Below are 56,178 nucleotides of genomic sequence, written 5' to 3' on the forward strand. Positions count from 1 at the left end.
GGCTCCTGATATGCCATTGCCGCGCGGGCGCGTTCGCGGGCTTCTGCTTCCCGTTCTGCGGTGGTTTTTTTCGGTTCGTCCGGGAAAGATTTGTCGGTCATTTTGCCTCCAGCGTAACGGAGGGTGAAACAGTGTCACTGTTGGTCAGCGGGATACGCCCGGATCCGTCGTTTTCGACCCCCACCACCGAGGTGCCGTAACGCAGAACCAGCTGCGTCGATGCCGGAACCACCACCACGGTGTAACTGCCCCGTTTAACCGTTCCGGGCGTGACCGCCTGCTCCTGGCCGTTAACCACCCGGAAAACGGAAGGCAGGGTCTTCGTGGGGGAAAAACCGATATACGCGAAACGACCGTCATCCCAGGTAAAGTCCGGGGCGATGAAGGCTGAGCCTGCTGCCACCCGTTTTGTATAGCGCCAGTTGCGCGGCGTGGTGGCCTGCCCGAATGCCGCCGCTATCCGCTGCCGGTCCAGTGCTTCCTGCTGATGTTGCTGACGGGCGGCGCTGGCGGCGGCAGTCTTTTTTCGCAGTTCGTCGGGATAGCGGTAGCGGATAACAAAGGCCTGAGCGGGCGAGTCGCGGTCCAGCACGTTCAGCTCCAGGCTGTAATCGCGCTTCGAGGTCACCACGAACAGATTGGTTTTCCAGTCTTTTGCCGTCGGCAGAAACACCTGGTTGACGTTGTTGCCGCTGGCATCCGTGACCGGCTGGGTAATCGGGTTCGGGCTGACGCCCACCCGGTTATCGCTTTTCGTCACGGTCCAGCCTCTGGGAAAACCCGCCTGCGCATCAATAACGGTTTCATCGTCGTCAAACATCAGCATGGTGACGTAACCGGGGCGGGTACTGACGACCGTGGCGTTCTGGCTGTTGTATGTGATGTTCTGCATCCGGCTGTCATACGCGCTGCCGCGCGGTGTCGCTGCGCTCCATGCCACGCATGACGCCAGTAAGCCAGAGAGGAGCAGGGTATGTTTCAGCATCATTCCCCCCTCAGCTCTTTATCGCGCTGGTAGCTGGTGACGATAAAGCCCAGCGGGTTGACTTCGCGCTGGCTGTCGGTCAGTTGCCGGTGCGGGACGTAGCGGTAAGTGAGACGGATATTCCACACATCCGTTTTCATAGAATTATCAGCAATACGACGAATTGTGCGCTTGATACGCAGTGTTGCCAGATTATCCGGCCCGGTGGCAGGCGCATGCACATTGGAAATAATGTCGATATAAACGACATATTCCGCCTTGTTAAAAATCACGTCCGGTGCCTGGTCGCCGTTAAACCCGTCCAGATAGTCCCGGTTCATGCTGTCGCTGTTAAATAACTGCACGTCGTCATAATCACGCTGGAGGGAGAAATAATTATATCCCTCGCGGAGTCTGACATAGTGTGCTGCCAGTGAATGCGCCAGTGCCTTTTCAGACGAAATATCCCGTTCCTTCACGCGGGTCATATATTCATAGCGCCCGGTCTGTTTATCCACTGACCATAATTCAGTGTCGGTGGTTTTCAGTGGCAGCAGAATAATAATGGCCGCAATCGCCATTGCGGCCAGAATCAGTCCGGTAGCGGCCACCCGCCAGGCGGTTTTTCGGGAACGCTCTTCCTTTTCCAGCTGGATGGATTCAAAAGAGCGGGAAGCATTAAGAATGTTCTGAATATCAGGCATGGTGAGTCAGCTCCTGAATGATGGTGGGGGAATTCACCGGCTCGGGTTCGCCGGATACCGGCGGAAGGTCGCCCTGATGCCGTGCGCAGCCCGTCAGCGCGCACAGCATCAGAAGGATGATGCTGAATTTCATGGAAGCCCCTTATCGTATGGATGCAGAAATGCCGCACCGGTGGCGCTGGCCACGGCGTGACGGGGAAAAGGAAATTAACGGTCGGAAGGATTAACGGTAACGCTGCCGGTTCAGGCGTTTCATGCTTTCGATGGCGGCGGCGCGTTTCTGCCAGGCGCTCACGGTTTTACCCGCGCCTGCGCCGGCGAGCCTGCCGGCCGCCGCGGCGGCGGCCATGCCGCCTTTCGCAGCCAGGCGGGCTCCGCCCTTTACCCCCGGCCCGGCGAGGTCGGCGGATTTGTTCGCCAGTCCGCTCAGGCCACTCATGGCGGCACCCTGCAGCACTGCCTGTACGGCGGCCCCGCTGAGTGCGCTCGCGAGCTTCGCGGAGAACCAGACCACCACACCCGCTGCAATCCCGGCCAGCAGGCACTGCGCCGCCAGTGTTACCATATTGGTTTCAGCGGATGTTTTTGTTGCAGCATCCAGTATCTTATGCAGGTAATTAATGGCGATACGGATGGATAAAGCAGAAAACATGATCGTTAATATTGCCGCGAAAATTGTTCTCAGCCAGTTATCAAACATCGGCTTAAGAAAACCGTACAGCAGGCAGAAAATAAAGAGCGGCGCGGTGGTCGTCATTAACAGGATGGTGATTTCGGCGAGCAGATTGACAAAGGTGGCTGCCATCAGCAGGACAATAGAGCCGCCCCATACCAGGACTTCGGCAAGGCCACCATTCAGTTTGACGTAAGTTGAGGTGTCCATATTAAATAACTTTTGCCCCAGCGCCTGTGCCTTTTCCCAGACGGTATCGAGCAGCGCCCAGACGTTATCATCGCCGCTGATACCGTCTTTGAGTCCCTGGATAGCCGCTACCGCCATATCCAGCCAGCCATCAAGGTTTAACGCAAAGGTGGTGATCAGCAACATGCGGCCCACATCCCAGGCGACATCTTCAACCGGGGTCCGGAGTTTGCCAGCCAGCGTCTGATAACCGCGAAACAGTATAAACAGGGTAAAAGAGCTGACGATGATGACGCTGATCATCGTGCCGTAAGTGGAAGACTGACCTTCCAGTACGGCATTCAGTCCATCCATGATGTTTTTGTCCATACCAACAAAAATACCACCGGACATGGTGCCTCACCTGATATATAAAGAAAGGATATAGAAAACAGGGAGGATTCCCTGTTTTGCTGGAGGAGAAATTACTGTGTCACTGCATTTCGTTTTTCAGCTTCCTGCTGAAATATCGCCTCGAATTTCTCCTTAACCCCGGGCTGGCCTTCCTGTGCAAACATAAGTGCTGCCCGGTGGGCAAATTCGCAGTTATCGCTTGCCTCACCATCCTTCAGGCATTGCGTATAAACCACATAAGTTTCGTCAGGATGCTGCTTATACCAGGCTTCGGATTTGGTTTCCTTGCAGCCGGACAGTAATATCACGCCTGAGAGTGTGCATAAGGTGAATAAGGATCTGAGCATGGATAACCTCCTTATAAATTATTAAGGTCAGCAACAGGTGCTGTTAGTTGCTGCTGTTCAAAGGCTTTCTGTCTTTGCTGTTCCAGCAATGTCGTTCGCTGTTCAGCCTGTCTGACAGACATCTCCCACTGATTCGTCAGCGCATTTAACTGTACGCTTTTCGCCGCGATGGCGTTAGCCAGATCCTGAGACTCTTTCGAGTCCTGCGCATTTGATATACGGTCAGATAAGTCTGATATGTCGCTGAGTGTGCTGTTAATCCTGTTTTCAACGTCAGTGGTATTCTCAATCGCCATTGCCTGATTGAGGATCATCTGTTTACAACTGTCGGCCAGGGCCTGAGACTTTATTCCTTCCTGTTCCTCGCTGCATACGCTGAACGATTTGTATTTATTGTAAAGGTTTTGCAGTTCAGCAGAATATGAACTGTTCTGCGTGGTCAGCAGATCATGCAGTGAAATACCGTTCTTACGGAGATTATCAATATCGGTTTTCAGGCTTCTGGCATCACTGAGAAAACCCTGAATATCCCGCACGCCGGTTGCGGTAGCCAGTTGCTTCTTATATGCATCAAGTTCACTTTTATAATGGGTAACTGTATCCTCCCATTGCTGTAGTTTCTGCATCCACTGGTTAATGGATTCGGTATTCTGCACGGCGTCAAAAACCGGTATTCCGGCGCTGAACGCCTGTGCTGAGAAAAATAACGATAATGCCAGAAGGTGATTCCTGGAACGCATTGATATTACCTCCGGTTGGCTTTCAGATTGCCCGGTCAAGAAACGTATCTTTCCATTCATCAGGTCGCATACCGTCCTGATAAATGGCATCGAATATTTTCAGGTTGTCTTCACTGGCGCTGAGAAGTCGGGTGAGTTTACCCAGTCCGGACAGATCCATTTTCGCCATTGCCACAAACGGGCGGGTTTCTCCGGCCCGCAGCGGTGTTTTCAGGATGACCATATAATGCTCGCCCGGATCCAGGTTCCTGACCGTCTCATAAACGCTGTCCGGCACTTTCATTTTCTCCACGTAATCTGTATAGCTGGCTTTCGGATTGGCGAGGAAAATCTGGGTACCGCACTGCTCAATAATCGCCGGGGCGATGGGATGTCTGACGATTTCATCCGGTGACTGTGTTGCCGGGACGAAGATACCGTTCAGCTTACGGATAACTTTCAGCATATTGAGCGAGAAACGGGAAAATTCGACATCGGCCAGCCAGCGCCAGAACTCATCCATAAACATCACCAGGCGGCGACCGTCCAGAAGACTGGTCACACGGTACAGCAGGTAAAAGGTCACGGGACCGCGAATATCGTCATCATCCAGAAATTCGGTGCCGTCGATACCAACGTTATCGACATCGCTGATGGTGAAAGTATCAGCCTCGTTATCAAACACCCAGCCGAACTCGCCCCCCTGCGCCCACTGTTTCAGGCGAATACGCAGCCCGTTGGTGCGGGCGTCTGTGGTCGGCGGCTCCGGCAGCACTTCCAGCAGCCGGGTGATCCCGTACCGACGGTACTCCGGCGGGTAGTCCAGCATGATGGTGTCCACGGCGGCACTGATCCGCTCCTCATCGCGCGGATCGAGCGGCTTACCGTTGCGGCGGCACAGCATGCGCACCAGCCGTTTGATGAAACTGATGTTCCGGCGGGTTGGCTCCAGCGCAAACGGGTTGAAGCCGGTGGACTCGCCGGTACGGATGCGGAAATAACGCCCGCCCGCCTGGCGGATCGCCATTTCCGCCGCCCGATCCTTATCGAAATACACCGTGGTCAGCCGTTTGTTGGTGGCAGAAGGCGCAAATGTCGCCGGGTTGCGGTACTTCTGCATCAGTTGTTGCATGACAGTCATCAGCAGGGTTTTGCCTGAACCGGTTTTCCCGATAATCGCCGTATTCCCCGGCGTTTTCTCACCGGTGTCATCTCGCCTGGCCTGGCTGTCGTGCAGGTTCAGGTAATACCCGCCACCACCGGGAGATGTGAGGATGGCGATGGCTTCCCCCCATGGATTGCCGCTGCGTTTGTGGGGATGGAAGTTATGCAGGCAGGCCATATCGGCAAAATTCTGGCTGCTGACGGCCACCAGTCGGGGGCGCAGCGTATAGACACCCGGCAGTTGTGCCAGATATGCAGCGGGCAGTGACATGGAGGAAAGCGTCGTCATAATGCCGAGATCGGCGAAAGGCTGCGCCAGCATGTTGGTATCTTTCACCACCTGAGTGGCGTTGTCCGACGACACCAGCAGGGAAAAGTGGAATTTCCCGCAGGACACATGCCCGGACTGGAGCAGGTCGCGCAGTACTGTCAGCTCTTCACGTTGCGACAGCGCGTCATCGTCTGCCGAATTCAGTCGTTTTTCCGCCAGCCGGATATGATTCTGCGCCTCATCCCGTGCCATACAGGTAAAGGACTGCGTCAGAACATACTCGCTTTCGGCGTACAGCAGCGCATCCAGCATACCGGTATGGGTTTCCGGGGAATAATCCTTAATCTCCAGGCTACGGAAGAAGCGGGAGCCGCCGACCGTCCGGCATTCACCGGTGTCGGTGGTGAAAAAGACGTCTGGCGTACTGAGCGTTTCATAAAATGGTGAGCGCGTTACGGCCACCTTCTGCCACCGACCGGTAAGCAGACGATGGAAGAACGCCAGTTGTGAGGAATACACGCGACCATTTTCTTCATATATCCCCAGCGGCGTTGCCATATAGCGGGATAATGAAGATTCCAGTGCTTCACGGTATTCCTGCATGATTTTGAGCGCGTCATCCAGTGCTGGCTGGCGTTTACCGTGCGACTGCGCTTTCATGGTTTTCTTCTCAATCTGAGAGAACGGTGCGTAGCAGACGGAGAAAAACAGCCGGTGCCGCCAGAACGGTTTTTCTTTTACCGGCTGGTAATACCGACGTGTTATCTCATCGGAAAAGGGAATGCCCGAACAGGCTTCAAAAGCATCATGATATTTTTCACGGAGCCGGTGAATATATAATGTTACCGGCAGACCCTCATACGAACGAATAACGTTATTCAGATGCGTGGCCATCAGGGTCAGGTGATGTTCATCTTCACATTCAAAGACCGTGCCGCCCAGCTCCCAGGTGGCAACAAAATCACGGTGACGATTTCTGATGACGTAAGGGTGAATATGGGAGGAATACGGAATATACTTATCCAGCGTGATACGCTCGTTTAATTTCATTTTCTGAATAAACTCCGATACATCAACGTTATCGTACTGGTTTGCCAGAAGGGCATTTGCACCAAAATAGTTATTGGTGAAAAGCCGCCCACGGGTTTTAAATGCCAGCCAGAGCAGCCCAAAATAATGGATATCCTTACGGGCTTTATTTTTCATTTCCGCCCAGGCCGGGATCAGCAACAGTACCAGGTAATAGCTGACATAGACCGCCAGCAGGACGATGGCCCCGCTGACAAGAACGAACGGCACCAGAGGAATGCCCATAATGGCGGCTGGCCGCGTAAGTGCTTTATTCAGCGTAGCCATCGTTGCCTCCCTTATGATGCCCAGTAGGCACCGAAGCCGGACGCGCCAACAATCAGGATCGCGCCGATGATGACGTTACGCATGTCATGCAGGCTCTTGCCATCGAACAGCACCTTGTAGCCCACCCACATGGTTGCCAGCGTGATGGTGACGGCGGCCAGTCCCAGCAGACCGGTTGAGGTGTTGCTCAGTGTTTCATTCGCCTTGTTAAATCCGCCATCTACCGCCAGCGCCGGAGTGGACAGCAGGAGTGAAGCAGCAACTATATTGCATTGACGCATGATCATTTCTCCTCGTGAATGACAACAGGAACGGTGCCGCGAATGACGGCGTTGGGATAATGGAGGGAAGTCAGGACCGGCGCAGTGGCACCGACAGGCTCGCCGCTCAGTACAACGGCGGGATAACGGACAGAGGGCTGTACGTTCCGGTCAGGGGTACGCTGCCGGTCTTCCCGCGTGGACGGGACGACATAGCCAATGCGCTGTACGTAGCTGGTCTGGTTAAAGGCGGATTCTGGTCGCAGGCCGGTTTCAAAGTTGCCGGAGTAGTAACAACTGAGCGCCCGTTTCAGGGTGCCGCCGCGCCGGTAACAGTCATCGAGAATGCGCTCAAATACCGACAGATTGACGCAAGGGTTAAGCAGGTCGCTGGCCGTGACGCCGTAATGGCGGAAATTGGTGCTGGTGATTTGCATCAGGCCGACCGAATAGCGTCTGCCCCGTGCTGCCAGCCGTCCGGTGAGGCGGATCGCCTCCGACAGGCTCGTGGGGAAATGTGAAATCACGCCCCGGCTGTCTGGCAGAATTTCAGCAATGGCGTAAGGGTGGAAACCGGATTCGACCCGCGCCACGTCAAGCGACGTGGACGGGTGAATACTGGCGGCGCACTGCACCGCCAGTGCCAGAAAGGCAGTGGTGGAAAGCATGCTGGCCTCGTAACAGAGAGACTGGCGGCTTACAGAAAAGTACGCCGCCGGAGGAGAGGAAGAGAAAATGGATTAAGCGGCAGAGGCATCCTGCGAAATGTCGCTGTCTTCTCTGGGTTCGAGCAGCACCAGCCTGCCGGAAACAGCAATACCGGGTATCAGCACGATATTCAGGCCGGGCTTGCCGTTATGCGCGAAGGCCACGCCAACTTTTGTCCAGTACGTGTTTTTTTCACCCTGTGCATTGGGCTGGCTTTCCTGAGTGACAAAGACGTGATAAACGGGTTTCCTCATGGAATTTCCTTTAATCAAAACAACAGTGAATGAAATAAACCGATCACATCCCGATTCTGCATTCCGGTTTTAACGGGTCAGCGAGAACATTCAGCGGCACCCTGAATTGTGGTTACGTGACAGCCTGATCCCGGTTGTTAAAGAGCGATACCTGGCCCGGACGAATTAACGTCCATCAAGGCAACCATGCAGTAATGGCATTTTCAGATTCATATATTTTGCCAGGGATATAAATGATAAAGTCAAAATGAAAATAAGAGAGATATCCTGACAAGGATTATCATATGCGGAAGGAAAGCGAAATATACGTAGCAGACAATAAATAGGTATTTATATTTTCATAGAACCAGAAAGACATGCAGGGAAATAATATCCCCGCACGTCTTTATCGCTATTATCAGCGTCTGCAACGCTCAAGTTGTTCCTGACATTCGGTACAAGTTGCTATGCCAGGCAGTGTCTGCCGTCGTTTTTCAGGAATGGGTTTACCACATACACGACAGCAGAATAATGATGGCGTTGGTCCCGGTTTAAAGCGATTCTGCTCAATCATCTCCTCCAGTCGCTGTTCATTAAATTCCTGATCGCGATCGATCTCATCCGGCATATGACGTCCTCCTGTCAGCGGCAACTTCCTGTTCGCAAAGTGCAATACGCTTCCAGACCGTAGTGAGTAAAAGTCCTTCGGTCTTCGGCAGTAGGGCTTCCGTCACCTGCATCATAGCCATCAGAGCATCAGGCGATTCAAGGTTTTCCACCCGGCACTGTTGCCATTGCAGCCAGATAGCCGCATCCGTCTTTTCATCCGGTTCAGGTGTCCGGCCATACGGCACGCTGACACCCAGCAACCTACGGCGAAGGCAGACTTCATTTGATGTCAGGCCAAAATAGTGGTTGAGCAACGCGATAGAGCCACCCAGGCGGATAGCCCGGTTAATCTCCTGTTGATGCCGGTATTCTTGGCGGGCCTGCGCCAGTAAATGATGCAGAACATCATGGCGGACAATGATCGAAACAAAGGGTGCCGCCGCCCGGCTGACAGTAAACAGTTCATCAAGGGATAACTGATCAAGAGCATTTATTTCGTCGATAGTAAATCCCAGAGATTCACAGTGGCGAATATTGCCTTCTTTCAGTGCATGCAATGCATTGGCTATGATGGAGTAATTAATTGATGGGATCATCCGGTTATCGCCTCATGCTATTTCTGGAGAAGTTCAGAAAATAAAAAATAGATGGACATTTTCAACTGCCCTCGCGTCCGGATAATTTCAGGTTGATCCACTCATCAATTTCGGATTCAAGCCATGCCACACTGGATGGGCCTATCTTGATTGAACGAGGAAAGGTTCCGTTTTTCATATACAGGTAAATCTGAGAGCGTTTAAGACCGGTTTTTTCTTCAACCTGTTTCAGACGTAATAACTGATGTGCTGTCATCGTTTTCTCCTGTGGTGGAAATAAACGGGGTAAGCCCGGAGACAACAAAAAAACACGGTGAAAGGTGAAGGAAAAGCTAATGAACCCGTATTAAGCGCGGGTAACCTCTTAATACGGGTTATGTATCGAGACGGATAAATATCTGATCAGTTAGATAAGGATGTAGAAGAAGGAGAACCCCGTTCCAGCGCATTTTTCAGCGTATCGCCACTCAGATGGTCTGTAATACCATCATGAAAGGCCCACTGTTCAAAAATGGACAGAAGTTTATAGGGCTGCCGGATTAGTGGGCTGATCGTCTCATTATGTTTGCAGGCCAGCCAGAAAAGACGAGATAATGGTGTTGATATTCGTGTTGAAGATAATGGTTTCATTTTGTTCTTAATCTCTATGTTAATGAATTTATCAAGTTCAGCGTGTCGAATGACAAACCAGGCATCCCGAGGTAGAACATGAGCCGGGAAATACTCTTTTTCCAGGTAATCGTGTATCCTCTGAGAGAATATTTCTTCATGTACATCTTGTGAAATATTTTTAGGGAGTTGCATGATTTTTTGTTTTATTCTTTTTTTCCACGTTACCCTGTCGAATAGTTGATATATTTCCCCCTGTAAGCTGACTGTTATGCCATGATTAAAATCAATGGCTCCTGTTACAGGTAAGGGGATTTTAAGGGAATGGGCAAGTAATCTCTGTATTAGAACATATTCATATCCAATCAATGGAGTATCAATAACTCTCTGTGTGGGCATGATATATTTGCCAGCAGTGCTAATAATAAAGTTATGCCCGTTAAGAAAGGTTTTTTTGTCAAGAAGGCATAAACGATTTATTAATGACATTTCAGATGTTCTAAGCCTTACTTTGTAGCCTGACCTTTGAATTTTCCGTAATGTAAATGGCGACTGAAAGTAAATGGAGAGACGAATGCTACCATGTAGTGCATGCCTGTAAATGTCACTTTTTTTTTAATTTCCAACCTTTTTTATTTATTATCTCGACTGCTTCACTTATAGTCAGCCAGTCAGGCGAACTATGTTTTGTATTTGATAATGGTTGTTTTTTTGACATGATAATTCTCCTCTGTTTTTATTGGTTTTTTCAAAAAAAATTCATAAAATTTCTCAGTGGAATTTATTTCAGGGTGCGGTATCTATTATGTTGTGAGGTCTGGATTATTTTGAAACGGAGGCTGCTTAGCGCTTCAGGCCCCCGTGTTCGGCCCAATGTTTAGCAGTAGACAAAAAGAAGAACGAATACCAGATTAAGAGCCTATCTCAATAGGATCTTATTCCAGACAATAAGACCACAGGCAAAATGCAGCATGGCCTTGTAACTTTCGGTCTCCTTTTCCCATCGGGTCAGGGCCCGGCGAAAGTGATTCATCCAGCTATGAGTCCCCTCAACGACCCAACAATGGGCCTTGCAGTCATATTTTTACTGGCATCAGACTCCTCTTTACGGGACTGGATATGCGGCTCGTAACGACCGCTCAGCAGATACGTTTTTCAATCACTCCGCTTCGTAACCATCGCTCCTGTCCTGCTAAAATGCGTCGTGGATGCTGCAGAAATAAAATTTAATGATGCGCTTAATCATCCGGCCCCGTAGTCACGGGGGCCACGCTTTTTACGGCGTACAGGGTTCAATAAAGTATCCGGCCCGCTGCCGAACTTTACGCGGAATCGGGCCAGATTCTGTACTTAATTATCGGCATCGATCCCGATATTAACCATCTCGCGCGTCTCCATTACTCTTTGCTTATTGGCAGCATGCAGAATACGGCTAAGCAGCAGCCCAATCGCCAGCAGGGAAATCACGGAGAGCGCCAGCCCGTTCCATCCCGCTTTGGCAAAAACGAAACCGTTGAGGTAGCCCAGCACCGCCCCGCCCGCGTAATAGCAGAAGAGATAAAATGCCGTTGCCTGTCCTTTAGCATGAGAGGCGTGCCTGCTCACCCAGGAGAGAATGGTTGAGTGTGAGGTAAAGAAGGCCACCGAGAGGACAACCACCCCGAAAATAAATACCGCCGCGGTGGTGGCAAAAATGCTGATGGCGGCGCCGACAATCATCACCATCAGCAGCATGCTAAGCATATTCATGGCGCCAAACCGCACGGCCAGCCTGGCGGTCGTCGGCGCGGAGAAGAAGGTTAGCGCAAAGCTCACGGGGATCAGCCCGATATGGGTAAATGAGAGATTGAACGGTTCGCGGTGAAGATAGAAGGCGACGAAGTTAAAAATAGAGGTAAAGGAGCCGAAGAGAATAAAGCCGATAACGTAGGCCAGAGAGATATTTCTGTTTTTAAAATGTTCAATACCGCCTTTTAACATCTGCGTCAGGTTTAGCGCGGTGCTCGGGGTAAAGTTTTTCGACGCCGGAAGGAAATAGAGAACGTAAAACGCCATAAAGATCAGCAGACCGCCAAACAGCATGAAAATAACGTTCAGCGAAACGTGTTCCATCATCAGCGTGGCGAAAACCCTGCCCGACATGCTACCCAGCGAGTTACCAAAAATAAAATAGCCGGTGACTACGCCCGCCAGAACGGGAGATACCTCTTCGCAGATATAAACGGTGACCGCCGCCGTGATGCCGCTGACGGCAAGGCCAAGCAGAGCGCGATAAAGCACCAGCTCCGGCCAGGCGCTGACGGTCGTGCACATCAGCGTCAAAATGCCGCCTAGCAGCAGTGAAACGACGATAGTTTGCTTGCGTCCAAAGCGGTCGGAAAGGCTGCCGGTAAACAGCATGGCCAGGGCCAAACAGCCGACTTCGGCAGACAGGATCAGGCCAACCTGATTAAGCGGAATATGGTAAACCTCCGCCAGCTTTGGCAGCAGCGCCTGAATAGAGTATAGAGAGGCAAGCTCCGCCAGTCCGGCCAGCGGCAGCGTGAGCAGTATGGGTAAATAATTCCTGAGTCCGATGTTATTCGCTGCTGGCTTCATTTTTATTCCTCACAATTTCTTTAGATAATTTTGGTGGTACGCGCGATATGCCCAAAAAGCGTTAGCGCATCATCAGGTTGTCTGTTCAAATAACCATAGGATTTATACATTAATTATTGCCACGCGATACTCACCAGGCGTAATAGATTGAATTATGAATCGTGCATCTTATTTATTTCCAATGATCTTACGCTCAGCCAGCGTGCAGCGAGCTGAGAATTAACTCTTGCATTATTATTTTTTTCACTTTTCAAGCTATTGCGATCACACTTTTATTAGTAGATCGCCAGATCATCGCTCATGGATAAAAAAATTAATAATATCATTGTGTTACATAAAACACGATCCGTGTTCTTTGGCCTCATGGCTGTATGTCATGCTTTTACTTAAGCTTTTTCGCTGCGGTTGCTAATATTCTGGTGACGTGAGCAATGCCTTTTGTTATTGCAGTATATAAGCAAGGTGATCCAACCATGAAACCTAAAACGTTGTACGATAAAATAATCGATGCACATATTATTCGACAATTAGACCAACAGGGTAATGTGCTGCTGTATATCGATCGCTCTATTTTGAATGAGTATACCAGCCCGCAGGCGTTCAGCGGATTACGCGAAGCGAAACGTCAGGTCTGGCAGCCAAAAAGTATTTTACTCAACGTCGATCACGTTAACCCAACGCGCCCCGAGCGCACTAAAGAGATGACCGATCCGGGCGGTGAACTCCAGGTTCGCTATTTTGAATCGAACAGCCGGGATTTTGGCCTCGAGCTTTTTGGCGTGATGGATGAGCGTCAGGGTATCGAACACGTTGTCGCCCACGAACAGGGGATGGTGCTGCCGGGCATGGTGATTGCTGCCGGTGACAGCCACACCACCACCTACGGCGCTTTTGGCGCATTCGGCTTCGGCATTGGCACCTCTGAAATTGAGCATATGCTGGCGACGCAGACGCTGGCCTATAAAAAACTGAAAACGCTGCGCGTCCGGGTGGATGGCGAGCTGCCGTTTGCCGCGACGGCAAAAGATATTGTCATGCTGCTTATCGCCCAAATCGGCGCGGATGGCGCGACGGGCTACGCAATTGAGTTTTGCGGCGAAGCGATCGCTGCGCTGAGCGTCGAAGGGCGCATGACCGTCTGCAATATGGCGGTTGAAGCAGGGGCGCGCGGCGCGTTCATGGCGCCCGACGACAAGGTATTTGCCTATATCAAATCCGCGCCGCGCGTCCCTAAGGGCGGAATGTGGCAGCAGGCTCTCGCCCACTGGCGCACTCTGCACAGCGATGAGGGCGCGGTCTTTGATAAAGAAGTGGTGCTTGACTGCGCAAACCTGACGCCGCGCGTCACCTGGGGAACCAGCCCCGATCAAGGCGGCAGCATCACCGATATCGTTCCCAACCCTGCCGATGAGCAGGACCCATCCAGGCGGCGCGACATGCAACACGCGCTGGCCTACATGGGGCTTGAACCCGGCATGCCGCTCAGCGGCATCCCTATCTCCCACGCCTTTATCGGCTCCTGCACCAACGGGCGTATTGAAGATCTACGCGCCGTCGCACAGGTGCTGCGCGATAGAAAAATCGCGCCGGGGGTCAGGGGAATCATCGTACCAGGCTCAACCCAGGTACGCGCCCGCGCCGAACGAGAAGGGCTGGCGAAAATCTTTATTGCCGCGGGATTTGAATGGCGCCAGTCCGGATGCTCGATGTGCCTTGCGATGAACGAGGACGTACTGATGCCGGGCGATCGCTGTGCGTCGAGCACCAACCGCAACTTTGCCGGTCGCCAGGGCGCGGGAGCAAGAACCCATCTGATGAGCCCGGCAATGGTGGCCGCCGCCGCGGTAGCCGGTCACCTGGTCGATGTACGCCAGTTTTTGCAGCAGGAACAATAGACAAAATGGAACCTTTCAACAGCGTTACCGGCATTGCCGCACCGATGATGGCGGCCAACATTGATACCGACGTCATCATGCCCAAACAGTTCCTTAAGGGCATCGATCGCAGCGGACTGGATAAGGGTGCTTTTTACGACCAGCGTTGGTTAGCCAGCGGCGAGCCCAACCCCGATTTTATTCTCAACCGCCCCGAGTGGCGCGGCGCGACGTTTCTGATCGTTGGCCCTAACTTTGGCTGCGGCTCCAGCCGCGAACACGCGGTTTGGGGGCTACGCCAGCTCGGTATTCGGGCGCTTATCGGCACCAGCTTCGCCGGTATTTTTAACGACAACTGCCAGCGCAACGGCGTGCTAACCCTGACGCTTTCAGCAGTGGATATCGACCTGCTGTCCCAGGTGGCAGGTAATCCGACGAGTAATCACATCACCGTTGATTTACAGCAACAACGCATTCAGGCAGGGGAAACAGCCTTCTCCTTTGCCGTGGATGAACTGAAAAAGCAGATGCTGCTGCAAGGGCACGATGCGATTAGCTACACATTGCAATATCAGCAGGAAATACGTGATTTTGAGGAGCGCCACTTTACCACGCACCCGTGGCTTGTGGCGTAGAACGTAAGAACGACTCTGAGGAGTGAGCAGAACATTATGAAACTGGTCAGTTTTATGCATCAGGGCGGCAAAAATAGCCGCGATAAAAGTTACGGCATATGGACCGAAAACGGCGTTATCGATCTGGGGACGCGGATAGGCGCACGTTATCCGACTATCAAATCACTGCTGGCTGGTGACGCTTTGGTCGAAGCTGCCGCTTACGGACAGCAGCAGCCGGACTACGCACTGGAGGATATTAGCTATCTTCCGGTTATCGAAGATCCGAACAAAATCATCTGCGTGGGCATGAACTACGCCGACAAGCGCCTTGAGTTTGACGAAAAGAATAACGAACCCACGCTGTTTATTCGCTTTGCCGATTCGCAGACCGGTCACAACGGCACACTGCTCAAACCGGAAGCCAGCGCTGAATTTGATTATGAGGGCGAGCTTGCCGTCATTATTGGTAAAAGCTGCTTTCACGCTAGCGCCGAACGGGCCCTGGAGTACGTGGGAGGCTACAGCTGCTACATGGATGGCTCCGTGCGCGACTGGCAGCATACCTGGTATACCGCCGGTAAAAACTGGCCGCAGACCGGCTCGTTTGGACCCTACTTAACCACTCAGGATGAGATTGTCGATCCACAGGCGCTGGCTATCCACACCTGGCTGAACGGGCGGATGGTACAGGACGATAACACCAGCAATATGGTACATAAGATCGCCGAGCTTATTAGCTATATCAGCACTTTTACTCGCCTGATGCCTGGAGATGTGATCATTACCGGATCGCCGGGTGGTGTGGGTAAAAAGCGCGTTCCCCCGTTATTCTTACGCCAGGGTGACCGCATTGAGGTGGAGATTGAGGGGCTTGGCCGCCTGAGCAACACGGTCAGCGAGGCGCGTCAGGTGGTTGAGATACCAGCCTGAGCGGAGAAAACATAAGGAGTTTGATGATGATAGTTACCACTGAAGGCATTAAAGATAAAGGTGAGTCTGCCTTTATTCCTGGCTTCCGGCTACTGGACGTTGAACTGGGCAATGGCATCCGCCTGCGCGCTGCGGTTGGCGGTCAGGGTGAGCCGCTGCTGATGCTGCACGGGCACCCGCAAAACCATGTAACCTGGCGCAAGATTGCCCCCACGCTTGCTCAACGCTTTACCGTCATCATGCCCGATATTCGGGGATACGGTGACAGCAGCAAGCCGCCGAGCGACCCCGAGCACCGCACCTATTCCAAGCGCGAGATGGCAAAGGATATCGTTTTGCTGATGGCGCGGTTGGGCTTTAACGACGGGTTTGCCTTTATCGGGCACGACCGCGGCGCTCGCGTCGGGCATCGCCTGGCGCTGGACTATCCGCAGCAGGTTAAGCGCAGCGTCTTTATTGATATCGCGCCAACGGCCACGATGTATGAACGTACGGATAAGGCTTTTGCCACGCGCTATTTTTGGTGGTTCTTCCTGATTCAGCCCGCGCCGCTACCGGAGAAGCTGATAGCCTCCGACCCGACCTTCTTCCTGCAAAAGCACATTAGCGGACAGTTGAAAACGCCAGGAGCGACGGAGCCGGAGGTATTTGCCGAATATCTGCGCTGCTATCAGAACCCGGAAACGCTGCACGCGGTTTGCGAAGATTACCGGGCGGCGGCCACGATAGACTTGGCTGACGATGAAGCCGATAAGCATCTGCGTATCGGAAGCCCGCTTTTGGCCCTGTGGGGTGCAAAAGGCACCGTAGGCCAACTTTATGATGTAATATCAACGTGGCAGGAAAAGGCGTTGAACGTGAGCGGCGTGCCAATGCCTTGCGGACACAGCCCTCAGGAGGAGTGCCCGGAGGAGATGCTCAGGGTCATCATGCCCTTCCTTTCCTGAAGGTTCTGCGCCGCCAACGAGGCTCGAGAACGGGCCTCATTTTTTATTCTCCGGATGGCATGCACATGAGCACTCATGACAAGCAGCGGGCGCAGTGGCCGCTTATCGAAGATCTGAACGTTTTTCTGACCGTGGTGCGCAAGGAGAGCTTTGCCAACGCGGCGGCTGAGCTTGGGCTATCGCCCTCCTATGTTAGCAAGCGTATCGGCCTGCTTGAAAAAAGTCTTGGCATGCGCCTGTTTTATCGCAGCGCCCGCACTATCCGGCTCACCGCCGACGGGCATAAGGCGCTGAGCGGAGCGATCTCCGTCCTGGACAGCATGGACGAGTTCGTGTCGGGGCTTGCCGCCTGGCGCGACGCCATCGAGGGAAATATCCACATTAGCTGCTCGTTTGGGTTCGGTTCAACGTACATGGCAAACGCGCTCTCCGCGCTGGCGGAACGCTACCCGGCGCTAAACGTTAAGCTCACCCTGACCGACCAGGTGGTTGACCTTATCGAAGAGGGCGTGGATCTCGAGATCCACGTCGGCGACGATATTAAAGATCTCTACATTACCCGCAGGCTCTCGCTCAATCGACGGGTGCTGTGCGCCGCGCCGCAGTATCTTGCCAGGCACGGCACACCAGCTCAGATAAGCGATCTCAAGCAGCACAAGTGTCTGGTCATCCAGGAGCGTAGCGCGCAGTTCGGTGTCTGGCCGCTCACCAACGGGCTCGACAGCACGCAACTGCATATCGGCAGCCAGCTTTCCTCCAACAGTGGCAGAGTGGTGCTGAACTGGGCGCTTAACGGCCACGGGATTATTCTTCGCTCCCTGTGGGAGGTTCAGCGCTATCTGACGAGCGGTGAACTGGTGCAAATTCTTCCGTCGTGGCATCAGAGCGCCAACATCTGGGCTGTTTACTCCAACCGCACTTCAGGTTCGGCAAAGCTGAAGGTATGCATCGATTTCCTGATGGACTATTTTCAGCAAACTCCTCCCGTCAGCGACGCGCTGTGGGGAAAAATAACGTCTGAGGATGGGAAGAGCCAGCTTTGTTAACGAAGGGCCTGCTGGCGCGCTATCGGGACTGGTAAGCGGTCCTTACCACGCCGGGTTGCAGCCTGGAGCCGTTAGCTCCGTCGGCAAGTCTCCCACATCCTCCCAAGTTACTCCATCGTGGTATTTGTATCTTTCCTCATACAGTAGGGGCTGAACGATAGACCCATAAAATAAAGCCGTACCAGCATGGGCTGATACGGCTTTATTTTAGCTAAAATGTCTCGTGGGTATTTTTTCGTACTCGAATAAAAGGTGGTACATATGCTTCCTGGCATGTATCCAGATAATCCGACCACCACTGCATCATGGCCTTGCGGGCTTCAAGATGCTCTGCTTTGTGTATATAAGCCAGGCGAACGGTGTTTCGTTCCTGGTGACTCATCTGGCGTTCAACGGCGTCCTGAAGCCAAAGTCCGGATTCCATCAGAGCGCTACATGCCATTGCCCGGAATCCATGTCCGCAGACATCTACTTTCGTATCATAGCCCATCAGTTGTAGTGCCTTGTTGACCGTATTTTCACACATTGGCTTGTAAGGGCTATGGTCACCGGGGAATACTATTTCCAGATGACCTGAGATTTCCTTTATTTGTTTCAGTATACAGATGGCCTGTCGGGACAACGGCACGATATGCGGTGTGCGCATTTTGGCACCACGTCCGGAATAACGCACTCCTGTAATGGTCTCGCGTGTGGCGGGTATGGTCCAGATCCGGTTTCTGAAATCAATCTCGTTCCAGCGTGCAAAACGCAGTTCACTGGAGCGAATGAACAGATGCAGCGTCAGCATGACCGCCAGTCTGGTCAACTCACGGCCCTGATGATATCCCTCAATGCGTTCAATCAGCTCAGGCAGCCGTTCAAGCGGCAGGGCGGGATAATGCCGTCTGACGGGCGGAGCCGTTACACCATCAAGATTTGCCGCCGGGTTGGTGTCGATCAACCCCTGATGGACCGCATGGCGCATGATGCTGCAAAGGTGTTGCCGCGTGCGGGACGCGACTTCCAACAAGCCTTTTTCTTCAATGCCTTTCAGCAGGTCAATGAAATTCCGGGGTTTAAGTTCTGACACTGACAGATGTCCGATAATCGGAAAGATATGATTGTTCATGCTGGCAAGCAGACGGTCAGCAGTGTTCTGTGACCATTTCCTGTTACTTTTATGCCATGACAACGCCACGGTTTTAAACACTTTTTCCGGTGTGCCTGCAATGCGTTCAGCGGCCCGCTGCTTTGCCGGGTTGATGTTCAGCGCCAGCATCTTACGGATACCTTCACGTTGTTGTCGTGCATCAGAGAGGGAAACAGCAGGATAAGCACCCAACGCAATACGGGATTCCTTACCACTGATACGATACTTGAGATACCAGTGACGTGAGCCGCCGGGTTTGATAAGAAGATACAGACCGTGAGAATCGGAAACTTTGAAGGGTTTTGCGGATGGTTTTAAGTTGCGGATTTTTGAGTCGTTAAGAGACATTTGGGGGTCACTCCGTCATCGAACCAACTTGACCCCAAATCTGACCACCAAATTCTCCCGATGCGGAGGGTAAACTGAAAATACATCGGGAAGACTTTTCACGCTAACTTATTGAATCTGAATCACACAGGGATTTGCAAAGCGGCATGAAAACAAGAATCTGGCTCCTCTGACTGGACTCGAACCAGTGACATACGGATTAACAGTCCGCCGTTCTACCGACTGAACTACAGAGGAATCGTGTGAACGGGGCGCATGTTAGCGAGTGTGTTACGGGATGTCAAAGGAGAATACGTCTTTTGCGATCGTTCGCTGGTAAATTCAGCAGTAGCGGTGATTTTATTACTTTTTAAACGAAAATTTGAGCGAATTCAGAGGGATGAAAAGCTAAAGTTGTGGAAATAAAAAAGCCTGCTCGTAAGCAGGCTTTTTTGAATCTGGCTCCTCTGACTGGACTCGAACCAGTGACATACGGATTAACAGTCCGCCGTTCTACCGACTGAACTACAGAGGAATCGTGTGGAGTGGTATCTTAGCGGCGAAAAAATTTTTGTCAAACATCAATTCAACTGCAGCGTCACGCCTGCCGCATCTATCAACAATTTGTCGTATTTGCCGACAATTTACCAGGAAAAATACTTTGCAGGATTAGCATTTCTCAATCATCATTTGAAATGTTGTTTCAACTCTTCTCACTAAGGTCTCCCTTGAACGTCACTTCAGCAGTACGCCAGGCCGTAGCGCGCACGTCCTGGTTTAAAAAGCGCAAGAGCTATCGTGTGCTCTACTGGCGTGAAATCAGTCCCCTTGCCGTACCGATCCTGCTGGAAAACGCCTGCGTATTATTGATGGGCGTGCTGAGTACTTTCCTTGTAAGCTGGCTCGGCAAAGAAGCGATGGCCGGGGTGGGCCTGGCCGATAGCTTTAATATGGTCATCATGTCGTTCTTTGCCGCGATTGATCTTGGCACCACCGTGGTAGTGGCCTTCAGCCTCGGCAAGCGCGACAGAAAACGGGCGAGGGCGGCTGCGCGGCAATCGCTGGCGATCATGACCTTGTTCTCGATCGTGCTGGCGGCGGTTATTCACGCCTTTGGCCAGCAGATTATCGATATCGTTGCCGGCGACGCCACGGTTCAGGTTAAAGCGCTGGCCCTAACCTATCTCGAACTGACCGTGCTGAGCTATCCGGCGGCGGCCATTGCCTTAATTGGTAGCGGCGCGCTTCGCGGCGCGGGGACCACCAAAATACCGCTGTTAATTAACGGCGGGATGAATATTCTCAATATTATTATCAGCAGTATCCTGATTTACGGCATCTTCTCCTGGCCGGGGCTCGGTTTTGTCGGCGCCGGGTTGGGGCTGACTATTGCCCGCTATATTGGCGCGTTGGCAACCATTTGGGTATTGATGACAGGTTTTAACCCGGCGCTGCGTATTTCGCTGAAGAGTTACTTTAAGCCGTTTAACTTTGCCATTATCTGGGAGGTGATGGGTATTGGTATCCCGGCGAGCATCGAATCGGTACTGTTTAACGGCGGCAAGCTGCTGACGCAGATGTTTGTTGCCGGTATGGGGACCAACGTCATCGCCGGGAACTTTATTGCCTTCTCGGTGGCTTCGTTAATTAACCTGCCGGGTAACGCGCTGGGATCGGCTTCTACCATTATTACCGGTAAACGGCTGGGGAAAGGGCAGGTTGGTCAGGCGGAACGTCAGGCCTGGTTCGTGTTCTGGCTGTCGACTATTATTCTGACGCTTATTGCCTGGGGCACCGCACCGTTCGCTGGCCTGATCGCTTCGTTCTACACCAGCGAAGAAGACGTAAAAGTGGTGGTTAAAGAGTTATTGTGGCTCAATGCCCTGTTTATGCCAATTTGGTCGCTCTCCTGGACCTTGCCCTGCGCCTTTAAAGGCGCGCGCGACGTGCGTTACACCATGTGGGTGTCGATGCTGGGTATGTGGGGCTGCCGGGTGGTAGCTGGCTATACGCTGGGGATCATGCTGGGCATGGGCGTCATCGGCGTCTGGCTGGGTATGGTGCTCGACTGGGCGGTGCGTGGCCTGTTGTTCTATCGCCGGATGATCACCGGGCGTTGGTTGTGGAAGTACCCGCGATTAAAGGCTCGGCTGGAAGAAAAGTCATGAATATACTGGATAAGTGTTACTTTTTAGACGAAGTGAAGAATAAATCGGCAAACGATCGCCATTATAAAAAACATCTTTGACATGGCTGAGCGTGGTCGTTAATATTCGCCCCGTTCACACGATTCCTCTGTAGTTCAGTCGGTAGAACGGCGGACTGTTAATCCGTATGTCACTGGTTCGAGTCCAGTCAGAGGAGCCAAATTCAGTACTTCATGAAGTCACGCTTCGTGAAGTTATCAAAAAGCCTGATGATGCTAATGTATCATCAGGCTTTTTTGTTTTACTGGTCAGATGGGGTCAGTCTAAGGTATTGAGACAAACCACATAGTCAGGTTTGTCTCAGCAAGGGATTAGGGTTTTAGTAACCGGGTAACCAGCGCGGCAACTTTATCATTGTGGCTATGGGCGATATTAAAGCGCATATAGCGTAGCCCTTCTGCTTTTTGACAAAACAGCGTACCTGGCGCCAGAGCCAGACCCTGCGCTAATGCTCTTTCAGCCAGCGTTTCACTATCGATATGTTCAGGCAATTCAGCCCATAAAAACAACCCGTAAGAATGGACGACCGGGAAACGACAACCTGCTTCCTGAAGCCAGCTTTTTACCCGCGAGGAGACGTCACTCAAATTACCAATAAGCCGGCGCTGATGGCGATTATAGCTACCGTCACGGAAGAATTGATGTAATGTCTGCTCGGTAAATTCACAGGTGACGCCGCCAGTCTGCTGTTTTAGCTGTACTAATTTTTCAGCCAGCAATGGGTTCGTTGCAATATAGGCAACCCGCATATTGGCGCTCAGCAATTTTGAGAAGCCGGATATATAACTGGCATTAGTGAGCCCGGCAAGCGCCGACATTGGCTTGGTTGCCGGTTCCATCAGGTCATGATACAGGTCATCTTCAATGAGATGACAATCGTAGCGGTTTAATACGGTGATTAAAGCAAACATCTCTTCCAGACTATAACTTTGCCCGGTGGGGTTATGCATTAGTCCGGAGGTGAGATAAGCCCTGGGCCTGGACTCTTTTAATAAGGTTTCAAGCTCATCAATATCAACCCCTGTATGACCGCGAGGGATAAAAACAACATTGGCCTGATGCTGACTCAGGCTGGCGCGAAAATTGAAATAGCAAGGGTCGTCAATCAGCACGGTATCGCCAGGTTTGATCAGAATACGGAACAGCATGTCGATGGCATTCATGGTGCTATTCGCCATAATAATCTGCTCAACCGGTACGCTAATTCCCGCCTCATTCATTTTCATCTGCAGTGTTTTTCTCAATGGCAGGTATCCTCGTGGATTACCGTACTCAGAGAATTTTAGCTGCGGTTTGCGAATAATTTGGCGTAGCGCTTTACGGAAAAACTCAGTATCCAACCACTCTTCAGGCAAAAAACCGCATCCAGGACGAAGAATATCGCTACTTTTTGCAAAAGCGTGTTTCAGTCTTGAATGCAGATCGGGGCTGACTAACGAAAGAGGCTTGTCGGCGTCAATCTCAGTCGTTTGCCGTGCGTGGCTGACAAAATATCCTCTTCCCTGAATAGAGGTGATCAGTCCTCTGGCACGCAAACGTTCCAGTGCTTCCACAACGGTAAATTTACTGGTTTCAACCTGGTCGCAGAATTCCCTCAGGGAAGGTAAACGACTGCCCGGTAATAATTGGCCGCCGATGATTGCCGCGCTGATAAAATCAACAATCTGGGTGACTTTGGCAGTGCCATTCACCAGTTGTAGTTGGGATAAGCTAAAAATGGGGCTACCTCTGATACTTGCCTTGACTCTTCGAACTGTACCGGAGATTTTACCTGTAAGGAAAGCGAATATTTCGCTAAACATTCTATGAACAGTACTACTCTAACGCGATATATCTTTAGCCCATCAATTGTGGTTCTGAAGATGAGTGTATGACAGCGGCAAAAAATAACTTTTATTTATTATTTATCAAAAGGTTGGGAACGTCTTCCGCCCAGCTATTGTTACTACGGATGGTCTCTGCAATTGCCCTGTTTTCCCTGCTCGGGCAGGCCAATGTTTGGTTAGACACGACCAGTAATGCCTTACTGGCTTTTGGTTATCGGTTTCTGTTGATATTGACCCCATTGACGCTAGGTCTGTTTGGTCAACGTGCATTAATAGTTACTCTGTCGGTGTCGCTGCTGGGAATAGTATTATTAGCACTAAATGTTGCAACGGGCGTCAATTGGCTGGCGGTGGTCCTCTTTAGCTATGGTGTCGCCGTGCTGGGTTATATCGTGAAGAATGATGCGGCCAGAACCCCGGCAGGAGCGGCTAATAATAAAATTATGCTTAATCTCGGCAGTCTGTGTGCCGGGTTATTATTACTCTATCCGCACTGGAGTCCATTATTATTTTATATTGTAATTGCTGCTTTATTGCTCGTTTGTTTACCAACCGCACGCCATTTTAGTTTATCAAGTGACCTGACGGCGCAGACGCTACTGACGAAGAACTTTGCCAAATCTGGAAAGTTGAAATGGGTATTAGCAGGGATTGTTACTGGGGTTAAATTATTTGCGGTATTCTCTATCCTGCCGCAGGAAATTCTGGTTCATCGACAGACTCTACCAGCCTGGTATGGCATGATGATCATCTTTAACAGCGCAATTGTTGCATTAATACAGATACCATTAATGGCGCTTATTAATCGCAGTGGCGATAAAGCAATGCTGATGTCGATAGTGATTATACTTCTTGGTTTGATCGTTTTGGCAGTACCTGGCATTTTCCATGTTTATACTTTTTGGGGAGCAGCGGTATGGCTAACAATACTATCAATTGCTGAATGTGCATTGAGTTATATTGACTATTGTGCAGCGCAAGAAAATTCTCTGTTAATAAAAGAGTTGTCCGTCAGTCTTGGCGCAGGATTAACGGTTCTGGTTATGCGTTATTTTCCGGTGGCGATTAACACAGAAGTGCTTTCTTTAATTTCTATTGTCGCGTTATTACTTTGGCTGTGGAAATATAAGTACTCATCAAATAAATTCTATAAGGAAAATATAGATGCCGTCAGTGATGTTTGTGAAAAGTGAAACTGAATTCACTTTCAGGGATGTGGTGAGCCTTTTAGAATGCAGGGAGAACATGAGGTTTGGTTGTAAAACTGGAAACTGTGGGTTGTGTCGAGTCAAGGTATTATCAGGGATGGAGAATATCACGGGCAAGACTTTAAAAGAGAAACGTTTATTCAAATTGCTTGGTATAGAAGATCAAACGGTGCGGCTGGCGTGCCAGTGCAAAATTAGCGGTGATGTCACTTTAATTGAAAACTATCTGGAGTAATGTATGAAAAATCGTATTAAAGACACGTCTATTGTACGTAATGAACCTTTTCTGAATGCAGAAAAAAGCGCGCAGGTAAAACGTGAAATCGACGACTTTCTTGATACCAAGATCATCGAGTGGGAAAATACGGTTCCTTCGGCAAAACATCTTGAAGGCAAAGAAATTAACAAAGCGTACTATCAGCAGACGTTGATTGAACATGCATGGCGTATTCGCCTGATGCGTAGCGCCCAGGCTAATGCGTTACATAAAATCACCCAGTTTAATGCTGAAGCCGCACAGCTCTACGCCGCTTATCAGGATGAAGAGATGCTTCATGACACCTTGTTCATTCAGGATGCTGAGAGCCAGGGTATTAGTAAAGAGACTATCTATAGCACTGAACCTAGCTTCTATACACGTCTTCTCAGTGGATTCCTGTACTTTGTCGCCGAGCACGAAAAACCACTGGGCGTGGTTTGCTATAGCTACCTTGTCGAATACACTACTCAAAAACTGACGCCCAAACAGATTAAGGCACTCGGTGAATCTCTGGGTAAAGATAAGATTATCGGCCAGGCCGCACATTTGAATACTGACCTTGTTGAGGATCATACCCAGGATATGTGGAATATTTTGAGTCTGCTGGTGGAGTCTGATGACGATATTCAGGATCTTAAACGCTATTTCTCTGAAATTCAGGAGTTGTTGAAGTTATTCTTTGTTGAATTACATAATAAAACAATCAACGCATAAAAACTAATAAAAATAGTCACAATGCAATTAAGGTTGCAGGGATTACTGCAACCTGATTATTAAACGACAGAGTTGGTGGGGCAGTGATGAACAAAGCAATTCTTATTTTATCACATCAATTATTATCGATGGTGGCGCCTATAAAAAAGATAGTTGAGGATAATGGCTATGCTTGCTACGTCCTCTCATCTACTTCAAGTAAGGCGACAGCACCGCAGTGGGAAATTGATGAAAAACAATTTAGCATTACTTCTTCATTATATTTAGAAAAAGCAGATATCGATCTTTTTTTGCAAACGACGGGTAAGAATGTCGATTTTGCCGGATGTCTTAGCGTATGGGATGGTTATCGCCACTTGATGTCTTATGCCAACCACATTTTTGGTGCCAGGGATATTAGCGAAGAGGTGGTAGCCAGGCTGCGCGATAAGCTAGTTATGCGCCAGGTATTACAGGCCGCAGGGCTAACGGCCGTCACAAGCCAGGTTTTAAATGAAGCATTATTTGAATCCATAAGTCACCCTGAACAGTATTTTATTAAACCACGTATTGGTTTAGCGTCAATGGGAACGTTTCCTGCAAAATCATTGACGGAGTATGCTCAACTCGAACACCTGTGGATGCGTGCAGCGGAAGACAAAAATTATGAAGGCATTTTTTCTCGCGATAATGGCTTTATTCTTGAAGGCTTTATTTCCGGCGTAGAGTGCAGCTTTGAGATCGCTATTGATAACGGCGTAATGGATGTTCTGGCTGTTCATGAGAAACTTGACGTGACCCAGGAAACCTATTCTGTACTGGAGGGAGCCTGTATCTGCCCGCCGCGATCGTTAACGACGGCGCAGGTGGAAGCGGGAAAAGTACGTCTGGATGAAATAATGAAAGCGCTCGGTGCCGATACCGGCGTTTATCATGTCGAGATGAAATTCGATCCACAACTGCAATGGGAAGTCGTAGAGATTAATCCCCGGATTGGTGGGGCCTATATTGTTGATAGCACTAAAATTCATTCCGGAGCGTGCTTACTGGAAACCTGGCTGATGTTAATCCTGGGGAGGAGCCCTGTGCGTAGTGCTGCGCCGGCTCGAACGACATTTTTCCGCGTGTTCTTCGGCCAGTCAGGGAAAACGCTGCTGCGTATTCAACGCAGTACTCTCGAATTACCCGCAGTGCAAGAAAAAGTGCTTTATAAAGCCCTGGATAAATTACCTTCGGTGGAACGCGAAATATTTTTAGGTATGGCGTTGTGGGATATTACCGATATGGCGATATCTGAACACCCTATATTTTTTAAGCAAACCAACGATTATCTGATTACGGAGTATCAGTAATGAAAATAGTCATCCTGCATCGTATTCCATTTGACAAGATCCGCTACGATCAGATTATCGACCACCAACTGCATGAGGTTTATTATATTTGCCTGCAGGGGAACTCTGATGATTTCCCCTCCGAGGCGAAGGTGATCATGCTGGAGAGTCAGCATTTCGAGCCAGCTGAGTTAATTAATTTTTATGCGCCGGTGTTTGAGTATGCCGATCGTATTATTTCTCGCTCCGAATACGATCTGCTTGCCGCGGCGACCCTGCGGGAGCATTTTTCGATTAGCGGCGATAAACTGGCTGAGATTCTTCCTTTGCGCAATAAATGGATTATGCGCAGTCGCTGTAAACAGCAGGGGATTCCTCAGCCTGAGTTCTGGCATCCGCTGGAATTTATTCAACTAGCGCCTCGTGCGGGTAAATTCGTGCTTAAACCACGAACTGAGGCTTCCAGCAATGGGATTGTGGTGGGGGATTTCGCGACTATCAAACAGGCATCGTTAGCTCTTAAGGATGATGAAACGATGCTGGTTGAAGAATTTATTGATGGCGTTATTTACCATTTTGATGGTTGGATGCATAAAGGAATACCGCTGGCTTTCGTGAGTAGTCACTATATTCGAGACTGTTTGAGCTTTGCCGATGGCGTGCCGCTGGGATCGGTACAAACCGCTACTGAAGCCGCGCATATCGATTTAGTCGTTAACGCCCTAAGTGTATTAGGACACCAGAACGGCAGTTTCCATTTTGAGGCTATTCGAGATGCGGAAGGTAATTTCTGGTTTCTGGAAGTTGCCGCACGGGTTGGCGGGGCCGCAGTGGCTGAAACATTCCAGTTACGTACAGGCCTTAATCTTTATCACGCTGATTTACGTTACCAGTCGTTTGGTAATCCGCCAGTGTGTATCGATCTTATTAATGCTGTCTACTATGGCTGGTTCGTCTATCCAGCTCACCAGCTTAACTCTGCTTATACGCTCAACTTTTCGGCTGAGGAGTGGCAGGAAAATCTACTGCATTATCAATCCAATCAGGATGTCTCCTCGCGCGGCACAATTTCTTACTCACCGACAACCTCACCATTGAGTGGTGTGGTCTTTGGCGAGCAAACGAAAATCGCAAGAGTCATTGAGTCAATTTTTAATACCTGCACAGTGGAAGCCTTATCATGAATACGCCATGCTTTATTGTCGTTGGATATAATAACGTCAGAATTTATGATGTTGCTAAAATTCGCGTTGAGGCACAAAAATATTTTGACGCCAAAGTTGTATTAATTACTGAGAAAAAAACAGCAAGCGATGAGCAATTTGCTGATCTGGTGATTGAAACAACGCTTGAAGTTACACAACTCCCGGCCTCAGCGGATGTCGTTCATCAATATCTGGCAACCGAATCACTCTCTCCCATCGGTATTTTACCATTTTCCGATCGAGGTGTTCCTTTGGGGGCGCTGCTGGCGCAAAAAAACGCACTACCCGGCGCGCTGCCAGAACAAGCAAAAGCAGGGCTGGATAAGCAAATATTCCGTCAACTGGATGCCAGGGCTTCATTCCATCCCGCCGGTTATCGGACGGTAACCAGCCAGCCGGTAACATCATTGAATGAACTTAAAGATCTGGTCGATTCGTTAGGCGGTAAGGCGTTTATCAAGCCAGCGAAGGAGGGCAATAGCCGCGGGTGCCAGGTGATTGAGTGTATTGAGCAATGCGAGTCTATCTGGGCTTCACTGGCGCCTTATCGCGAAGCAGGGATCCTGGTGGAATCTCTTATCGAAAATGCGAAAGAATTTAGTTGGGATAGTGTGGCGGGTAAGCAGTGGATCACGGAAAAGCATACTACTGAAGGCCACTACCGTGCGGAGTATCAACAGGTGGTGCCTGCCTGTTTGACCCCGGCGGATGAAATACTGCTGCGTTCTGCAGGCGAACATATGCGTGAACTGGTGTCGCCGTCGAATGGCGCCTGGCATAACGAAATATTTTTACTTCCCGGCGCGACGGCCGCTGTTGAAACCAATATGCGCCCTGCCGGTATGCATATTTGGGATCTGGCGATGTTGAGCTTTGAAAATTTCAATCCATGGCTGCTGTGGCTACGTTGGGCTGCGGAGGGTAAATATACGGCTGAGCCGCTCAAACAGAACTATTACTCTGGTATCCGCATGCTTCGGGCCCGCGTATCAGGAACCTTGCAGGCATTACCAGATGTTGAGCAATTGGCATTGCAGGCGGGTATTACGCTTCATGAAGCCAGCTTTTCAGCCAAAATCGGCGACATCCTTAATGGCGAAATTAAGACGAATGCCGATTTTATTGGCCATATCATTTTGCGCGACAGTAGCCATGAGCAGTTACTCAATTCATTAGAGACGCTGGCGGCGGCTATTGAGTCTGCCACTGAAATTAGCTAAGCGCGTGGAGTACAAATGAAATCCTCTTTTATCTGGCACGATAAACGTAGTCTGAACTATTTGCTGTCGTTGTTCATATTCAGCCTCGGCAGTTTTATTATCAATCCCTACTATGCCATTTATGTGTCAGATAATTTAGGTTATGGCGTGGCATTTGCCGGTGTTTTGGTCTCAATTAAAGTCATTTCACAGCGCGTTTTCGCTTTATTTGGCGGCGGCATGGCTGATATTTTTCCTGCCGTTTATGCCGCCCTGGCCGGGGTGGGGGTGCGCGCGCTGTCGTTTGCGCTTCTGGCTCTGAATGCGAATCATGAGATCCTGCTCGTTTCTGCGGTGATGAATGGTATTGGCGGGGCATTGTTTAACCCCGCCATTCGTAAGTTATTGTTTACACGCTATAAAGAAGATGATGTAAAGTTAAAACAGGTTATCGCCTGGCGTAATGCTGCATTTAATCTGGGGGCGGCGATAGGGCCACTTATTGGCGTATACTTGATTAATCTGGATTTTAAAGGCGCTTGCGTTGCGATTACGCTGATTCATATCGTCGTAGGGCTGATGCTGTCTGGCGCAAAGCAGGCGTGTCAATTACGGCCGACTGAGGCGGGGCGCCGGTCGCTGATAGTCGAGCTCTCGGCTAGCCTGTTTAATCCAGCGTTATTCCCCGTTTTTGCCCTGCAATTTTTCTTTATGTATTTTTACTCTCATATTGAGTACCTGTTGCCAATATTTATCACCCACCAGTATAGCGAGTATTTTGTTAGCGTGGTTTTCTTCGTTAATACCTTGTTCGTTATTTTCGCACAGACGATATTTAGCCGTATTTTTAATGAATTACGTGCCGGTATTGCATGGGGCGCGATGGTGCTATTTTTTATCTCGCTGGCGATACTGTCAATTTTCCCAGGCGCTAATCCGATGATCTATGGGTTATTGATAGTGCTGGGCGTTATCGCCTTTTCAACCGGGGAGGTGATTCTGTCTATACAGGTGGATTATATTGCCACTCATGTTGGCGGACACCTTAACTCCGGAACGATTTTTGGCGCTATTTCACTGGTGGCGGCTGGCGGGTTATTTGCGGCCAACGCCATCAACAGCGTCATACTCGAGTACTTTGACTTTGCAGTTGTCTGGCTGGTGAATTCGTTAATTGCCGCAGGCCTGGGAGGCTTTTCATTGTATCGATATTATTTATCCCGAACGCTGGCTTATTCTCGTTAGATTTGCGGTATACCCGCTTTGCATGATGCCATACAAAGCGGGTGGATGAATTAACGGAACGGCGGTTCGTTGAAGGTACGCAGCTTGCGGGAATGCATGTGGTCGCCCTCGGCGCGCAGCAGATCGATGGCGCGGATCCCTATCTGCAGATGCTCGGAAATCGCCCCTTCGTAGAAGCGGTTCGCTTGTCCCGGCAGTTTGATTTCACCGTGTAGTGGTTTATCGGAGACACACAACAGCGTGCCGTAAGGCACGCGGAAACGGTAGCCCTGTGCGGCAATAGTGGCGCTTTCCATATCGATGGCTACCGCCCGGCTGAGGTTAAATCGCAGCGCCGAGGCGGAATAACGCAATTCCCAGTTGCGGTCATCGGTCGTCACCACTGTACCGGTACGCAGACGCTGTTTGACCTCTTCGCCCGGCATGCCGCTAACCTGTTTAGTAGCGTCATACAGCGCGCGCTGTACTTCGGCGATACTCGGGATGGGAATATCCGGCGGTAGCACCGCATCCAGTACGTGGTCGTCACGTAAATAGGCATGCGCCAGTACATAGTCGCCTATCGACTGGCTCTCACGCAGACCGCCACAGTGACCAATCATCAGCCAGACATCAGGGCGCAGCACCGCGAGGTGATCGCAAATATTTTTGGCATTTGCCGGGCCGACGCCGATGTTGATCAATGTAATGCCCTGACCGTCGTTAGTGATTAGGTGCCAGGCCGGCATCTGGTGTTTTTTCCATGCCAGATCGGAAATCGCCTCTTCCGGCGCCTCCGTGTCGGCGGTGATCCAAATTCCGCCCGCACAGGAGAGGGCAATGTACGGGCTATCCGGATCGAGGATCTGGCTACAGCCCCAACTGACGAATTCATCGACGTAACGCGTGTAGTTGGTAAACAAGACATACGGCTGGAAGTGCTCAACCGGCGTGCCGGTGTAGTGCTTCAGGCGTGCCAGTGAAAAATCGACGCGGCGGGCGTCAAAATGCGACAGCGGATAATACTCGGTGGCGTGGAACAGACCATCGGCGGTTTCATCGCCAATTTGCGACAGTTCGGTGGTCGGAAAATAACGCGTTAATCCGGCGCTCATCGAGCGATCCAGCGTCAGCGCAGAGCCATCAATCACGTAAGGGAAGGGAATTTCGTGCTGCGAATTGCCGACGCTAATATGCGCGCCGTAATCCTGATACAGAAGAGTTAATTGTTCCAGCAGATAAGCGCGAAAGAGTTTTGGATTAGTAATGGTGGTGGTGTAGCAGCCTGAATGGGTGAATCGCCCCCAGGCTCGGGTTTTTAAGGCTTTGTGCTCGGCGCCATCCCACGAGACAGACAATTGAGGATAGACGAATAAGCCTTCAGCACGGGCTATTTCATCAGGAAGAATATTGTGGTGAATGTACTCGCCAATGGCCTTACGCAACGCGTTAACCGCTCTTTCATACTGCGCTTCCAACTGGGAAAGCGCCTGCTCCGGGGTCAGACTGACGGCCTTCTGGTTCATCATTCGCTCCTTGTTTCAGGTCTGCTGATACTGACGATAGTATGCTACAGCGTGAAAATGACGAAGGAAAATTACTGTCCCGGATAAATATTCAAACTCGTTGATAATAAAAGCTTAGCCACCCAGGATCAGGCTGTCTGTGCCCAACGTTCGGCGCTAAAATTACTTGCGCTTATCACTCTTAATGTCGCCGCGCCGTTATTGTTGATGTAATAAAGCGCATTAGGGCCAGGCGTTAACTTATCGCCTTCCTGTAGTCTGCATCGGCTTTCGATTTCAGCGATCACCACGATCTTACCGCTTTGTAGAACCACGCAAGTCGTTGCTGTAGAGGAATTTTTCCGTACTTTCTTTACCCACCACTCCATGTTTTCACCCAGGCTTGTTACACTCAGAATGATAATTGCCGTGTTATCGTTTTAAAGACAACTGAAACTACCCAATGGTTTAATTTACGTTTAGCTGACGTTGTTAAATCTTAACTCGGCGATGCAGCGGGACAGGCAAATAACACCTATGGCTTTGATGCGATTTAACAAGCTTCTGAATCAATCTGGATTAAGGATAGTCTCGCTGGCGAAAAAAGCGCTGGTCGCCGCCGCTATTGTTGTGGTGGTGTTTTTCATCGGACGAATCTATGAATCGGAGCGCGGCCCCGCGTTGCAGCGCTGGCATACCTGGTCTGGCGATGAGATGACCGCTGATGAAATCGACCGCGCCAGTTTTGCCAGCTATCTCAAACGGGAAGATGAGATATTTGCCGATTTGCGGCGTGAGGTGAGCGATCGCCTGTCAGCCGCTGACAAAACGCCGATAAACCGCTTTTATCGCGACAGCCTGGTCTATCCACAACGCTTTACGCCAGACTGGAATCGCTCCTTTATCCTACTGCCATCCGGCAAACCGCGTGGGGCGGTGGTGTTGCTGCATGGATTAACCGACTCTCCCTACAGCGTGCGCTATCTGGCGGAAGAGTATCAACGGCAAGGTTTTGTCGCGGTGGCGCCGCGCTTACCCGGCCACGGTACCGCGCCTGGCGCATTAACCCACGTTGATTGGCAACAGTGGCTGGCGACAACTCGCCTGGCGGTACGAGAAGCGACGCGACTTGCCGGTGGGGATGTGCCGCTGCATCTGGTGGGATATTCTAACGGCGGCGCGCTGGCGTTGAAGTATGCGCTTGATGAACTGACCGATAAATCGCTGGTCAGGCCGCAGCAGATTATTCTACTTTCGCCGATGATTGGCGTCACCGCTTTCGCCCGTTTCGCCGGGCTGGCTGGCCTGCCTTCGGTGTTTCCCGCCTTTGCGCGCGCGGCGTGGCTAAACGTCATTCCGGAGTTTAACCCTTATAAGTACAATTCATTTCCGGTAAAGGCAGCGCGCCAGTCGTGGCTGCTGACCCAGGCCTTACAAAAACAGATTATCCAGGCGGCGCAGAGCCAGCGGCTAACTTCTATTGCGCCGGTGTTAACCTTTCAGTCGGTGATTGATTCTACGGTCAGTACTCGGGCAGTGGTTGATTCGTTATACCGCTATTTGCCGGACAACGGCAGCGAACTGGTGATTTTCGATATTAATCAGGCGGCGAACCTGCGGGCGCTGTTTCGTCCGGCGACTTATTCGGCGGTGAATACCTTGTTACCTCCGGCGCCGCGTCCGTACTCCACGACGATCGTGACGAATGCGACTCAGCACACCCTCGATACCGTCGCGCGCCTGACGCTGGCGGGGCAAACCGCCGAGAGAACCCAGGCGCTGCATTTGTCCTGGCCGCAGGATATGTACTCGCTTTCGCATATCGCGGTGCCGTTCCCCATCACCGATTCGCTGTATGGCCGCGAGCCGACGGAGAAAAACCTTAGCGGTATTAGTCTTGGCACCATTTCGCTACGCGGCGAGACCGCGACGCTGAGCGTCGGTCTTGATACGTTAATGCGCGCCACCTCTAACCCGTTTTTCCCCTACCTGCTGCAGCGGATTAATCAGCGTCTACCGTTGGGCTCAGAACACCAGGATGTGCAATACCGTCCGCAGCGCAATACCGATGAGGGCGGCAGGGGCGACGAAGCGGAAAAGACGCACAAATCTTGAGCTGACGCCAAGGAAAATGCCGATGCCGGGTAGGTCGAAGGTCTGGATGAGCAGCCCCGCGGAGGCGTTAATCTGGCTGAGCGTCACTTTTCCCTGCTGCGCCAGCTCGGAGATAACCCCAAAATAGGCGGTACCGCCCGCCACACATTTCACCAGCGCGGGCAGAACGAAGTTTTCCGGGATATGTAGCCATTGCAGCAGCGGCATCAGCACGCGCTGCAGCATTTCGATGACGCCAGCCGCCTGCATCAGGCCGACGATGGTCAAAGATAAAATCAGCATCGGCACGGCGCCAAGCGCCAGGCGGATAGCGTCGGCGCCGGCGCTATTGATCACCGCAATCAGCCCGTGATTATTTTGTTCGCTTTCCGGGAGTACTTCTGCCCGGCTGCTCTCGACAATGGATAACTTACGCCCGGTGGCGTACCAGCAGACCGCTGCGGCGCAGAGTCCACCGACAATAGAAATGGTGATTGCGGCCAGCCAGTGCAGGCCGAACGGCGTTAAGGGGTAGAAAACGTTGCCCTGGCCCATGGCGAACACCATCGCCAGGGTGGCGGCCATTTGTCGGTCGGAAACACCACGTTTATCCATAATCGCCAGCGTGGCGAGCGGGGCGGCAAAACTCACAAAATTTATCTGAATCAGCGCGAAGGCGCTCATGCCGGTCAACCCAAAGGGTTTTAGCAGCGGCGCCAGCCAGCGCACGATGATGTCGAGAATTCCGCGGACTTCGAGATATTTCATTATGATCAGCATGACGACCATAATGGGTAATAAGGTATAAAGCGCTACGTCGACGGAGGATTTCCCCGCTGACATAATGATGCCGATGACATCCATTTATCTATCACTGTATGCAGGTCAAATAGTTAGCGCCATCATAATCCCGAAGGGGCGAAATGAACAGCTAGCACAGGCAGGTAAGAACGGTGCCTTCACTGAAGTGATATTCGCCGCTGAACGGGCTACCTGCGGGAAAGGCGTCGCTGAGCGTTTTATTGAGGCGTAACGTGAAACGCTGTTTTGCCGGGTCGACTGCGACTATGGCGGCGGCATCAAAATCAAACATCTGCTGTACACGCGGATATAGCGCTTTGAACAGGCTCTCTTTGGCTGAGAAAGCCAGCAGCAGTGCCCACTCCATATCCAGCCCACAACAGGAAAGCAGCGTCTGTTCCGTTCTCGAGACAAACATATCGGCGCTTTCCAGCATGACCCCCGGTTGCAGATGCTCGATATCGACCCCGGGATACCGGCCGTCGGCCTCTGCGGCAACCACCGCGATGGCGATATCTTCGCTATGCGAGACGCTTCCTCGCCAGCCTGCCGGCCAAACTGGCGCGCGATCGGCGGCGCTTAACACCGGCTCTAAGCAGCCGGCTTGTCGCAGTAAATAGTGCGCACAGTAGCGCCCGGCCAGATATTCGGCTTTACGTTTTACGACGGCGCCCGCAAGAGCAGAAGGGAACGGGACGGCGTATTGGTTGAAAAGTGCGTCCTGTAATTGTGTCCTGGCGAAACGTACCCGACAAAATTTTAACGCCGGGTCAGCGCGAAGATAGCCGCACTCGGCATACTGAATAAAAGGTAAATCGCGGAAGGTGTCGGTAACGATAAACATGCAGGATCATCTGGTGAAACGAACGATGACGCTACCTTAACGCAAGTGATAATCAAAGCAGAAGGTGTATAAAGCAAATAAAAGCAAAAAGCCTGCTCGAAAGCAGGCTTTTCTAAATTTGGCTCCTCTGACTGGACTCGAACCAGTGACATACGGATTAACAGTCCGCCGTTCTACCGACTGAACTACAGAGGAATCGTGTGAACGGGGCGCATATTATCGATGACTTAGGGTGTTGTCAAAGGCTGAATCGCCATAAAGCGTTCGACTGCTGACAATTTCAACAATCAAAAGCCTTTTAGGGTAAACCCCGGCGGGAATGCACCGATATGGTGCATTTATACCCCTAATGGGGCATATCATGCGCTCATGGAAGCCAGCAGTATTATCACTAACCCTTATTTTACCGCGCCAGCAGGGCGGTGAGCGGCTACGTAAAACCTGGCAAGCATCTTGCAAAATCCTTGTAACTTAATGGCCAGTAGTGGCATTCCCTTACAGGAGGCAAAATGAACTTAAGACGACTGAAGTATTTTGTGAAAATCGTCGATATCGGCAGTCTGACCCAGGCCGCTGAAGTCTTGCATATCGCACAACCGGCGCTGAGTCAGCAGGTAGCGACCCTGGAAGGTGAACTGGAGCAGAAACTGCTGATCCGCACCAAACGAGGCGTTACGCCAACCGAAGCGGGGAAAATTCTCTATACCCACGCGCGAACCATTTTGCGTCAGTGTGAACAGGCGCATCTGGCGGTACATAATGTGGGCCAGACGCTGAGCGGGCAGGTGGCGATTGGCCTTGCGCCGGGAACGGCGGCTTCGGCGATCACCATGCCGTTGCTGCAAACCGTGCGTAATGAACTTCCCGAGGTCAACGTCTATCTGCAGGAATGTAGCGGTAGCGTTTTAAATGACAAGCTGCTTGGCGGCCAACTGGATATGGCGGTGTTATACGAACGTTCGCCGGTAGCGGGAGTGGTCAGCCAGCCGTTGCTGAAAGAGGATCTGTATCTGGTCGGCACGCAAAACTGTCCGGGACAAAGCGTTGATCTCTCGGCGGTGGCGGAGATGAGCCTGTTTTTACCACGCGACTATAGCGCTGTCTGCGCCAGGGTGACGGAAGCCTTTACCTTACGCCGCCTGTCGGCAAAAGTGATCGGCGAGATCGAATCCATCACTACATTAACTGCCGCTATCGCCAGTGGAATGGGCGTTACCGTACTGCCGGAATCGGCGGCGCGCTCGCTGTGTGCTACGGCAAATGGCTGGATGGCCCGCATCAGCACGCCGTCGATGAGCCTGTCGCTCTCACTGAATACCTCGGCGCGCGGCGGCTTATCTCCTCAGGCCCAGGCGGTCAAAGATATCCTGCTGTCGCTGGTCAGCCGTCCTTCGTTGGAGAATCGTGAATTACAGCTGGTCAGTTAGGTTATATTCTTTTAAGGAATAAGTTGCTGGTTTTTATTATTTGTTTGCCGGGTAAACAGACTTTAACAATAGACATCATGTTATGTCTGAAGACCTGGGGGAAAGGGTGAATTTCCAGCAACTAAAAATTATTCGCGAGGCGGCCCGTCGGGATTACAACCTGACGGAAGTCGCTAATATGCTGTACACCTCGCAATCTGGCGTCAGCCGCCATATACGTGAGCTGGAAGAAGAGCTGGGGATAGAAATCTTTATCCGCCGCGGTAAGCGTCTTCTGGGGATGACCGAACCCGGTAAAGCGCTGCTTTCCATTGCCGAAAGGATCCTCAACGAGGCCAGCAATGTTCGCCGGCTGGCCGATCTTTTTACCAATGACGCTTCAGGCGTATTAACTATTGCCACCACGCATACTCAGGCGCGTTATAGCCTACCGCCGGTAATTAAAGCTTTTCGCGAACTTTTCCCCGAGGTACGGTTGGAACTGGTGCAAGGGACGCCGCAGGAAATCGAGGCGTTGTTGCACAACGGCGGGGCGGATATTGGTATCGCCAGCGAGCGCTTAAGTAACGACCCGACGCTGGTGGCATTCCCCTGGTTTCGCTGGCACCACAGTCTGTTAGTGCCAAAAGATCATCCACTGATTGAGGTTACGCCGCTCACGCTCGAGGCTATTGCGCGCTGGCCGTTAATTACCTACCGTCAGGGGATCACCGGGCGCTCGCGTATTGATGAAGCTTTCACCCGTAAAGGGCTGATGCCGGATATCGTCCTCAGCGCCCAGGATTCGGATGTGATCAAAACTTACGTGGAGCTGGGCTTGGGCGTGGGGCTGGTGGCGGAGCAATCCGGCGATGCTCGCGAAGCGGATACCTTTACCCGGCTGGAAACACGCCATCTCTTTGATGCCAATACCGTTTGGTTGGGGCTCAAACGCGGTCAGTTACAACGTAACTACGTCTGGCGTTTCATTGAACTGTGCAATGCTGGACTATCGCTGGATGAGATTAAGCGCCAGGCGATGGAGCCGGAGGAAGTGGCGATCGATTATCAAATCTGAGTACGGCCAGCGGGCAAGCGGGAGGCGACAAAGCAGCTATAATTCATTCACGTGAGTCGCGACTGAGGAAGGGAAAATGATGGTGCGGCGTATGAAGTTGCTTTGCTCTCTGGTGATGATGTTGGCCAGCCACAGCGCATTGGCGGTAAGTTATCCGTTGCCGCCGGAAGGGAGTCGTCTGGTTGGCAGCCCGATGAAAATTAACGTGCCCGAGCGTAATACCCAGCCGCTGGAAACCTTTGCCGCGCAGTACGGGCAGGGGCTGAGCAATATGCTGGAGGCTAACCCCGGCGTCGATGTCTATCTGCCCAAATCGGGAAGCTCGTTGATTATCCCACAGCAATTGATCCTGCCTGCTACTGTACGTAGCGGTATCGTGATAAACGTCGCCGAGATGCGGCTTTATTATTATCCGCCTGAGGGCACTACCGTCGAGGTGTTACCGATCGGTATCGGTCAGGCGGGGCGCGAGACGCCGCGTAATTGGGTGACGGCGGTGGAACGTAAGCAAGAAGGGCCTACCTGGGTGCCGACGGCGAATACCCGTCGCGAGTATGCCAAAGAAGGTAAAACCCTGCCGGCGATGGTGCCCGCCGGGCCAGATAATCCGATGGGGCTGTATGCTATCTATATTGGCAGGTTGTATGCCATTCATGGAACGAATGCCAATTTTGGCATTGGCCTGCGGGTGAGCCAGGGCTGTATTCGCCTGCGCAACGATGACATCAAATACCTGTTCGATAATGTGCCCGTTGGTACGCGAGTACAGATTATCGATCAGCCGGTAAAATACACGACTGAACCGGACGGTAGCCGCTGGCTGGAAGTGCATGAACCGTTATCGCGTAATCGCGCTGAATTTCAGTCAGACCGTAAAGTACCGCTGCCATATACCCCGGCAATCCGTGAGTTTGTTCAGGGCGCGGGCGTGAATGTCGGGCGCGCGGATTCAGCGTTACAGAGGCGCTCCGGAATGCCGGTGAATATTAGTCGTTCAGCGGTGGAAAGCAGTTTTTAACTGGCGTGGATGTTAAAAAGCAAAAAGCCTGCTCGAAAGCAGGCTTTTAAAATTTGGCTCCTCTGACTGGACTCGAACCAGTGACATACGGATTAACAGTCCGCCGTTCTACCGACTGAACTACAGAGGAATCGTGTGAACGAGGCGCATAGTAATGGCCTCGCATTTTAGTGTCAACACTAAATTTAACCAGCTGATTCAATTGGCGATATTTAGTTCAAAGCGGGCTTTTAATGAACAACGCGCGCGTCGTCTTCATCCAGTAGATCGTTTTCCCGTAAACGCTGTAGCGGATCCTGACGATAGAACTGGCAGAATCGCTGCCATAGCGCCGGGAAGCGAGGAGCGAATAGCTCCGGTGCGCTAAAGAAATATTCTGAGAGCACCGCAAAGCACTCAGCCGGATCGGTTGCCGCATAGGCATCAATGCTGGCGGCGCTTTCGCCGACCAGATCGATTTCATCCTGAATGTTGTTCATCGCTGCATGCAGGTCGTGTTCCCAACCAGCGACTTCACGCAAGGGAATAAAAGGGACGCCGCTGGCGCGATCGCCGTTACGTGAATCCAGTTTGTGCGCGACCTCGTGCACCACCAGGTTAAAACCTGAAGCATCGAAAGAGTCCTGAATATCTAACCAGTTAAGGATAATGGGACCCTGCTGCCAGCTTTGCCCGGATTGCACAACGCGTTGATTATGCACCAGGCCGATGTCATCTTCCCATTCGTCATCGACGACGAAGGGCGCTGGGTAGATCAGGACTTCATGGAAGCCATCTAACCACTCAAGGCCAAGCTCCAGCACCGGCAGACAAAAGAGTAGGGCGATACGCGCGCTATGTAATGGGGTTAACTCAAATCCCTGTAACGGCACCAGACGTTTTTGCTGTAAAAAACGTGCTGCCATTTGACACAGCTGTTGCTGTTCCTGATGAGTGAGGTTTGCTAAAACCGGAATGGCAACCGCTTGTTCCCACGAGATTTCGCCATTGCCTGTCTGTTCTTCTGCTTTCCACGGCCATTTAAACATCATATCGCTCGCAAAGTCGTCACTTGAACTCAATTTAAGGGACTGGAGCTATTAAAATGCCAAAGAACCTGGCATTATAGCAACCTCAACAGCGGAGAGATGCCGGAGCGGCTGAACGGACCGGTCTCGAAAACCGGAGTAGGGGCAACTCTACCGGGGGTTCAAATCCCCCTCTCTCCGCCACTATTCAATCACTTACGCCAATTCCCTTCAACGACATCCATCACACTTGGTATAGTGTTGGTATATTCCGTTGGTATATTTTTATCAATCATCATCTTCCGAATCCTCGATAATCGGTAGATCCAGTGTAGGCGAAACGGTCAATTTTCGATCGTAAACCAGCACCTGACTCTCTGTCTTATGACCGGAGAAAAGTTGCTTATCTCTGCTCGAACCTTCGTAGTCTGAAATGCCTTTTGCCTTCAAATCGTGAAAGGTTACTTTGAGTTTACCCCCTAACTGGGGCTTTGCAGGAGTTCATCACATGTATATTTGCGTTGTAAATATCACATAGTCTGGATGCCAAAGTATCGCTTCAGGATCCTGAAAGATAAGTTGGGTAAGGAGCTTTACAGGACAATCTACATTCTCTGCGGAATAAAAAATTGTGAGGTTTTGGAGCTAAATATACAGCCAGACAATGTACATCTTGTTGTAATTGTCCCACCTAAAATCTCGATATCAACTCTGATGGGGCATCTGAAAGGCCGCAGTGCTATCAGGCTCTACAATCGTTTTCCACATATCCGAAAGAAGCTATGGGGCAACCACTTTTGGTCACGTGGCTACTTTGTCGATACGGTAGGGGAAATGAAGAAATTATCAGACGATATGTGAGGCATCAGGAGAAAACGGAACAAACGCATGAACAGCAGATGGAATTGTTAGAGTAGAAAGTGGAAAGTGACAATCGCCCCCTTACTGCGGGCATTCTCAAAAGCCACCTTCTAAGAAGGTGGTCTTTTACTATCAGATTTAAAAGGGAGTGAACCCCTTTAAATCTGGGACATATATAACCAGATTAATAATGTAATATATTGCTTTTCAGCAGAGTATATATCATTGTCTTTGCGTATATATCTTATAATCTTTTTTGTCAATGGTTAGCACCCATTCTGAGTGATTATAAGGGAATTTATCCCAAATGCCGTCTCCAGGCAAAACGACTAACTTAGTGCATTTCAGCTTTTTCATCTTTGTTAGATCTTCATTCGAGGCATGGCCGGCATAAAATTCTTTTAATGCATTCCAGTAATAACCAATGGACTCACCCCACTGGTTAGAAAAAGCATATGCATAAGACAGATTCGTAAAGCAACTATTCCTATCTATTATTATGGATGGAAGAACGTTCCCATCAAAAACCTCACGTCCTTCAAATTTTCTAGGGTTTATCAGTATTCGATCAGTAGGCTCTGTATTATTAGTTATATCCAATAAGCTTGAAATAATCTCAACATTGTCATTGCGGAAATCACCTTGCAATAAATTTTTAGAAAAATCTATTGCGGATGGTAAACTAATGGCTACAACAATGAGGCTTATGCATGTGATAGCTTCCCTTTTCAATTTTTCAATTGATATTGCTATTAGTGAAGACGAAACAAGAACAGCGGGAAGAATTGCTCTCCATCCCAAGTCGTTATTAGCAATCTGACTTTTCAATAACATAGATGTAAGGATTGAGCATATAGCAATGATAAATAATATAAATATTTGACTACCATTGGATGACTTCTTTGGGATACATGTAAGAATGAGGCCGAGCGCAACCATTGGTAAATAAAGAGGTATAAATAGGGTCAGGAATGTCAAAATGTTTGAGAGCAAATTTCCAGATGGCGACGCATTATAAGAATGGAGACCAATGGGGAATACACCAGTTGGTTTTGCTGCGGAAATCTGATTTATAAGCAAGGGCAAGGATATGATTATAGCCATGCTTGCGATAAAGGCCCATTTTGATAAAGTAAACTTCCATTCTGATTTGTTTGTAATTAAATTGAATATGAATAAAAAAAAGGAAATAACTGCAAAAGTAACACCGCCAACCCAAGTTGATGAACCAACGCCAGTAGAAATTAGAATTGATATAACAAGTGAACTAATCCATCTACTATTTTTGTTAATCGAAAAAATGAAATAACAACTCGTAATTACTACAGAAGCTGCCATCAAATGTTGTGGAACCCAACTAGCTTGAATTAACCACGACTCAACAGAGTGTTCGCGTGAAATATATTCAAAAATTTGGCCTTGTGTAATCCTGTCTACATATGTGACAATTTGAGAACCAAAAAGTGAAAAGATGCCAATGAGATAAGTGCTTAATTTCCCTGAGCTATTTTCTTTGATAAGACCACATACTACGAATAAGGAAGTTAAAGCAGTTATAAAAGTCAAAACAATATCAGCTGCCCAGCCAGAAATGTTTGTGAGTAGAGATATGTTCGCAGCAGAAAGGAACCAAAGATAATAGTAATGAATTTCTTCGTTGTTCGGAGAGGTTAACATGAATGGGTTTTTGATTGGCAATCCATCCCTTTTTATTGAATTTATTATAGCAATCTTCATATGGTCAAAAATAGGTGCTGAATATAAAAAGTCATTGCCATTCATTTTCAGATAGACCGTAGAAGAAACTACAAATGAAAGTATTATGCATAAAGTTAATATAACTATTTTCCTAAAGTTTATTCTGATAAGAGCAAACTCAAACTTTCTTACACCGAATAGGAACGAAATAATAGGGCATGTGACTGCGATCGCGATGGATTGTGTTACACCCACATTAAAAATCAAGCTAAACAATATACCTACGCAGGAAAAAAGAGCGAATCCTACTGGCAGAGCGAAGAAATGATTTGAGCGCTTACTTAACAATGAGGATAGCGGGAGGCCTATAATCCAAAAAAATATACTCAGTAATATGGATAGTGCTGTAAAAGCACCTACGGATGGAAAATACATGAAATCAATTCCTTAGTCCCTGAATGCACGGTCGCTGGTACCATAAGCATTATTTGAATAGGATTATAAAGTTTAATCCTGCCGAGATTGTTGCTTGTAAATGATATGGACAATACGTAATAAATTATTCGTTATGTTTTTTTTGTGAATGAGGATATTGCTTTAAAATATATCTTGGTCTTTTTTTGGCTTCAATGTATATTCTTCCAATATACTCGCCAAGAATACCTATTCCAATTAACTGAACCCCACCTAAAAATAAAATTGATACTAAAATAGATGGGTATCCATGAACTTCATTTCCGAAAATTAATGTGTTTAATATCATATAAACGCCGTAGATGAATGCCATTCCGGCAACAAATGCTCCGATATAAGTCCACATACGCAACGGAAACGTTGAAAAAGAAGTTATTCCCTCAAGAGCAAGGTTCCATAATTTCCAACCATTGAATTTTGTTTGGCCGATAACACGTTCGGCGCGCACATATTCAACGATTTCTGTTTTTCCTCCTACCCATGAAAGGACCCCCTTCATAAATAGATTTTTTTCGGGAAGTTTTTTGATATTTTCAACTATTTCCCGAGACATTAATCTAAAGTCTCCGACATTTTCTTCTATTTTAGGTGAGCTAATAATATTATGTAGTTTATAAAACCATTCGGCTGTTTTACGTTTCAATCTCCCGTCGGAGGATCTATCTATGCGTTTGGCTAGGACGACATCGGCGCCATTGAGCCATTTTTCAATCATTTCCGGTATGATGTTGATGGGATCCTGTAAATCTACATCTATCGGAATAATGGCATCTCCAGAAGCAAATTCTAGTCCGGCAAATAATGCAGATTCCTTACCAAAATTTCTAATAAAGCATATGTTTTTAACATTGCTATCCTTAGCCTCAAGATCTTTAAGTAAAAATTCTGTATTATCAGTGCTTCCATCATTTATGAAAACTATTTCTACTTCATGCTGCTTGAATTGAGCGAATTCTCTTACAGAAGAATAAAAAATAGGTATTGCTTCTTCTTCATTGAAAACTGGAACAATAAGAGAGATTTTCATTACCATTTCCTAAATATAAAAAACTTAGAATAAATAAAGCCTATAACAAGACTTAAAAATGAGAATGAGATTATTGTGACTATTGGAGGGGATTTTAATTTGTCAGCAATCATACCTGAAATTATCGCGACTGCTCCTAAAAAAGAAACATAGAGTATATACTTTATTCCGGTAGCATTACTTTTGAATGTCCATTTGGCATTGGCTACAAATGAAAATGATACTGCAACTAAAAAAGCGACTAAATTGGATATTGCTTGAGAAATTCCTTGTGATATGAGAATGGCAAAGATCGTCCAGTGGATTAATGTGTTAACGATACCTATCGAAACGTATTTTGAGAATATTTTTAACATTCATTTTCTCAGCTTATATTAATATAGAAACAATACATATTAAATTATAATTTAGCCACGCTACCGCCCTTGGCTATCGCAACCAAATGGCGAAGTTGAACAAATTTTAACTCCCATACAGTAATGAGGGGATTGATTTTGCCGTTTTTGCGTGTGTATTGCAACTTAAAGGAAGCTATAGATGGCTCATGAATATGAAGTCCACTAACTGATGAAATGTGGCCGTGTCTTTGATTAGTTTGAAATCACTACTTATCCATTCCAGTCATATTGTAGGGCAACTCTTCTCGAAATATGACTATCGGTCATTTCTATGTACTGGCCGTTACCATGACTCATAACATATGATCATGTAACTATCCTAAGGATGATGTAAGGACGTTTATAGCTGATATGGGGGAACTCACCCGGTAACTGTATGCAAAAGTTACCGGGTGAACAAATTTTTTAAGTGGTAAGGTAACGTACAGGAAAGATGTATTGGTATATTAAATGGAAGGATGTTCGTAACTACATGAAATTGCTGGATGTGAAATTAATGTTATATACCAACATCGAAATCTAAATGATTGATTTTTATATTGTTAGAATCGGTCTCGAAAACCGGAGTAGGGGCAACTCTACCGGGGGTTCAAATCCCCCTCACTCCGCCACTATTCAATGACTTACGCTTATCCTTTTTAGTGATGCATATCCCGCTGAGACAATCCCTTTACAAAAAAGCATAGCGCTGAAGCAGACAAGGGCGCCAAAGAATCTTCTCATTTTCTGACTCAGACCAGGACTAAATTTCAGCGTTTCCGCTTTCGTGCGCTAGCAAGTATCCCTTCCGCTGCTGAAGTGCTATTGAGCCACTTCCCTGGCGAAATTTAAATGAATTCAGTGAATTGATGCCGACGTCGCGCGAGGCAGTATTGGCTGACCGTTAAAATAAAAAAAGCCTGCGCGTGGCAGGCTTTGGTCATGAGGGGATCTTAGAACTGGTAGACCAGACCCAGCGCGACAACGTCATCGGTGGCGATGCCGTTTGCGCGGTAGAAGTAGTCATCTTCGTCCAGCAGGTTGATTTTGTAATCAACATAGGTAGACATGTTTTTGTTGAAGTAGTAAGTCATACCCACATCAACGTATTTAACCAGGTCTTTGTCGCCGCTGTTGTACAGGTCTTTACCTTTAGACTGCAGATATGCAACGGATGGGCGCAGCGGTAAACCGTAATCATCGAACTGATACTGGGCAACGACTTCGAAGTTCTGCGTCTTGTTGGCAATACCGCCGCCGAGATAGCTGGTGGATTTACCGAAGGAGGTCATGTTGCGGGTTTCCGCGTACATCGCTGCCAGGTAGATGTTGTTAGCATCGTATTTCGCGCCCACGGTCCAGGCATCGGCTTTATCGCCGCCGGCGTATGCGCTGTCTGCGGATGCGGCCACCTGATTATTGGTACGATCGGAAGAAGCATATGCTGCGCCGAAGCTGATGCCCATGCCAAAATCGTAGGAAGTAGAGATACCGAAACCGTCGCCATTTTCACGCGCCAGTTCACGATCGCCACCGTTATTGGTGCCTTCGCCAGAACCCGCGTTTTCGTTATTACCCTGATACTGCAGGGCAAAGTTCAGACCATCTACTAGGCCGAAGAAATCGCTGTTGCGGTAGGTCGCCACGCCGTTGGTACGGCCGAGCATGAAGACGTCAGTTTGGGTGTAGGTATCGCCGCCGAATTCCGGCAGCACATCGGTCCAGGCTTCAACATCATAAATAACGCCGTAGTTGCGGCCGTAGTCCAGTGAACCGTAATCAGCAAATTTCAGACCCGCGAAACCCAGACGGGTCCAGGAGTTAGCGCCTTCACCTTCAGTGGTGTTAGCCTGAATATTGTATTCCCACTGGCCGTAGCCGGTCAGCTGATCGTTGATCTGTGTTTCGCCTTTCAGGCCGAAACGCACGTAGGTTTGGTCGCCATCTTCAGAAGCATCGTCAGTGAAATAGTGCAGGCCGTCAACTTTTCCGTAGAGGTCCAGTTTATTGCCGTTTTTATTATAAATTTCCGCAGAGTGCGCCGCGCCTGCTGCTAATAACGCTGGCAGCATAATAGCCAATACTTTTCTTTTCATTATGTATTCCCTTTAATCATAATTAATATGAATTGTCTAATTCCCTGTGGAATGACAAATTGATACTAGCCGCTTAAGTTCATTTTTAATTAAATAAAAAATGTAATAAAAGTATATTAAAATATTTCAAAATATTTATTTTATATTCAATATATGTATTTTCTATTCTTAGGGTAATGAATATTTCTGGGGGTTATTGGTGTTTTATTTTTCCTGTTGATATTAAAGTGTTTTTAATTTTTGATAATAATGATATGTGTATTGTAAATAACATAACAACATCATTGCTTATAAAGTAATAAGTCATCTTTTGAAATAATTTTGTTTGATAACGAACATCGCTGAATTTCAGCAAATCGTCTTATTTAAAAGCATGAACACAGCCGTAATATATAGGGGAGTACCGCTCCTGCGTTCACGGATGACCAAAAGCGCTCAGTACTACACTCATGCTTCCAGATAAGCATGATAATTGTATAATGTGATTTGCGTCACAAATGTGTGGTTGACGATGATGCGTTGTGGTTGATGTATGGAGAAGGATTTAATGGACACGAAAGCGAAACGAGGGCCCGTTGGAAAGCTGGCGTTATGGGCTTTTTACGCTTTTTGCGCTTACTTTGTGTGGGCGATGGTACGGTACTGGTGGATAGTGGGGCGGATTCAAAGCGTTCCCGGCGCCAGCATTGATGGTGAATGGGGATCAACGGCGGGCAAATGGATTGGCGCGCTGCTGGGTTTTTTGGTGCTGGGGGCAGTGGGGTTAATCCTTGGGGCGATAGCCTGGTACACGCGTCCCCCTATTCAGGTACATGAACAACGCGATTAAAGTTGCTATGCTCGTGGCTAGTCCCAGGCATCAGGAAACGCTCATGTTATTAGCTGAATGGCAACAACGATTTGAAAACTGGTTAAATACGCATCATGCACAAGAAGATGCGGCTCATGACATTTCGCACTTTCGCCGCGTCTGGAGTACCGCGCAGCAACTGGTCGGCGAGAGCGGCGCTGACGAGTTGGTTATCCTGACGGCCTGCTACTTTCACGATATTGTCAGCCTGGCTAAAAACCATCCTCAACGTCATCACTCTTCACGGATGGCGGCGCAGAAAACGCGGTCTATCCTGCAAAGCGCTTTCCCCGACTTTCCAGTCGACCGTTATCCTGCTGTTATGCATGCCATTGAAGCGCATAGCTTTAGTGCGGCTATACTGCCGCAAAGCGTAGAGGCAAAAATTGTCCAGGATGCAGATCGTCTGGAAGCTTTAGGCGCAATTGGCCTGGCGCGTGTCTTTGCTGTTTCCGGCGCGCTAAACACGATTTTGTTTGATGCTAACGACCCCTTTGCTGACCAGCGCGATCTTGATGACAAGAAATATGCTCTCGACCATTTCCAGAGCAAATTGCTCCGTCTGCCTGAGACCATGCAAACGGAGCAGGGAAGAGCTTTGGCGTCGCATAACGCTCAATTTCTGGTGCAATTTATGGCGAAGCTGAGCGCCGAACTGCGTGGCGACCCGTTGTCGTTGGATGAAGCGGTTTTGCGCCGCTTTGCGCCTGCGGTTTAAATCCGTTGCGACTATTTGTGGTACTCTCTGCAAAAATTGTCCGTGCTGGTTGAGGTTATGCCGCAAAATTTATCCCAAGAAAACCTCCTGTCTTTACCGTCAGGGGAACACGCGCAGGCGTTATTGCGCCAGCTGATGACGATATATGATGTCAAAACCCTGGTCGCACAGCTGGTCGCGGTTGGCGACCAGCACTGGAGCCCGGCGATACTCAAACGGGTGGCGACGGTGAGCCGTGCGGCAAGTAGATTGACTAACGCGGAGTGCGCTCATCTGGCGAGCCTGTTACCGGCTCCGCCGCGCCATCATCCAGACTATGCCTTTCGTTTTATCGATCTCTTCGCCGGCATCGGCGGCATTCGTCACGGCTTTGAAGCTATTGGTGGGCAGTGCGTATTTACCAGCGAGTGGAATAAACACGCCGTACGTACCTATAAAGCTAACTGGTATTGCGATCCGCAAGAGCACAGCTTTAACGCCGATATCCGCGAAATCACTCTCAGCCAGCGCGCCGATATCAGTGATGAAGAGGCGGCAAAGTCTATCCGTGAGGCGATCCCGCAACATGATGTACTGCTCGCGGGCTTCCCCTGCCAGCCTTTTTCCCTCGCCGGAGTATCCAAGAAAAATGCCATGGGGCGCGCTCATGGTTTTGCCTGTGAAACTCAGGGAACGCTGTTTTTTGATGTCGTCAGAATTATTGCCGCCCGCCGTCCGCCGATCTTTGTGCTGGAAAACGTCAAGAATCTGAAGAGCCACGATCAAGGAAGAACCTTCCGTATTATCATGCAGACGCTGGATGAGCTAGGCTATGAGGTGGCGGATGCCGATCATGCGGGCGTCGATGATCCAAAAGTTATCGATGGGCGTCATTTCTTACCCCAACACCGTGAGCGTATCGTGCTGGTGGGTTTCCGTCGCGATTTACAATTGCATGAAGGATTTACGCTGCGCGATATCGCCAGCCTGTACCCGCCGCAGCGGCCGACCTTTGGCGAGTTATTGGATCCCACCGTCGATGCTAAATTCATCCTGACGCCGGTTTTATGGAAGTACCTCTACCGTTACGCGCGTAAACACCAGGCGCGTGGCAACGGTTTTGGCTACGGTCTGGTCGACCCGACCAATCCAGGCAGCGTTGCGCGAACGCTTTCGGCGCGCTACTACAAAGATGGCGCTGAGATCCTGGTCGATCGAGGTTGGGATAAGCCATTGGGCGAAAAGCACTTTGACGATCCACAAAATCAACAGCGCCGCCCGCGGCGTTTAACGCCGCGTGAATGCGCACGGTTGATGGGGTTCGAAGCCCCGGGAGAATACCGTTTTCGTATTCCGGTTTCCGATACCCAGGCCTATCGCCAGTTCGGCAACTCGGTGATTGTTCCGGTGTTTGCCGCGGTAGCGAAGCTGCTGGCACCGCGAATTTCCGAGGCAGTAAAGCGGCGCGTTGCAGGAGATAGCGATGGCGGAAGTTCATGATAAGGCCACACGTAGTAAAAATATGCGCGCTATCGCGACCCGCGATACGGCAATTGAGAAGCGGCTGGCGGCGCTGCTAACGCAGGCCGGATTCACTTTTCGCGTTCAGGAGGCATCGCTACCGGGGCGGCCTGATTTTCTGCTGTCTGACTACCGCTGCGTTATTTTCACCCATGGCTGCTTTTGGCATCATCATCACTGTTATCTGTTTAAAGTACCGGCGACCCGTACCGATTTCTGGCTGAAAAAGATTGGCGCTAACGTGCAGCGCGATCGCCGCGACCTGGCGATGTTGTTAGCACAAGGTTGGCGGGTGCTTATTGTCTGGGAGTGCGCGCTCCGCGGGCGGCAGAAATTAAGCGATGATGCTTTATGCGATCGTCTGGAGGAGTGGATCTGCGGCGGTGGAAATTGCGCGCAGATCGACACTCAGGGCATTGGTTTTATCGATCCGATTGACAAGGCGTAACGGTGGAGCGGGCAGGGAAGAGATATTTACCCAGCGTCACCAACACGACCGCGAAAATAATCACCGCCAGTGCCAGCCATTCGATAAATGAGAGACTTTCGCCGCCAAATCCGGTCCCCAGCAGCACGGCGACAACCGGATTGACATAGGCATAGCTGGTAGCAACCGCCGGCGTTACGTTACGTATCAGATACATATAGGCATTGATGGCGATAAGCGAGCCAAAAATAGCCAGATACGCAACGGCAAATATTCCAGACCAGGAGGGCATTTGGGTGAGTTTTTCGCCTGAGAACCAGGATGCCGCGGAAAGCACTATCCCTGCCGCCAGCATTTCAATCGCGCCCGCCATCATCCCGGTTGGTAATTCAATACGGGAACCGTAAACCGAGCCAAACGCCCAGCTCAGGGAACCAATCAGAATCAGCAATGCGCCCCAGGGATTGCCGCTGAGGTTGCCGCCGCTATTGAGCATCACTATTCCCGCCAGACCGATCGCAATACCGAACCATTCCAGCTTGCGCGTAGCAATGCCAAAAAAACGGCTGAAGCAGAGCGTAAACAGCGGTACGGTGGCGACCATCACCGCTGCGATGCCTGATGGTACATGCTGATGTTCTGCAAGAGTGACGAAGCCATTACCGACGGCAAGCAACAGAATGCCTATCAGTGCCGCATTAAGTAGCGGCCGGCGGGCCGGGAGTTTATGGCCGGTGGCCAGCAAATAGATGAGCAACACGCCGCCGGCAGAGAGAAAGCGGATCCCGGCCATCATCAACGGCGGCCAGCTGGCAACGCCAATAGCGATAGCAAAATAGGTTGAACCCCAAATGATATACAGCGCAAACAGCGCGCCGATAAGGGGTAACAGCTGACGGGTAGACATACTTCCTCGCGACGAAAAGAGATAGAAAGGGAACATATAGTTAACGTGAAAACTAACGTGCTGGCGAGCGCTTTCAATGTGCTTTTTTTGTTATATTTTTGTTGACTAATGACATCTCTGGGCGAGAGGGCACTTTTGCCTCATACTCTATGTTTCATAAACAGAAATTGAAGGAAGCACATTTTGGCGGGAAGTAGTCTTTTAACCTTATTGGACGATATTGCCACGCTGCTGGACGATATCTCCGTCATGGGAAAACTGGCGGCCAAGAAAACGGCTGGCGTACTGGGCGATGATCTTTCTCTCAATGCGCAGCAGGTCACAGGCGTAAGAGCCAACCGCGAGCTCCCGGTAGTATGGGGAGTGGCAAAAGGCTCGTTCCTGAATAAAGTGATTCTGGTGCCGCTGGCGTTACTCATCAGCGCCTTTATTCCCTGGGCCATTACACCGCTATTGATGCTGGGCGGCGCATTTCTCTGCTTTGAAGGCTTTGAAAAAGTGCTGCATAACCTGCATGCGCGCAAGAATAAGGAAGATCCGAAATTGCGCCAGCAGCGGCTGGAAACGCTTGCAGCTCAGGATCCGCAGGCCTTTGAACGCGATAAAGTAAAAGGGGCGATCCGTACCGACTTTATCTTATCAGCCGAAATCGTCGCGATTACCCTGGGTATTGTAGCTGATGCGCCATTGCTTAATCAGATCCTGATTTTATCCGGCATCGCCATTCTCGTGACCGTTGGGGTTTACGGCCTGGTGGGCGTCATTGTGAAGCTCGATGACATGGGATATTGGCTGGCGGAGAAGAAAAGCGCACTGGCGCAGTGGGTTGGAAAAGCGCTCCTGGCCATCGCGCCGCGATTGATGAAAATTCTGACTTTCGTCGGTACCCTGGCGATGTTTCTGGTTGGCGGCGGTATCGTGGTTCACGGCGTAGCGCCGCTGCATCATTTCATCGAGAATTTTGCCCATGGGCTAAGCGGAATGCTGGCATCCACATTGCCTGTGGCCGCTAATCTGGTGCTAGGATTTATCATTGGCGCTATCGTCTTTGGCGTCGTTAAAGCTATCACCGCGTTACGCGGTAAAGCGAAATAAATCCCTGCGCCGGCTACGCAAAATGGGCCGGGGTCGTCTAAGGTGAAACAGTTTCTTCCTGATACCGGAGGCAAAAATGGTCTTGTTGGTCAGTGATGAAGTCAGACGAAAAAACGGCGGGCCGCGGATGGTCGTCACCGGCATTGCCGACGATATGGTCGAGTGCCGGTGGTATGACGGACAGGTCGTACAGCGTGAAGCCTTCCGTGAAGATGAGTTGGTCCGCGGCGAAGGGCAACATTCGCAGCATAATTAGATGTGCAGCGCCCGCTGGTGCGGGCGCTTTTAATATTGATTACGTTCGGACAAGGAGCGTTGATGTTGTTGGTTTCTTTGACCGTACTGCGAGTAAATAATGGATAAGCCGCTCTGGCCAAAAAAGTTTCATCGCCTCTTCAATCCGGGGCGAGTGGTCAATATCTGTTTCATCGTGGTGCTGTTCTTTTCAACGTTGCTCATCTGGCGAGAAATCCGCGTACTGGAAGAAGCCTATGTCGCCAACCAACGTAATAATCTTGAGAACGTGGCCCATGAAATGGATGGGCTGTTGCAATTTAATCTCAATCGGCTGCTCTTTTTCCGCAACAGCATGCAATCAGCACTGGAGAATCCGCTGGATTTCGCGATTCTGCGCCGGGCCGAACAGGAGTACATCAGTAAACGTCATGATCCCATCTGGTCAGTCGAGCTAAACAACCGGCGTACTCTGACGGTATACGGGGTTTCAGATTCTTTTGTCGACGCTGATGATCTGTTATCGCGTAATAATCCTCAGGCCAGCAATGAACTGATGGCTACCCTTGAGCTGGGCTATCTTCTGCGTTTGACCAATAACAACAGAATTTTCAGCGAGCGCATGTCCTACGTTTCTCGCAGCGGGTTTTATACCACAACCGATGCCCCGCGCAGTTCCAGCCAGGTGCTGGCGCAGTTCTCGCGAGATACGGGGTCAGCATGGTTTATGCGGCAAACCCAGCGTGATAATCCAGGGCGAGGGATCCTCTGGCAAACGACTCAACAAGAAGACGGGTATACGCAACCGCAGGTGGTTACGGCCTCGATTCCTCTTGATTATGAGCACTACTGGCTGGGGGTGCTGGCGATGGATTTTTCCATCCGCGACCTGCAGAATTTTCTGGTCAGTGCGGTAAAAGGAGGGCAAATGGGCGAGTATCAACTGTATGACAAGCAGCTCAATTTGCTCGCCTCTTCGGCGCCGGATGATGTCCTGACGCCGCTCTCGCCAAAGGAACAAGAACAACTTCGTTATGCGTTGACCAATGATAACCATGGCGGCATACGTCAGTTAACTCGCTATATCAGTTGGGAAAAGATCCGCAACTTTGACGGCGTACTGTTGCATATTCATACTTTGAAGGAAGGAGTGCGTGGTGATTTCGGGACGATTTCCATCGCACTGACCCTGATGTGGTTAATGTTTACCCTCATGTTGATTGTGTCGTGGGGGGTTATTCGCCGTATGGTCATCAACATGAGCGTGTTGCAGGCGTCCCTTGAGTGGTAGGCCTGGCATGACGCATTAACGCGGCTGCTAAATCGCGGCGCTCTGTTTGAACGGGCGATCGCGGCGGCCCGAAGCTGCCGGCGGAATAATCAACCGATATCCGTCATACAGCTGGATCTGGATTATTTTAAAGGCATCAATGATAAACATGGTCACCAGGCAGGGGACCGTGTTTTGACGTTGGTTGGCAGTACTATTATGGGACAGATTCGCGAGCAGGATATTGCCGGACGCGTTGGTGGTGAAGAGTTCTGTATCGTTCTACCCAATACCCAACTGCCGCAAGCGCGTGCGATTGCTGAGCGTATTCGTCTGCGTATCCATAGCCGGGAGATATTGTTGCACAATAGCGTTAGTTTGCGGATCAGCGCCTCACTGGGGATAAGTAGTAGCGAGACATCAGATGAGTTTAACTTTGAGGAGCTGCAGTCGATTGCCGATCATCGCCTGTATCTGGCAAAGCAGAATGGACGTAATCGGGTTTGTTCGGCTGGGTAGGGCCTGGTAATGTGAGGATGCTCACCTTTATTGCCGCGTTGTTGCTCTTCGGTATGGGAAAATTCTTAAAAAATGCATGGCGCAAGCATACCGTTCGTAAAAGAACGATAACAGGCAAGCCTTGTCGCGCCTGGGTTATTAAATAAGTTGTACATATAAGCCGCATTTCTCAATAATTCTCATCATGAATACTTCTTGTCATGCAAAATAATTGAGGATAATGTCTTCCATGCATCGGATTTCCCGGTGTAACGAATTTTCAAGTGCTTCTTGCATTAGCAAGTTTGATCCCGACTCCTGCGAGCCGGGATTTTTTTCACCTGAGCTTAGCGATTGACTTCAGTAACGCTAAAGTCATGAATATCAAGCTCAAAGGCTTCGGCCAGCTCGCGCCATGTGTGTTCATCACGGCCATCGATACTGACATGATGCGGATCATCTTCACTACGATGTACTTCGCTTTCGCTAATCTCATTGATCGCCGCCAGCAGGGCATCGACATTAACGTCAATCCCGTCGGTATTCATCACACCGTGGTCTTTAGCGGATTTCATCATCACTACCTCGCTCGGCTCTGAAAGGGCCTCTTTAAGTATAGACGGTCTATAAAAACGCCAATTGCGCTGGCTGAACGCTGCGTGAAGTCAGCTTTTGTTCTACACTGGCTCAAAACGAGAGGAGGCGAGTTATGCAGGTAAACGATCGTGTCACGGTAAAGACCGACGGTGGCCCACGTCGATCGGGGGTAGTACTGGCAATTGAGTCGTTTAGTGAAGGAACCATGTATCTTGTGGCGCTGGAAGATTACCCGCTGGGGATCTGGTTTTTCAATGAAGTGGGGCACCCGGACGGCATCTTTGTTGAGAAAGCAGAGTAGGGCCCCATTCAGAAACTGGCGGTAATCGCCGCCAGTTTGCCATCAGCGCATATTGACGTAAATCCCGGAAGTGATGTTTTCAGCCAACCGAACAATATGGTAAATCACCTGTTTATTGTGTGTCTGGATTTTTTTCTTAATATTACCTTTATGTGACGAAACGGTTTTTGCTTTGATATTCATCTGCCTGGAAATATGTGAAGTAGCGTGGCCGGCCATCCACATTTGCAGCATATTCGATTCGGCCTGACTGAGCGATAGAGTGGGAATGCGGATGCGTAATTGGTTTAGATTATTGGCGCTATCGGTCTGTAGATAATTACCCAGTATGTTATCAAGGTCTTTCGGCGTAAGGGATTTTGAGCTGATAAGTAAATTCTTGCGTACAAGTAAATAGTGATCAAAATGGATGTTGGCCAGCGACATAAAAATAACAAATAGAGTATCGGGGTAGGTGGTAATGATGTCGCGGATAAGTTGATTGCTCTCTTCGTGATGTATAAAACAGTCTTCGTTGAGAAACACAACCGCCGGACGCAGCGATTCGCAGCGCTCTTTCAAACTCTGTGCGCTACGCACCTCAATGATATCGCGCTTCTTTATTCCCCGGCTTGCCAGATATCCGGTTAAACCTAGCCGGGTATAGCTGCACAAATCCATGATAATCGTTGACATGACCCATCCTCAATCAACACGTAACGATAATTCATCTGGCCCAGGCCGTGTGATGAAGTCCATTTTTGTAACACCTGACTTTATGCGGAAAGCATTAGCCAAGCTAAACTATTCGCTAATAATACTCATAATTTGCCAGGAATATTCTCAAAGTAAAGCCATAGAAAAAGAATAAGCAGACCCTGACAGTAATAATGCCCGGTGTCGCGGCATATCGTCGCCAGAATTGTAATTTATTTTCGGATTATCCTTATGGAGGGGCAGCCTATTAAATTGGCGCTGGCTATATTCTATTCAAAAAATGCATTTGTCATTCAGGTTTCATACAACTAATAATAATCGGTAAGAATAAACGCTGAGATTGAAGGCGAGGCTAAGCAACGGGAGCATCGCGCAGGGGTG

The 56,178-nt window shown here is 49.8% G+C and carries 54 protein-coding genes, 6 tRNA genes and 4 pseudogenes (1 of these 64 cut by a window edge); 28 read left to right on the forward strand and 36 right to left on the reverse strand.

Annotated features, from left to right (window positions below):
- From virB10 to ABLU86_RS03160, 17 genes and pseudogenes are all read right to left on the reverse strand, one after another.
- Positions 1–101, reverse strand: partial view of a VirB10/TraB/TrbI family type IV secretion system protein gene (gene virB10 / locus ABLU86_RS03080; protein WP_032454848.1) — the beginning only. 1,207 nt of this gene lie to the left of the window's left edge; the window shows 101 of its 1,308 coding nt (coding positions 1–101); its start codon is at positions 99–101; the stop codon falls past the left edge of the window.
- A complete protein-coding gene (gene virB9, locus ABLU86_RS03085; RefSeq protein WP_170993359.1) occupies positions 98–988 on the reverse strand; it encodes a P-type conjugative transfer protein VirB9 in 891 nt (296 codons plus the stop codon). Before virB9 ends, virB10 begins: the two co-directional genes overlap by 4 nt.
- Positions 985–1,668 (reverse strand): type IV secretion system protein, encoded by a 684-nt coding sequence (locus ABLU86_RS03090; RefSeq protein WP_032454850.1) that lies wholly within the window; start codon positions 1,666–1,668, stop codon positions 985–987. The genes virB9 and ABLU86_RS03090 overlap by 4 nt, the downstream gene beginning before the upstream one ends.
- Positions 1,661–1,801, reverse strand: a complete 141-nt coding sequence (locus ABLU86_RS03095) for a hypothetical protein (RefSeq protein WP_032454851.1) — start codon at positions 1,799–1,801, stop codon at positions 1,661–1,663. The genes ABLU86_RS03090 and ABLU86_RS03095 overlap by 8 nt, the downstream gene beginning before the upstream one ends.
- Positions 1,802–1,891: 90 nt before the next feature.
- Entirely contained in the window at positions 1,892–2,923 is a 1,032-nt protein-coding gene (locus ABLU86_RS03100) for a type IV secretion system protein (RefSeq protein WP_061069979.1), read from the reverse strand.
- Positions 2,924–2,994: 71 nt separating this feature from the next.
- Entirely contained in the window at positions 2,995–3,270 is a 276-nt protein-coding gene (locus tag ABLU86_RS03105; RefSeq protein WP_032454819.1) for an EexN family lipoprotein, read from the reverse strand.
- Between the two features lie 11 nt (positions 3,271–3,281).
- Positions 3,282–4,010: a type IV secretion system protein gene (locus ABLU86_RS03110; RefSeq protein WP_032454820.1), complete on the reverse strand. Its 729-nt coding sequence runs from the start codon at positions 4,008–4,010 to the stop codon at positions 3,282–3,284.
- Positions 4,011–4,032: 22 nt separating this feature from the next.
- Positions 4,033–6,780 carry a VirB3 family type IV secretion system protein gene (locus tag ABLU86_RS03115; protein WP_032454821.1) on the reverse strand — a complete coding sequence of 916 codons (2,748 nt, stop codon included), beginning with the start codon at positions 6,778–6,780 and terminating at the stop codon, positions 4,033–4,035.
- 11 nt (positions 6,781–6,791) lie between these two features.
- Entirely contained in the window at positions 6,792–7,067 is a 276-nt protein-coding gene (locus ABLU86_RS03120) for a TrbC/VirB2 family protein (protein WP_032454822.1), read from the reverse strand.
- The gene (locus ABLU86_RS03125) at positions 7,064–7,708 is read right to left on the reverse strand and encodes a lytic transglycosylase domain-containing protein (RefSeq protein ID WP_032454823.1); all 645 of its coding nucleotides are present in this window, start codon (positions 7,706–7,708) and stop codon (positions 7,064–7,066) included. Before ABLU86_RS03125 ends, ABLU86_RS03120 begins: the two co-directional genes overlap by 4 nt.
- Before the next feature lie 72 nt (positions 7,709–7,780).
- Positions 7,781–8,002 carry a hypothetical protein gene (locus ABLU86_RS03130; RefSeq protein WP_032454824.1) on the reverse strand — a complete coding sequence of 74 codons (222 nt, stop codon included), beginning with the start codon at positions 8,000–8,002 and terminating at the stop codon, positions 7,781–7,783.
- 397 nt (positions 8,003–8,399) lie between these two features.
- Positions 8,400–8,609, reverse strand: a complete 210-nt coding sequence (locus ABLU86_RS03135; RefSeq protein WP_032454825.1) for a TraR/DksA family transcriptional regulator — start codon at positions 8,607–8,609, stop codon at positions 8,400–8,402.
- Positions 8,599–9,186 carry a DUF2857 domain-containing protein gene (locus ABLU86_RS03140; protein WP_032454826.1) on the reverse strand — a complete coding sequence of 196 codons (588 nt, stop codon included), beginning with the start codon at positions 9,184–9,186 and terminating at the stop codon, positions 8,599–8,601. Before ABLU86_RS03140 ends, ABLU86_RS03135 begins: the two co-directional genes overlap by 11 nt.
- Before the next feature lie 61 nt (positions 9,187–9,247).
- Entirely contained in the window at positions 9,248–9,442 is a 195-nt protein-coding gene (locus ABLU86_RS03145) for an AlpA family transcriptional regulator (RefSeq protein WP_032454827.1), read from the reverse strand.
- A 146-nt stretch (positions 9,443–9,588) separates the two neighbouring features.
- Complete coding sequence (locus tag ABLU86_RS03150) at positions 9,589–10,194, reverse strand: hypothetical protein (RefSeq protein ID WP_224244100.1); 606 nt, start codon at positions 10,192–10,194, stop codon at positions 9,589–9,591.
- A 520-nt stretch (positions 10,195–10,714) separates the two neighbouring features.
- Positions 10,715–10,972: pseudogene (locus ABLU86_RS03155) on the reverse strand (IS5/IS1182 family transposase); the annotation flags it as partial.
- A gap of 173 nt (positions 10,973–11,145) precedes the next feature.
- The gene (locus ABLU86_RS03160; RefSeq protein ID WP_032454829.1) at positions 11,146–12,393 is read right to left on the reverse strand and encodes an MFS transporter; all 1,248 of its coding nucleotides are present in this window, start codon (positions 12,391–12,393) and stop codon (positions 11,146–11,148) included.
- A gap of 473 nt (positions 12,394–12,866) precedes the next feature.
- Here ABLU86_RS03160 and leuC point away from each other — a divergent pair, with 473 nt between their 5' ends.
- The 5 genes from leuC (at position 12,867) to ABLU86_RS03185 (ending at position 17,807) form a co-directional block, all read left to right on the forward strand.
- Entirely contained in the window at positions 12,867–14,288 is a 1,422-nt protein-coding gene (leuC, locus tag ABLU86_RS03165; protein ID WP_032454830.1) for a 3-isopropylmalate dehydratase large subunit, read from the forward strand.
- 5 nt (positions 14,289–14,293) lie between these two features.
- On the forward strand, positions 14,294–14,902 hold the full coding sequence (gene leuD / locus ABLU86_RS03170; protein WP_032454831.1) for a 3-isopropylmalate dehydratase small subunit: 609 nt from the start codon (positions 14,294–14,296) through the stop codon (positions 14,900–14,902).
- A 36-nt stretch (positions 14,903–14,938) separates the two neighbouring features.
- Positions 14,939–15,814: a fumarylacetoacetate hydrolase family protein gene (locus ABLU86_RS03175; protein ID WP_032454832.1), complete on the forward strand. Its 876-nt coding sequence runs from the start codon at positions 14,939–14,941 to the stop codon at positions 15,812–15,814.
- A 23-nt stretch (positions 15,815–15,837) separates the two neighbouring features.
- A complete protein-coding gene (locus ABLU86_RS03180) occupies positions 15,838–16,761 on the forward strand; it encodes an alpha/beta hydrolase (RefSeq protein ID WP_032454833.1) in 924 nt (307 codons plus the stop codon).
- 65 nt (positions 16,762–16,826) lie between these two features.
- Positions 16,827–17,807, forward strand: coding sequence for a LysR substrate-binding domain-containing protein (locus ABLU86_RS03185; RefSeq protein WP_050442677.1), 981 nt, complete (start codon positions 16,827–16,829; stop codon positions 17,805–17,807).
- A gap of 211 nt (positions 17,808–18,018) precedes the next feature.
- Here the strand turns inward: ABLU86_RS03185 and ABLU86_RS03190 are convergent, their stop codons facing one another.
- From ABLU86_RS03190 to ABLU86_RS03200, 3 genes are all read right to left on the reverse strand, one after another.
- Positions 18,019–19,287, reverse strand: a complete 1,269-nt coding sequence (locus ABLU86_RS03190; RefSeq protein ID WP_032454834.1) for an integrase arm-type DNA-binding domain-containing protein — start codon at positions 19,285–19,287, stop codon at positions 18,019–18,021.
- Between the two features lie 161 nt (positions 19,288–19,448).
- Positions 19,449–19,524: transfer RNA gene (locus tag ABLU86_RS03195), tRNA-Asn, on the reverse strand.
- A 201-nt stretch (positions 19,525–19,725) separates the two neighbouring features.
- A tRNA-Asn gene (locus tag ABLU86_RS03200) sits at positions 19,726–19,801 on the reverse strand.
- A gap of 193 nt (positions 19,802–19,994) precedes the next feature.
- Here ABLU86_RS03200 and ABLU86_RS03205 point away from each other — a divergent pair.
- Entirely contained in the window at positions 19,995–21,434 is a 1,440-nt protein-coding gene (locus ABLU86_RS03205; RefSeq protein WP_015365870.1) for an EmmdR/YeeO family multidrug/toxin efflux MATE transporter, read from the forward strand.
- Between the two features lie 123 nt (positions 21,435–21,557).
- Positions 21,558–21,633: transfer RNA gene (locus ABLU86_RS03210), tRNA-Asn, on the forward strand.
- Positions 21,634–21,784: 151 nt separating this feature from the next.
- Here the strand turns inward: ABLU86_RS03210 and ABLU86_RS03215 are convergent.
- Positions 21,785–23,275, reverse strand: a complete 1,491-nt coding sequence (locus ABLU86_RS03215; protein WP_223575817.1) for a PLP-dependent aminotransferase family protein — start codon at positions 23,273–23,275, stop codon at positions 21,785–21,787.
- A gap of 68 nt (positions 23,276–23,343) precedes the next feature.
- Here ABLU86_RS03215 and ABLU86_RS03220 point away from each other — a divergent pair, with 68 nt between their 5' ends.
- The 7 genes from ABLU86_RS03220 (at position 23,344) to ABLU86_RS03250 (ending at position 30,439) form a co-directional block, all read left to right on the forward strand.
- Entirely contained in the window at positions 23,344–24,492 is a 1,149-nt protein-coding gene (locus tag ABLU86_RS03220) for a hypothetical protein (protein WP_032708691.1), read from the forward strand.
- The gene (locus tag ABLU86_RS03225; RefSeq protein WP_026612260.1) at positions 24,464–24,742 is read left to right on the forward strand and encodes a 2Fe-2S iron-sulfur cluster-binding protein; all 279 of its coding nucleotides are present in this window, start codon (positions 24,464–24,466) and stop codon (positions 24,740–24,742) included. The genes ABLU86_RS03220 and ABLU86_RS03225 overlap by 29 nt, the downstream gene beginning before the upstream one ends.
- 3 nt (positions 24,743–24,745) lie before the next feature.
- Complete coding sequence (locus ABLU86_RS03230; RefSeq protein WP_020078383.1) at positions 24,746–25,480, forward strand: iron-containing redox enzyme family protein; 735 nt, start codon at positions 24,746–24,748, stop codon at positions 25,478–25,480.
- An 86-nt stretch (positions 25,481–25,566) separates the two neighbouring features.
- Positions 25,567–26,811 carry an ATP-grasp domain-containing protein gene (locus tag ABLU86_RS03235; protein ID WP_042896345.1) on the forward strand — a complete coding sequence of 415 codons (1,245 nt, stop codon included), beginning with the start codon at positions 25,567–25,569 and terminating at the stop codon, positions 26,809–26,811.
- Positions 26,811–27,974, forward strand: a complete 1,164-nt coding sequence (locus tag ABLU86_RS03240) for an ATP-grasp domain-containing protein (protein ID WP_348795920.1) — start codon at positions 26,811–26,813, stop codon at positions 27,972–27,974. The genes ABLU86_RS03235 and ABLU86_RS03240 overlap by 1 nt, the downstream gene beginning before the upstream one ends.
- Complete coding sequence (locus ABLU86_RS03245) at positions 27,971–29,215, forward strand: biotin carboxylase (protein WP_042896349.1); 1,245 nt, start codon at positions 27,971–27,973, stop codon at positions 29,213–29,215. The genes ABLU86_RS03240 and ABLU86_RS03245 overlap by 4 nt, the downstream gene beginning before the upstream one ends.
- Positions 29,216–29,230: 15 nt before the next feature.
- Complete coding sequence (locus ABLU86_RS03250) at positions 29,231–30,439, forward strand: MFS transporter (protein WP_042896351.1); 1,209 nt, start codon at positions 29,231–29,233, stop codon at positions 30,437–30,439.
- A gap of 50 nt (positions 30,440–30,489) precedes the next feature.
- Here the strand turns inward: ABLU86_RS03250 and ABLU86_RS03255 are convergent, their stop codons facing one another.
- Together ABLU86_RS03255 and ABLU86_RS03260 are read right to left on the reverse strand one after the other, a co-directional pair.
- Positions 30,490–31,944: an AMP nucleosidase gene (locus tag ABLU86_RS03255; protein ID WP_020078388.1), complete on the reverse strand. Its 1,455-nt coding sequence runs from the start codon at positions 31,942–31,944 to the stop codon at positions 30,490–30,492.
- Between the two features lie 128 nt (positions 31,945–32,072).
- Positions 32,073–32,312, reverse strand: coding sequence for a histidine kinase (locus tag ABLU86_RS03260; RefSeq protein ID WP_072032858.1), 240 nt, complete (start codon positions 32,310–32,312; stop codon positions 32,073–32,075).
- 157 nt (positions 32,313–32,469) lie between these two features.
- Between ABLU86_RS03260 and ABLU86_RS03265 the strand changes: the two genes are divergently transcribed.
- Positions 32,470–34,038: an alpha/beta hydrolase gene (locus ABLU86_RS03265; protein WP_348796025.1), complete on the forward strand. Its 1,569-nt coding sequence runs from the start codon at positions 32,470–32,472 to the stop codon at positions 34,036–34,038.
- On the opposite strand, the gene ABLU86_RS03270 is transcribed toward ABLU86_RS03265, so the two are convergent.
- The 3 genes from ABLU86_RS03270 to ABLU86_RS03280 form a co-directional block, all read right to left on the reverse strand.
- On the reverse strand, positions 33,949–34,881 hold the full coding sequence (locus ABLU86_RS03270) for a nucleoside recognition domain-containing protein (RefSeq protein ID WP_020078391.1): 933 nt from the start codon (positions 34,879–34,881) through the stop codon (positions 33,949–33,951). The two genes, ABLU86_RS03265 and ABLU86_RS03270, sit on opposite strands and share 90 nt — an antisense overlap.
- 67 nt (positions 34,882–34,948) lie before the next feature.
- Positions 34,949–35,662: a 4'-phosphopantetheinyl transferase superfamily protein gene (locus ABLU86_RS03275; protein WP_045360533.1), complete on the reverse strand. Its 714-nt coding sequence runs from the start codon at positions 35,660–35,662 to the stop codon at positions 34,949–34,951.
- A 119-nt stretch (positions 35,663–35,781) separates the two neighbouring features.
- Positions 35,782–35,857 (reverse strand) — tRNA-Asn (locus ABLU86_RS03280).
- Positions 35,858–36,171: 314 nt separating this feature from the next.
- On the opposite strand from ABLU86_RS03280, the gene nac reads away from it, so the two are divergent.
- The 3 genes from nac to ldtA all read left to right on the forward strand — a co-directional run bounded on the left by nac (position 36,172) and on the right by ldtA (position 39,164).
- Positions 36,172–37,089, forward strand: a complete 918-nt coding sequence (nac, locus tag ABLU86_RS03285) for a nitrogen assimilation transcriptional regulator NAC (RefSeq protein WP_015365883.1) — start codon at positions 36,172–36,174, stop codon at positions 37,087–37,089.
- Between the two features lie 106 nt (positions 37,090–37,195).
- Positions 37,196–38,146: an HTH-type transcriptional regulator Cbl gene (gene cbl / locus ABLU86_RS03290; protein ID WP_015705998.1), complete on the forward strand. Its 951-nt coding sequence runs from the start codon at positions 37,196–37,198 to the stop codon at positions 38,144–38,146.
- Positions 38,147–38,222: 76 nt separating this feature from the next.
- On the forward strand, positions 38,223–39,164 hold the full coding sequence (gene ldtA, locus ABLU86_RS03295; protein ID WP_015365885.1) for a L,D-transpeptidase: 942 nt from the start codon (positions 38,223–38,225) through the stop codon (positions 39,162–39,164).
- 54 nt (positions 39,165–39,218) lie between these two features.
- On the opposite strand, the gene ABLU86_RS03300 is transcribed toward ldtA, so the two are convergent.
- Together ABLU86_RS03300 and mtfA are read right to left on the reverse strand one after the other, a co-directional pair.
- Positions 39,219–39,294 (reverse strand) — tRNA-Asn (locus ABLU86_RS03300).
- A 100-nt stretch (positions 39,295–39,394) separates the two neighbouring features.
- Positions 39,395–40,195 (reverse strand): DgsA anti-repressor MtfA, encoded by an 801-nt coding sequence (mtfA, locus tag ABLU86_RS03305; protein ID WP_162184106.1) that lies wholly within the window; start codon positions 40,193–40,195, stop codon positions 39,395–39,397.
- A 90-nt stretch (positions 40,196–40,285) separates the two neighbouring features.
- On the opposite strand from mtfA, the gene ABLU86_RS03310 reads away from it, so the two are divergent.
- Positions 40,286–40,375: transfer RNA gene (locus tag ABLU86_RS03310), tRNA-Ser, on the forward strand.
- Positions 40,376–40,459: 84 nt separating this feature from the next.
- Here the strand turns inward: ABLU86_RS03310 and ABLU86_RS03315 are convergent.
- Positions 40,460–40,633 (reverse strand): annotated as a pseudogene (locus tag ABLU86_RS03315) (integrase); the annotation flags it as partial.
- 21 nt (positions 40,634–40,654) lie between these two features.
- Between ABLU86_RS03315 and tnpA the strand changes: the two are divergent.
- Positions 40,655–41,088 (forward strand): annotated as a pseudogene (tnpA, locus tag ABLU86_RS03320) (IS200/IS605 family transposase).
- A gap of 166 nt (positions 41,089–41,254) precedes the next feature.
- Here tnpA and ABLU86_RS03325 read toward each other — a convergent pair.
- The 4 genes from ABLU86_RS03325 to ompC all read right to left on the reverse strand — a co-directional run bounded on the left by ABLU86_RS03325 (position 41,255) and on the right by ompC (position 46,704).
- Positions 41,255–43,165 carry a hypothetical protein gene (locus tag ABLU86_RS03325; protein WP_047040766.1) on the reverse strand — a complete coding sequence of 637 codons (1,911 nt, stop codon included), beginning with the start codon at positions 43,163–43,165 and terminating at the stop codon, positions 41,255–41,257.
- Positions 43,166–43,289: 124 nt separating this feature from the next.
- The gene (locus ABLU86_RS03330) at positions 43,290–44,231 is read right to left on the reverse strand and encodes a glycosyltransferase family 2 protein (protein WP_045360545.1); all 942 of its coding nucleotides are present in this window, start codon (positions 44,229–44,231) and stop codon (positions 43,290–43,292) included.
- Positions 44,231–44,587 (reverse strand): GtrA family protein, encoded by a 357-nt coding sequence (locus ABLU86_RS03335; protein WP_045360548.1) that lies wholly within the window; start codon positions 44,585–44,587, stop codon positions 44,231–44,233. The genes ABLU86_RS03330 and ABLU86_RS03335 overlap by 1 nt, the downstream gene beginning before the upstream one ends.
- 974 nt (positions 44,588–45,561) lie before the next feature.
- The gene (gene ompC, locus ABLU86_RS03340; RefSeq protein ID WP_047040773.1) at positions 45,562–46,704 is read right to left on the reverse strand and encodes a porin OmpC; all 1,143 of its coding nucleotides are present in this window, start codon (positions 46,702–46,704) and stop codon (positions 45,562–45,564) included.
- 547 nt (positions 46,705–47,251) lie between these two features.
- Between ompC and drpB the strand changes: the two genes are divergently transcribed.
- The 4 genes from drpB to ABLU86_RS03360 are packed head-to-tail and all read left to right on the forward strand — an operon-like array spanning position 47,252 to position 50,220.
- Positions 47,252–47,533: a cell division protein DrpB gene (gene drpB / locus ABLU86_RS03345; RefSeq protein ID WP_015705988.1), complete on the forward strand. Its 282-nt coding sequence runs from the start codon at positions 47,252–47,254 to the stop codon at positions 47,531–47,533.
- A 43-nt stretch (positions 47,534–47,576) separates the two neighbouring features.
- The gene (locus ABLU86_RS03350; RefSeq protein WP_348796026.1) at positions 47,577–48,272 is read left to right on the forward strand and encodes a phosphohydrolase; all 696 of its coding nucleotides are present in this window, start codon (positions 47,577–47,579) and stop codon (positions 48,270–48,272) included.
- 57 nt (positions 48,273–48,329) lie between these two features.
- Positions 48,330–49,751 carry a DNA cytosine methyltransferase gene (locus ABLU86_RS03355; protein WP_348795921.1) on the forward strand — a complete coding sequence of 474 codons (1,422 nt, stop codon included), beginning with the start codon at positions 48,330–48,332 and terminating at the stop codon, positions 49,749–49,751.
- Complete coding sequence (locus tag ABLU86_RS03360) at positions 49,735–50,220, forward strand: very short patch repair endonuclease (RefSeq protein ID WP_348795922.1); 486 nt, start codon at positions 49,735–49,737, stop codon at positions 50,218–50,220. The genes ABLU86_RS03355 and ABLU86_RS03360 overlap by 17 nt, the downstream gene beginning before the upstream one ends.
- On the opposite strand, the gene yedA is transcribed toward ABLU86_RS03360, so the two are convergent.
- Positions 50,195–51,106, reverse strand: coding sequence for a drug/metabolite exporter YedA (gene yedA, locus ABLU86_RS03365; RefSeq protein ID WP_032711950.1), 912 nt, complete (start codon positions 51,104–51,106; stop codon positions 50,195–50,197). The two genes, ABLU86_RS03360 and yedA, sit on opposite strands and share 26 nt — an antisense overlap.
- 183 nt (positions 51,107–51,289) lie before the next feature.
- Here yedA and ABLU86_RS03370 point away from each other — a divergent pair, with 183 nt between their 5' ends.
- The 3 genes and pseudogenes from ABLU86_RS03370 to dgcQ all read left to right on the forward strand — a co-directional run bounded on the left by ABLU86_RS03370 (position 51,290) and on the right by dgcQ (position 54,224).
- Complete coding sequence (locus ABLU86_RS03370) at positions 51,290–52,201, forward strand: DUF808 family protein (RefSeq protein WP_015705985.1); 912 nt, start codon at positions 51,290–51,292, stop codon at positions 52,199–52,201.
- Between the two features lie 76 nt (positions 52,202–52,277).
- The gene (locus ABLU86_RS03375) at positions 52,278–52,457 is read left to right on the forward strand and encodes a DUF2158 domain-containing protein (RefSeq protein WP_015365895.1); all 180 of its coding nucleotides are present in this window, start codon (positions 52,278–52,280) and stop codon (positions 52,455–52,457) included.
- A 99-nt stretch (positions 52,458–52,556) separates the two neighbouring features.
- Positions 52,557–54,224, forward strand: a pseudogene (dgcQ, locus tag ABLU86_RS03380) (cellulose biosynthesis regulator diguanylate cyclase DgcQ).
- Positions 54,225–54,550: 326 nt separating this feature from the next.
- On the opposite strand, the gene yodD reads toward dgcQ, so the two are convergent.
- Positions 54,551–54,778 carry a YodD family peroxide/acid resistance protein gene (yodD, locus tag ABLU86_RS03385; RefSeq protein ID WP_045365619.1) on the reverse strand — a complete coding sequence of 76 codons (228 nt, stop codon included), beginning with the start codon at positions 54,776–54,778 and terminating at the stop codon, positions 54,551–54,553.
- Between the two features lie 134 nt (positions 54,779–54,912).
- On the opposite strand from yodD, the gene dsrB reads away from it, so the two are divergent.
- Positions 54,913–55,101 (forward strand): protein DsrB, encoded by a 189-nt coding sequence (gene dsrB, locus ABLU86_RS03390; RefSeq protein WP_015365898.1) that lies wholly within the window; start codon positions 54,913–54,915, stop codon positions 55,099–55,101.
- Positions 55,102–55,143: 42 nt separating this feature from the next.
- Here the strand turns inward: dsrB and rcsA are convergent, their stop codons facing one another.
- Positions 55,144–55,776: a transcriptional regulator RcsA gene (rcsA, locus tag ABLU86_RS03395; RefSeq protein WP_348795923.1), complete on the reverse strand. Its 633-nt coding sequence runs from the start codon at positions 55,774–55,776 to the stop codon at positions 55,144–55,146.
- Positions 55,777–56,178 lie beyond the last annotated feature (402 nt).

The organism is Klebsiella sp. JN_Kp121 (genome assembly GCF_040062145.1).
In the GTDB taxonomy this organism is placed as follows: domain Bacteria; phylum Pseudomonadota; class Gammaproteobacteria; order Enterobacterales; family Enterobacteriaceae; genus Klebsiella; species Klebsiella aerogenes.

Bases quoted from the DNA above. Each gene is read 5' to 3' on its own strand.
- virB9 (WP_170993359.1), bottom strand. From the start codon at position 988: ATGATGCTGAAACATACCCTGCTCCTCTCTGGCTTACTGGCGTCATGC.
- ABLU86_RS03090 (WP_032454850.1), bottom strand. From the start codon at position 1,668: ATGCCTGATATTCAGAACATTCTTAATGCTTCCCGCTCTTTTGAATCC.
- ABLU86_RS03095 (WP_032454851.1), bottom strand. From the start codon at position 1,801: ATGAAATTCAGCATCATCCTTCTGATGCTGTGCGCGCTGACGGGCTGC.
- ABLU86_RS03100 (WP_061069979.1), bottom strand. From the start codon at position 2,923: ATGTCCGGTGGTATTTTTGTTGGTATGGACAAAAACATCATGGATGGA.
- ABLU86_RS03105 (WP_032454819.1), bottom strand. From the start codon at position 3,270: ATGCTCAGATCCTTATTCACCTTATGCACACTCTCAGGCGTGATATTA.
- ABLU86_RS03110 (WP_032454820.1), bottom strand. From the start codon at position 4,010: ATGCGTTCCAGGAATCACCTTCTGGCATTATCGTTATTTTTCTCAGCA.
- ABLU86_RS03115 (WP_032454821.1), bottom strand. From the start codon at position 6,780: ATGGCTACGCTGAATAAAGCACTTACGCGGCCAGCCGCCATTATGGGC.
- ABLU86_RS03120 (WP_032454822.1), bottom strand. From the start codon at position 7,067: ATGATCATGCGTCAATGCAATATAGTTGCTGCTTCACTCCTGCTGTCC.
- ABLU86_RS03125 (WP_032454823.1), bottom strand. From the start codon at position 7,708: ATGCTTTCCACCACTGCCTTTCTGGCACTGGCGGTGCAGTGCGCCGCC.
- ABLU86_RS03130 (WP_032454824.1), bottom strand. From the start codon at position 8,002: ATGAGGAAACCCGTTTATCACGTCTTTGTCACTCAGGAAAGCCAGCCC.
- ABLU86_RS03135 (WP_032454825.1), bottom strand. From the start codon at position 8,609: ATGCCGGATGAGATCGATCGCGATCAGGAATTTAATGAACAGCGACTG.
- ABLU86_RS03140 (WP_032454826.1), bottom strand. From the start codon at position 9,186: ATGATCCCATCAATTAATTACTCCATCATAGCCAATGCATTGCATGCA.
- ABLU86_RS03145 (WP_032454827.1), bottom strand. From the start codon at position 9,442: ATGACAGCACATCAGTTATTACGTCTGAAACAGGTTGAAGAAAAAACC.
- ABLU86_RS03150 (WP_224244100.1), bottom strand. From the start codon at position 10,194: ATGCCCACACAGAGAGTTATTGATACTCCATTGATTGGATATGAATAT.
- ABLU86_RS03160 (WP_032454829.1), bottom strand. From the start codon at position 12,393: ATGAAGCCAGCAGCGAATAACATCGGACTCAGGAATTATTTACCCATA.
- leuC (WP_032454830.1), top strand. From the start codon at position 12,867: ATGAAACCTAAAACGTTGTACGATAAAATAATCGATGCACATATTATT.
- leuD (WP_032454831.1), top strand. From the start codon at position 14,294: ATGGAACCTTTCAACAGCGTTACCGGCATTGCCGCACCGATGATGGCG.
- ABLU86_RS03175 (WP_032454832.1), top strand. From the start codon at position 14,939: ATGAAACTGGTCAGTTTTATGCATCAGGGCGGCAAAAATAGCCGCGAT.
- ABLU86_RS03180 (WP_032454833.1), top strand. From the start codon at position 15,838: ATGATGATAGTTACCACTGAAGGCATTAAAGATAAAGGTGAGTCTGCC.
- ABLU86_RS03185 (WP_050442677.1), top strand. From the start codon at position 16,827: ATGAGCACTCATGACAAGCAGCGGGCGCAGTGGCCGCTTATCGAAGAT.
- ABLU86_RS03190 (WP_032454834.1), bottom strand. From the start codon at position 19,287: ATGTCTCTTAACGACTCAAAAATCCGCAACTTAAAACCATCCGCAAAA.
- ABLU86_RS03215 (WP_223575817.1), bottom strand. From the start codon at position 23,275: ATGTTTAGCGAAATATTCGCTTTCCTTACAGGTAAAATCTCCGGTACA.
- ABLU86_RS03220 (WP_032708691.1), top strand. From the start codon at position 23,344: ATGACAGCGGCAAAAAATAACTTTTATTTATTATTTATCAAAAGGTTG.
- ABLU86_RS03225 (WP_026612260.1), top strand. From the start codon at position 24,464: ATGCCGTCAGTGATGTTTGTGAAAAGTGAAACTGAATTCACTTTCAGG.
- ABLU86_RS03230 (WP_020078383.1), top strand. From the start codon at position 24,746: ATGAAAAATCGTATTAAAGACACGTCTATTGTACGTAATGAACCTTTT.
- ABLU86_RS03235 (WP_042896345.1), top strand. From the start codon at position 25,567: ATGAACAAAGCAATTCTTATTTTATCACATCAATTATTATCGATGGTG.
- ABLU86_RS03240 (WP_348795920.1), top strand. From the start codon at position 26,811: ATGAAAATAGTCATCCTGCATCGTATTCCATTTGACAAGATCCGCTAC.
- ABLU86_RS03245 (WP_042896349.1), top strand. From the start codon at position 27,971: ATGAATACGCCATGCTTTATTGTCGTTGGATATAATAACGTCAGAATT.
- ABLU86_RS03250 (WP_042896351.1), top strand. From the start codon at position 29,231: ATGAAATCCTCTTTTATCTGGCACGATAAACGTAGTCTGAACTATTTG.
- ABLU86_RS03255 (WP_020078388.1), bottom strand. From the start codon at position 31,944: ATGAACCAGAAGGCCGTCAGTCTGACCCCGGAGCAGGCGCTTTCCCAG.
- ABLU86_RS03260 (WP_072032858.1), bottom strand. From the start codon at position 32,312: ATGGAGTGGTGGGTAAAGAAAGTACGGAAAAATTCCTCTACAGCAACG.
- ABLU86_RS03265 (WP_348796025.1), top strand. From the start codon at position 32,470: ATGCGATTTAACAAGCTTCTGAATCAATCTGGATTAAGGATAGTCTCG.
- ABLU86_RS03270 (WP_020078391.1), bottom strand. From the start codon at position 34,881: ATGGATGTCATCGGCATCATTATGTCAGCGGGGAAATCCTCCGTCGAC.
- ABLU86_RS03275 (WP_045360533.1), bottom strand. From the start codon at position 35,662: ATGTTTATCGTTACCGACACCTTCCGCGATTTACCTTTTATTCAGTAT.
- nac (WP_015365883.1), top strand. From the start codon at position 36,172: ATGAACTTAAGACGACTGAAGTATTTTGTGAAAATCGTCGATATCGGC.
- ldtA (WP_015365885.1), top strand. From the start codon at position 38,223: ATGATGGTGCGGCGTATGAAGTTGCTTTGCTCTCTGGTGATGATGTTG.
- mtfA (WP_162184106.1), bottom strand. From the start codon at position 40,195: ATGATGTTTAAATGGCCGTGGAAAGCAGAAGAACAGACAGGCAATGGC.
- ABLU86_RS03325 (WP_047040766.1), bottom strand. From the start codon at position 43,165: ATGTATTTTCCATCCGTAGGTGCTTTTACAGCACTATCCATATTACTG.
- ABLU86_RS03330 (WP_045360545.1), bottom strand. From the start codon at position 44,231: ATGAAAATCTCTCTTATTGTTCCAGTTTTCAATGAAGAAGAAGCAATA.
- ABLU86_RS03335 (WP_045360548.1), bottom strand. From the start codon at position 44,587: ATGTTAAAAATATTCTCAAAATACGTTTCGATAGGTATCGTTAACACA.
- ompC (WP_047040773.1), bottom strand. From the start codon at position 46,704: ATGAAAAGAAAAGTATTGGCTATTATGCTGCCAGCGTTATTAGCAGCA.
- drpB (WP_015705988.1), top strand. From the start codon at position 47,252: ATGGACACGAAAGCGAAACGAGGGCCCGTTGGAAAGCTGGCGTTATGG.
- ABLU86_RS03350 (WP_348796026.1), top strand. From the start codon at position 47,577: ATGTTATTAGCTGAATGGCAACAACGATTTGAAAACTGGTTAAATACG.
- ABLU86_RS03355 (WP_348795921.1), top strand. From the start codon at position 48,330: ATGCCGCAAAATTTATCCCAAGAAAACCTCCTGTCTTTACCGTCAGGG.
- ABLU86_RS03360 (WP_348795922.1), top strand. From the start codon at position 49,735: ATGGCGGAAGTTCATGATAAGGCCACACGTAGTAAAAATATGCGCGCT.
- yedA (WP_032711950.1), bottom strand. From the start codon at position 51,106: ATGTCTACCCGTCAGCTGTTACCCCTTATCGGCGCGCTGTTTGCGCTG.
- ABLU86_RS03375 (WP_015365895.1), top strand. From the start codon at position 52,278: ATGGTCTTGTTGGTCAGTGATGAAGTCAGACGAAAAAACGGCGGGCCG.
- yodD (WP_045365619.1), bottom strand. From the start codon at position 54,778: ATGAAATCCGCTAAAGACCACGGTGTGATGAATACCGACGGGATTGAC.
- dsrB (WP_015365898.1), top strand. From the start codon at position 54,913: ATGCAGGTAAACGATCGTGTCACGGTAAAGACCGACGGTGGCCCACGT.
- rcsA (WP_348795923.1), bottom strand. From the start codon at position 55,776: ATGTCAACGATTATCATGGATTTGTGCAGCTATACCCGGCTAGGTTTA.